A 44,923-nucleotide genomic window follows, 5' to 3' on the forward strand; every position below is an offset into this window, starting at 1 on the left:
CGCCGGCCCGACCCCCGACCAAGTGCCCGCAAGATCTCGTAACCGCGACCCCGCGCTATACCCAACGACCCACACGCCGCCGCTACCCCAACCCCCGAATCCACCAACCGCACCAAAGCATCCCCGTGACACTCAAAATCCTCCGCAAACGACATAGCCGCCGCAACTCCTCAAATCGAGGTGTTGCGACGACCATGTGAACCCGAGGGGTGACCGGGGCCCTTCTGGTGCCGGTGCGGATCAGGCGTCGGCGGTTTCCTCGGTGAGGTTGCGGGTGAGGTTGGGGTCAACCAGGACACCCGGGCCCATCGTGGTCGAGAAGACCGTCTTCTTGATGTAGCGACCCTTCGAGCTGGCCGGCTTGAGCCGGAGGATCTCCTCCAGCGCGGCGCTGTAGTTCTCCACCAGCTGGGCCTCGTCGAACGACGCCTTGCCGATGATGAAGTGCAGGTTCGCGTGCCGGTCGACCCGGAACTCGATCTTGCCGCCCTTGATGTCGGACACGGCCTTCGCCACGTCCGGGGTGACCGTGCCGGTCTTCGGGTTCGGCATCAGACCGCGCGGGCCGAGGACCCGGCCGAGCCGGCCGACCTTGCCCATCAGGTCGGGGGTGGCGACGACGGCGTCGAAGTCGAGCCAGCCGTCGGTCACCTTCTTGATCATGTCGTCGTCGCCGACGAAGTCGGCGCCGGCGGCCTTGGCGGCCTCGGCCTTGTCACCGGTGGCGAAGACGAGGACCCGTGCCGTCTTGCCAGTGCCGTGCGGAAGGTTGACGGTGCCGCGCACCATCTGGTCGGCCTTGCGGGGGTCGACCCCGAGGCGCATCGCGACGTCGATGGTGGAGTTGAACTTCTTGCTGCCGGCCGCTTCCTTGGCGAGCTTGATCGCCTCGAGCGGGGTGTACAGCTTGTCGAAGTCGATCTTCTCCGCGATCGTGCGGTAGGCCTTGCTGCGCTGTGCCATTGCGTTTCCTCTCTGGGGCGTGGTCCACGGGCGGCGCTTCGCCCTGCCACTACTGCGTGAAGTTGTTGCCGGTACGGCGCCGGTCGCTCCGCGGCCTCGTCGTACTGGGGGAACGGACTCAGCCGTCGACGGTGACGCCCATCGAGCGCGCGGTGCCCTCGATGATCTTCATGGCGGCGTCGATGTCACGGGCGTTCAGGTCCGGCATCTTGGTGGTGGCGATCTCGCGGACCTGGTCCTTGGTGATCTTGCCGACCTTGTCCCGCTGCGGGACGGCCGAACCCTTCTGCAGACCGGCGGCCTTCTTGATCATCTCCGGCGCCGGCGGCGTCTTGGTGATGAAGGTGAAGGAACGGTCTTCGTAGATGGTGATCTCGACCGGCACCACGTTGCCGCGCATGGACTCCGTCTGGGCGTTGTACGCCTTGCAGAACTCCATGATGTTGACGCCGTGCGGACCGAGCGCGGTACCGACCGGCGGGGCCGGCGTCGCGGCACCGGCCTGGAGCTGCACCTTGACCAGGGCAGCGATCTTCTTCTTGGGAGGCATTCTGTCGGGTCCTTAGACTTTCTGGATCTGGCTGAAGCTGAGTTCCACCGGGGTCTCCCGGCCGAAGATCTCCACCAGCGCCTTGATCCGCTGGGCGTCGGCATTGATCTCCGTGATCGTGGCGTGCAGGGTCGCGAACGGCCCGTCGACCACCATGACCGAGTCGCCGACACCGAAGTCCGCGACCTCGACCTTCTTCTTGGCCGCGGTCTTGGTCGGTGCGGCACCGGCTTCGGCAGCCGCCGCCTCGGCCGCCGCCACGACGGCCGGAGCGAGCATCTTCTCCACCTCTTCGAGGCTGAGCGGGACGGGCTTCTGGCTGTTCCCGACGAAGCCGGTCACCGACGGCGTGTGCCGCACGGTCGACCAGGACTCGTCCGTCAGGTCCATCCGGACCAGCACGTAGCCAGGGAGCACGGTGCGCTTCACCATCCGGCGCTGCCCGTTCTTGATCTCGGCGACCTCTTCGGTCGGCACGATGATCTCGAAGATGTAGTCCTCCATGTTCAGGGAGTTGATCCGGTTCTCCAGGTTGCCCTTGACCCGGTTCTCCATCCCCGAATAGGTGTGTACGACGTACCAGTCGCCGATCTGTGAGCGCAGCCGGGTGCGGAGTTCCTCGAGCGGGTCGCCCGGCTCCTCCGGCTCGGCCTCGTTTTCGTCGTCCTGCGCGCCGGCGGCCGCGGCGAGCGCGTCGGCGTCGTCGTCCGCCGTACCGGAGTCACCGGCGGAGAAGACCAGTTCGTCGGTGGTCGGGGCCTCGGCGGTGTCGTCGCCCGCCGTCGCGGCGGTCTCGGTGGCCGGCTCGCCGGTGGCTTCCTCGACGTCGGCCGCGGTCACGACCTCGTCGTCCTCCGCGGCGTCGGCGGCGGCGACCACCACGACCGGCTCGTCGTCGGAGTCGTCGGCGTCCGCCGGGCCCTCCTCGGCCTCGTCGTCGGCGGCGTACTCCTTGATCTCGTCCTCGACTGCCACGTCGTCCTCATCCTCATCGACGACCGCGAACGGTTCGTCGTCATCGGCGAACAGGTCGTCATCGTCGTCGGAGTCGTCCAGGTCGAGACCGAGGTCCAGGTCGAGGTCGTCGTCGGAGTCAGCGGATACGTCGAACTCGTCCTCGGGGTCGAGGATCTCGTCGTCGCGCTCGGACACGTTGTACTCCGTCATCTCTGCATCGGGTCTTGTCTGCTTCGGGTCGGGCCGCGGCCCGGGACCCCCGGCTCAGGGTGCTTCGTGGGCGGCTGCGAACCGTCAGCCGAAGATCTTGAACATCGCCCAGCCGAAGGCGAGGTCGAGCGCCGAGACGATCGCGATGACGACCACCACGAAGGTCAGCACGACCACGAAGTAGGTGGAGAGCTGCTTGCGAGTCGGCCAGACGACCTTGCGGAGCTCGGCAACCACCTGGCGGTAGAAGCGCAGCAGGCGGTTGCCCGACTTGCTCTCCGCAGGCTTGCCGGCGCCGGACGGTGCCGGGGTGCGCGTCTCCGTCACGACCTACCTCTTTCGCTAGCGGCGGCCTGACCGGCCCTGCGCCGGTCAGGATTTGCAGGGCACGAGGGACTTGAACCCCCAACCTTCGGTTTTGGAGACCGATGCTCTGCCAGTTGAGCTAGTGCCCTCTGCAATCCTCCGGACGCCGCGGGACCTGATCTCGGGCATGCCGATTCAGGGCCACCAACGCCCGGACTAGAAGAGTGTACGGGGTCTGAGCCACCTGGTCGAACTGAGGCCCCTGCCCGTACGACCCCCACCGGGCGCCGCACCGCGACCAGAACCATACAGCCTCCACCCGGTCCCAACGGACCGCACCCCCCGCGTGTTCCCCAGGTCACGGACGGCGGCCGGTGAGACGGACCGCCAGGCCATCCCGGTCGACCCCTTCGGTGACGCTCGCGCCTGAAGGCGGCCGGATCGCACGATTGTGATGGCCTGGCGGCCCGGCCCCGAGTGGGAGCGGACGCGGGGCAGTGCCAAGATGGCAGCCATGGGTTCCAGGGTTTCGGCGCGGATCGGCGCCATCAGCGAGTCGGCGACGCTCGCGGTCGACAGCAAGGCGAAGGCACTGAAGGCGGCCGGACGGCCGGTGATCGGGTTCGGCGCCGGCGAACCCGACTTCCCGACGCCGGACTACATCGTCGAGGCGGCGGTCGAGGCCGCCCGCGATCCGAAGAACCACCGCTACAGCCCGGCCGGCGGCCTGCCGGAGCTCAAGCAGGCGATCGTCGACAAGACCAGGCGCGACTCGGGCTACGAGATCGAGGCTGCCCAGGTGCTGGTCACCAACGGCGGCAAGCACGCGGTCTACAACACGTTCGCGACGCTGCTCGACCCGGGTGACGAGGTGCTGCTGCCGGCGCCGTACTGGACGACGTACCCGGAGACCATCCGGCTGGCCGGCGGCGTGCCGGTCGAGGTGCTCGCCGACGAGACGCAGGACTACTGCGTCACCGTCGAGCAACTCGAGGCGGCCCGGACCGAGAAGACCAAGGCCCTGCTGTTCTGCTCGCCGTCGAACCCGACCGGCGCGGTGGACAGCCCGGAGGCGATCGAGGCGATCGGCCGGTGGGCGCTCGAACACGACCTCTGGGTGATCACCGACGAGATCTACGAGCACCTGACGTACGGCGACACGACGTCGACGTCGATCCCGGTCGCCGTACCGGCGCTGGCCGACAAGACCGTCGTACTGAACGGGGTCGCGAAGACCTACGCGATGACCGGTTGGCGGGTCGGCTGGATGATCGGCCCGAAGGACGTCATCAAGGCCGCGACGAACCTGCAGTCGCACCAGACCTCGAACGTCTGCAACGTCGCCCAGCGGGCCGCGATCGCCGCGCTGACCGGCGACCTGAGCGCGGTCGACGAGATGAAGAAGGCGTTCGACCGCCGGCGGCGGACGATGGTCCGGCTGCTGAACGAGATCCCCGGGGTCGACTGCCCGGAGCCGACCGGCGCGTTCTACGCGTACCCGTCGGTCAAGGGCGTGCTCGGCAAGGAGATCAACGGCCGGACGCCGGCCTCGTCAGCCGAACTGGCCGAAATCATCCTGGACGAGGCCGAGGTGGCCGTCGTACCGGGTGAGGCGTTCGGCGCGCCCGGGTACCTGCGGCTGTCCTACGCGCTCGGCGACGCGGATCTCGCCGAGGGTGTCGGCCGGATCGCCAAGCTGCTGAGCTGACCCTGACGCCCCCGTCTGGTTGGCTGACCCACCGGCGTGTGGGTTGGCCAACCGGAATCCGGGTAGCTGACCAACAGTCTGGTTGGCTGACCTACGGGCCTGCGGGCGGCCCGATTTCTGTCCGGGCGCTGTGGATCGGTAACCTTCTGTGATGACGCATCGGGACCTGCGGGTGCTGCCGAAGGCGCACCTGCACCTTCACTTCTCGGGTTCGATGCGGCACCTGACGCTGGTCGAGCTGGCGGACAAGCACGGTGTCCGGTTGCCCGACGCCCTGCGGACCGACTGGCCGCCGGAGCTGTCGGCGGCCGACGAACGCGGCTGGTTCCGGTTCCAGCGGCTGTACGACATCGCCCGGTCGGTGCTGCGCACGGAGGACGACGTACGCCGCCTGGTCCGGGAAGCGGCCGAGGACGACCGCGCCGACGGCTCGCGCTGGCTCGAGATCCAGGTCGACCCGTCCGGGTACGCGAACCGCTTCCACGGCATCACCGAGTTCACCGACCTGGTGCTGGACGCGGCCCGGGACGCGTCCGCCGCGACCGGGATCGCGGTCCAGGTGGTGATCGCGGCCAACCGGACCCGTCACCCGCTCGACGCCCGGACGCTGGCTCGGCTGGCTTCGCAGTACGTCGGGCGCGGTGTCGTCGGGTTCGGCCTGTCGAACGACGAGCGCCGCGGGACGACGTCGGAGTTCGCGCCGGCCTTCCGGATCGCCCGGCACGCCGGTCTGCTCGCCGTGCCGCACGGTGGTGAGCTGTGCGGCCCTGCCACCGTCCGCACCTGCCTGGACGAGCTGGGCGCCGGTCGCATCGGTCACGGCGTGCGTTCGGTCGAGGACCCCGACCTGCTGAAGCGCCTGGTCGACGCCCAGGTCGCGCTCGAGGTCTGCCCCGCCTCAAACGTCTCCCTCGGCGTCTACCGCCGCCCCGAGGACGTCCCCCTTCGCCGACTCTACGAAGCCGGCGCCCGCATCGCCCTCGGCGCCGACGACCCCCTCCTCTTCGGCTCTCGTCTCGCAGAACAGTACGAGTCAGCCCGCTCGGTCCACGCCTTCACCGACGAAGAACTCGCCGACCTCGCCCGAGGCTCCATCCTCGCCTCCACCGCCCCACCCGAAACCCGGAAAGCCCTCCTCACCGAGATCGACACCTGGCTCGGCGTCACTGCCCCGGCAGCTGTCCCGGCGTCCTAGAACTGCTGGTCCGGTTCATCAACAGGTCATTGTCGGGGGTATCGAACGGGGATTACGTTGCGTGCATGACGCCGACGAAGATCTTGTTGCCTGAGGACGAGTTGCCGACGCGGTGGTACAACGTGCTGCACGATCTGCCGACGCCACCGCCGCCGGTGCTGCACCCGGGGACGGGGCAGCCGGTGGGGCCGGACGACCTGGCGCCGTTGTTCCCGATGGACCTGATCATGCAGGAGGTCTCCCAGGACCAGTACGTCGACATCCCGGGTGAGGTGCTCGACGTGTACCGGCTGTGGCGGCCGAGTCCGCTCTACCGGGCGCACCGGCTGGAGAAGGCACTCGATACGCCGGCGCGGATCTACTACAAGTACGAGGGCGTGTCCCCGGCCGGATCGCACAAGCCGAACACGGCCGTCCCGCAGGCCTACTACAACGCCAAGTCCGGCGTCCGGAAGCTCACCACCGAGACCGGCGCCGGCCAGTGGGGTACGGCGCTGGCGTTCGCGTGCGCGCAGTACGGGCTGGAGTGCGAGGTGTGGCAGGTCCGGGCGTCGTACGACCAGAAGCCGTACCGCCGGACGATGATGGAGGTCTTCGGCGCCACGGTGCACCCGAGCCCGTCGGAGCTCACCGAGGCCGGACGGAAGATCCTTGCCGGCGACCCGGACTCGACCGGGTCGCTCGGGATCGCGATCAGCGAGGCGGTCGAGGCCGCCGTCCAGGATCCCGAGGTGCACTACGCGCTCGGGTCGGTGCTCAACCACGTGCTGCTGCACCAGACGATCATCGGCGAGGAGGCGCTGATCCAACTCGCCATGGTCGGCGAAACCCCGGATCTGCTCGTCGGCTGCACCGGTGGCGGGTCGAACTTCGGTGGTCTCGCGTTCCCGTTCCTGCGGGAGAAGTGGGCCGGCCGGATGGCGCCGGTCGTCCGCGCGGTCGAGCCGGCCGCCTGCCCGTCGCTGACGCAGGGGACGTACGCGTACGACTTCGGCGACACGATCGGATTGACGCCGCTGATGAAGATGCACACCCTCGGCCACGACTTCGTCCCGGACCCGATCCACGCCGGCGGCCTGCGGTACCACGGGATGAGCCCGCTGATCAGCCACCTCTACGAGACAGGTGAGATCGAGGCGGTCGCGAAACCGCAGTCGGAGTGCTTCGCGGCCGGCCTGCAGTTCGCCCGGACCGAGGGCATCGTGCCGGCACCCGAGCCGACGCACGCGCTGGCCGCCGCGATCGAGGAGGCCCAGCGCTGCAAGGAGTCCGGCGAGGAGAAGGTCATCATCACGGCCCTGTGCGGCCACGGCCACCTCGACCTGGCGGCGTACGACGCCTACCTCACCGGCGCCATGACCGACCGGGCCTGGGACGACGCGGAGATCCAGGCGTCCGTCGCTCAGGCACTCACGCGACTGCCGGCGATCAGCCAGTGACCCCGGGACACTAACCGCCGCCGCGTTTCCACCAGGGTTTGGGCCGCTTGGCGACGGCAGTCACCCAATCGGCCGGGATGGCCCATCCCCTGGTGCTCAGTGCGTCGAAGTACTGCGCTTTGAGACTGTCCGGCAGCCAGTACGTCGCATTGCTGCGGTCAGCGACCTCGAAGTACGTCGTGCGCTGCCCGGGACTCCACACCGTCGCCAGGTTGGCGCAGTACGCCAGCCGCACGTAGTCCCAGCGGGCCTGCTCGTCCGACAGGTCGTAAGCCCGCTCGGTGACCTGCAACAGCCGACGCTTCGGCCGCGGCTCCTGCTCGATCGCGTCGATCAGCTCCTGCACCACCGCACGATCCTTGGTCATCGCGTCCGGCAACCGCAGTCCGATCGGGTCCAGCACCGCCGGGCCCAGCCGCGGCCCGGCCACCGCCAGGAACACCTCGAGCAGCGCGAACGCCTCTTCGGCCCGGTCGAACCGCGCCAGCCCGGCGCTCAACGTCGTCACTGCTTCCTCGGCCACCTGCCACACCCTAGGCCTCGAGCCTGGCCCGATCTGCCCCGCGATGCCCCGGGATGCCCCAACTGCTCACGCTCAGCTAACCCATCCGCGACCTCGATCTGCCCCGATACGGCGGTTGCCACCGGCCGGCGTGGCACCGGAATGCCCTTCCGCAGCGAGGATTCCGGGGCAGCGCGGGGCATTCCGGGGCAGCTTGGGGCAGATCATCCACAGACCCCGTTTTCGTGGTCGCGGACGGTGGTCGGCCACCTACAGTTACCGCCATGCCAGAGCCCAACGAACTGCTGCGAGCCGCCCGGGAACGGACGGCCTCGCGGCGCGCGCCCGGCGAGCAGATGTCCCGGGCCGAACTCGCGGAGGCCGTGTGCGGCTGGCTGTGGGAGACCACCGAGACGAAGTACGAGCTGGACGGCCACTACATCGCCAAGCTCGAACGCGGCGCGGTCCGCTGGCCGGGAGCGGCGTACCGGTCGGGACTGCGGTACGTGCTGAACGTCGCCGACGACAGCGAGCTCGGATTCGTCCCGCCCGGCGGCCCCGGCATCGTCGACCCGGAGCCCGGCACCAGCTCGATGCTCGGCCTCGAGGACGACCTGGTGCAGTCCGGCGACGAGTCGGTCGCGCTGCTCGCGCCGGCCGAGGAGTCGAACGTCGGTGACCTGACCGTCGAGCAGCTGCACACGGACATCCTCCGCATCACGCAGAACTACCTGCGCACCCCGACCAAGCCGTTGTTCGTCCGTAGTCGCGCCGTCCGGGATCGTGCTTTCCGGCTGCTGTCCGGCCGGCAGCCACCGAACCAGACGCGCGACCTGTACGCCACGGCCGGCTGGGCCCTCACGCTGCTCGGCTGGATGGCGGTCGACCTCGGTCGGCCGGACGTTGCCGAGAGCCACACCCGGACGGCCTGGGCCTGTGCGGAAGCGGCCGATCTCGACGACCTGCGGGCCTGGGTGCGGGCCACGCAGCACACGGCCGCGTTCTGGCAGGACGATTTCGCCGGAGCGGCGTCGTACGCGCAGGACGGGCTGCGGTACGCCCGGGGCAGCTCGACGTTGTTCCTCGCGAGTGTGTCGGCGGTGGATCTGGCGCGGTCGGGGCGGCACGCCGAAGCCCGCGAAGCGCTGGCGATCGCGAAGCGCACCACGGTCCGCACCGATGTGCCGGAGCTCGGCGGCCCGTTCCTGTGTACGCCGGAGCGCGCCGCGGGCATCTGGTCCGACGCGCACCTGGCGCTCGGCGAGGCGGACGAGACGCTGAAGCACGCCGACCACGGAGTCGCGCTGTTCGAGGCCGCGCCGCACTCGGCCCGGAACTTCGGCTCCGAACGCATGGTCCGGCTGCAACTCGCGAAGGCGCATCTGCAACTCGGTGAGCTGGACGGCGCGACCGAGGCGGTCGCGGCGGTCCTCAGTACGCCGGTCGAATACCGCGTCCGCCCGTTGATCCACCGCATCAGTGAGGTCGCCGCGCTCACCCGGCTCAGCCGGCACGCGACCGATCCCAAGTCCCTCGCCCTGCACGACTCGATCCGCGTCTTCATCCGTCACCCCGCCAGCCGGGCGACGCCGAGCAAGTAGGAGTCCTGATGTTCGAGGAAGTCCGCGACCACTGGTATTGGCGACCTGGGTGGCGGCCCGATCGCAGTTTCTACACCTGGCACGTGACGTTCGACGGCCGTCCGGAGATCGCGGCGCTGCACGCGTCGTACGCAGATCTGCTCAACGAGCTGCCCGGCTTCACGCCCGTGCCGCTGGAGTGGTTGCACCTCACGGTGCAAGGTGTCGGCTTCACCGACCGCGTGCCCGACGCCGACCTGACCGACATCGTCGAAGCCACCCGACGCCGCTTCACCAAGGTCGAGCCGTTCCCGGTGACCGTCGGCCCGGCCGTGCTCGACCCCGAGTCCATCCAGCTCCCGGTGCGCCCGATCGCGCCGCTGCAGCACCTTCGCGACCTCACCCGCGCCGCGATCACCGACGTCTGGGGCGACGACGCCGTACCCGAGCTCCCCGAGCTCAACCCCCACATCACCCTCGCCTACAGCAACCTCACCTCCCCGGCCGCCCCCATCACCACTCGCCTCCTCGCCCACACACCCCACTCCACAGCCCTCTCCATCACCACCCTCAGCCTCATAGCCCTCACCCGAACCCACCACCTCTACCACTGGAAGCCCACCCAGATCCTGCAGCTCTGATGCAGTCAGTTGCCGTAGGCACGAATGGCTACGACGTGGGCTCGCGGGGAGCCGTTGGTCTTGTGGGCTTTGAGGCGGAGGGCGGTGAGGGTGACGGGGTGGCGGTGGGTTCGGGTGGTGGTTGGCGGTGACTGTGGTGGGGGTTTGCCTAGGCGTTGTGCAAATCTTTTTCAGGACACGTCGGCGACTCCCGGCCGGCCCGCCTCGACCGTCACCCCGGCGCGGGTGAGCACCGGACCGCCGGCCACCCTCACCTCCGGCACGACGCGGTAGTCGGTCCGCCAGGCGTCCTGGGTCAGCACGCAGCGCTGGTAACCGCGCTGGCTGTTGTGGAACTTCATGTGCGGGTTCTCGGCCAGCCAGGTCACCCCGAGGCTGTCCATGTCGGCCCCGTTGCCGCCCGAGCTGATCGACGTACCGAGGAACTCCGTGCCGACGGTGCGCGACGCGGGGTCGGAGAAGTTCAGCTTGAGGTCCGCGGCCACGCTGCGGTGGGCGTCGCCGGTGATCATCACGAAGTTGTCCACGTCGCGCGCGACCACGCCGTCGAACAGCCGCTGCCGGGCCGCGGCGTACCCGTCCCAGGTGTCCATCCCGTAGCGCTCCGAGGCGCCCGCGTCGTGGTCGGCCTCGAACGCGAAGATCTGGTTGCCGAGCACGTTCCAGCGTGCGCGCGAGCGGCCGAGCCCGTCGAGCAGCCACTTCTCCTGCCGGTCCCCGAGCATCGTCCGGGCCGGGTCCCAGCGGCCGTCGCAGTTCTGGGCGCACTGCTCGAGCTGGTCGGTGCGGAAGCGGCGGGTGTCGAGCACGTTCAGCTGGAGCACGTTGCCGAACGTCAGCCGCCGGTACACCTGCATCTCGGGTCCGCGGGGCATCGACGTACGGCGCAGCGGCAGGTTCTCGTAGTACGCCCGGTACGCCGCGGCCCGGCGCTCGCGGAACACGGCCGGGTCCTGGTCCGGCTCGGTGTCGATCTGGGAGATGTCGCCGGCCCAGTTGTTCTCCACCTCGTGGTCGTCCGGAGCGACCACCCAGGGCGCGGCGGCGTGCGCGGCCCGCAGGTCGGGGTCGGACTTGTACTGGCCGTAGCGAACTCGGTAGTCGGCCAGGCTGAACACCTCCGCGGCCGGCAGATGCGCCCGGCCGATCGTGCCCCTGTTCCCGCCCTCGTAGATGTAGTCGCCGAGGTGGACGACGAGGTCGAGGTCCTCGTCGGCCATGTGCCGGAACGCGGTGAAGTAGCCGTCGGCGTACGCCTGACAGCTCGCGAACGCGAAGGTCAGGCCTTTGAGGCTGCTGTACCAGGCCGGTGCGGTCCGGGTCCGGCCGACCGGGCTGATCTGGTCGCCGACGACGAAGCGGTACCAGTACTCGCGGTCCGGCCGCAGCCCGTGCACCTCGGCGTGGACCGAGTGCGCCCATTCGGGAACGGCGTGCTCGACGCCGCGACGGACGATCCGGCGGAACCGCGGATCCTCCGCGATCTCCCACGTCACCTGGTAACGCTTGGCCGGCATCCCGCCGTGCCCGTCCGGTGCGGTCGGCTCCGGAGCGAGGCGGGTCCACAGCACGACGCCGTCGGGCTGCGGGTCGCCGGACGCCACGCCGAGCGTGAACAGCTCGCCGAGCCGGGACGTGGCTCGTGCCTCCGGAACGACAGCGGTGGCTACCGCTGCTGCACCGGCCAGAGTGAGGAAGTGTCGACGGCCGAACTGGTCTCGCATGAATCCTCCTGCTTCGGGGTCGGAAGCCGTAAGTCATTCACAGCTACCGGACTCCGAGCCGAAGAACAAGAGAACAGTCAAAGACCGGCGTTCACCAGGACGGGTTCGTTGACCAAGGTGATGCCGAAGGCCTGCTGGACCTGGGCGCGGATGTGGGCGGCCAGCGCGAGGATTTCCTTGGCGGTGGCGCCGCCACGGTTCGTCAGCGCCAGCGTGTGCTTGGTCGACACCGAGGCGGCGCCGATCGCGAACCCCTTGTCGATCCCGGCGTGCTCGATCAGCCAGGCCGCGCTCGTCTTCACCCGGCCGTCCGGCTGCGGCCACTGCGGCGCACCCGCCGGTACGTCGGCCGCCGTGTCCAGGATCGGGTTCGTGAAGAACGAGCCGGCACTCCAGGTGTCGTGGTCGGCCTCGTCCAGGACCATGCCCTTGCCGCGGCGGAGTCCCAGAACGGCCTCGCGGACCTCGGTCATCGGCGCGCGCGAGCCCGGATCGACATCGAGGACGCGGGCCAGCTCGGCGTACCCGACCGGCGCGGACAGGTCGCCGAGCCGCAACTGGAACGTGACCTCGAGAACGACGTACCGGGACGGGTCCGCCTTGAAGCGCGAGTTCCGGTAGCTGAAGCCGCAGTCGGCCGCGTAGATCGTCCGCACCTGGTTGTCCACCCGGTCCCAGACGCGGACGGACGCGATCGTCTCGGCCACCTCGTGACCGTAGGCACCGACGTTCTGCACCGGGGTCGAGCCGGTCAGTCCGGGGATGCCGGACATCGACTCCAGCCCGCTCCACTCCTCGGCGATCGCGCGCTGGACGACCGCGTCCCAGTCCTCACCGGCCTGGATGCTGACCATCGCGCCGGAGCACAGGTCCGCGTCGACGGTGATCCCGCGGGTGGCGACCTTGATCACCGTGCCGCGGAAGCCGTCGTCGCCGATCACCACGTTGCTCCCGCCGGACAGCAGCAGCACCGGTTCCCCGGCGGCGTCGGCGTCCCGGACGGCGGTGATCAGGTCGCCCTCGGTACTCACCTCGACGAGCCGGTCGGCCGGCCCTCCGATCCGCAGGGTGGTGAAGTCGGCGAGACGTACCTGGGTCTTCACTGGACGCGCACGACCGCCCTGGCCCGGCCGAGAACCTTCTCCTCGCCGGCGATCGCGGTGATGTCGATCTCGGCCAGCCCGTCCGCGACCTTGTCAACCGTGGCCGAGAACGTCACGCTCGCGCCCTTGTCCCCATCCGGCACGACGACCGGCTTGGTGAACCGTACGCCGTACTCGACCAGGTCGGCAGGGTCGTCCAGCCAGTCGGTGACCACGCGGACCGCGGAGGCCATGGTGAGCATGCCGTGCGCGATCACGCCGGGCAGACCGAGCGCGGCCGCCATCCGGTCGCTCCAGTGGATCGGGTTGAAGTCGCCGCTGGCCCCGGCGTAACGGACCAGGTCCTCCCGCCGGAAGGTGACGGTCAGCGGCGGCAGCTCGGTGCCTGCCTCCGCCGTCTTCACGCGTCCGCCCGGTTGTGCGAGATGGTGGAGGTCGAGGTGGCGACCGGCTCGCCGTCGACGGTGCTGAGGGCGGTCTCGTACATGATCACCTCGACGTCACCGGCCTTGCGCACGGTGGTGATGGTCGCGGTCGCGGCGATCTCGTCGCCGGCCTTGATCGGGCGGGTGTAGGTGAACTTCTGCGCGCCGTGGACGATCCGGTCCAGCCGCAGCCCGAGCTCCTCGTCGCTCAGCAACTGCGCCAGCGCCCGGCTGCCGAGCATGAAGGCGAACGTGGGCGGCGCGATCGCGCCGGCACCCCGGTACGCCGGGTTGGGGTCGCCGATCGCGTCGGCGAACTCGCGGATCTTCTCCCGGCCGACCTGGTAGGACTCGGCGGCCGTATAGCTCCGGCCGACCATCGTGGCGTCGATCGTCATATCCCGTAACCCTACTGGCAGACTTGGGAGGCGTACCTGCAGGTCCCGCGCAGTAGGTGTGGGACCTGCAGGTTCGCCTCAACGAGTGCCGCCACCCACTCTCGGTAGGACCGACTGGGGAAGGTAGAACGTGACGGCAGTGACGGCGCTGGCCAGGTACGCGCCTCGGTACAAGGTGGAGGTCGGCGAGCCTGAAGGCCCTGAGTGGCTCCGGGTAGACCGGATCCTCGAGCCGGACGGACCCGAGCTGACCGAGCTCCTCAAGCGCGATTACGACGCCAGCGGGCACATGTCGGCGCACGCGAACGCGCTGAGCCTGCTGTCGTTCTACGCCGGCCGGGCACCGGCCGCCGCTTTGCTGCTGTGGGCGCTGGAAGGCCGGGTCCTCGACATCCGGCCGGACAACCTGTGGGTCCGGCCGCACGACGGGCACGGCCTCGCCGCCGTCGCCATCCGCTCGGCCCGATTCCTGCCCGGCGGTCTGGAGACCCTGTACGACGTGGTGCTCCGACAGCACCTGCTGCCGCTCTCCGCCGAGCTGCATCGCCGGACGAGCGCCGGGGTGCGTCAGCTCCACGGAGGCGTTGCGGCCGGCTGTGCGATGGGATTCTGCGCTGCGACCCGGGAACGGGAGACGGTGTCCCCGACCTATCTGCTGGACCGCTGGCGTACCTTCGTGGCGAAGGCTCCGGGCGGGCTGGCGCGGTTGGGCGACATCGAGATCGCGGCCGGCAAGCTCGTCTACCTCCGCAACACCTGCTGTCTGTACTTCACGAGCGAGGCCGGCACCGGGACGCTCTGCGGCTCCTGCTGCCTGACCCCACGTGACGAGCGTCTCGCCGCGTACGAAGCCGGCCGCCCGATCATCACGGTCTAGCAGCACCAGGCACAGCGAAAGGGCCGCTTCGGTCTCCGAAGCGGCCCTCGCGAAGCAGCTGAGGTCAGCGGGTCTCGCGGTGATCGGTGTGGTCGTTGCAGCGAGCGCAGAACTTCTTCAGCTCAAGACGATCCGGGTCGTTCCGCCGGTTCTTCTTGGTGATGTAGTTGCGCTCCTTGCAGACGGTGCACGCCAGCGTGATCTTCGGGCGGATGTCGGTTGCCTTGGCCACTGCTGCCTCTTCTTGTCAGGACCGCGCAGGTTCGCGCGCTCTCGTAGTACTGGTCGGTGGGTAGCGGGGGCGGGAGTCGAACCCGCGACACCACGATTATGAGCCGTGTGCTCTAACCACCTGAGCTACCCCGCCGGGCGAGTCCGTCACCCCACCCGGCGAACCGGGTGAGATGCCGCGCTCAGAGCCCCTTTACGGAATCGAACCGTAGACCTTCTCCTTACCATGGAGACGCTCTGCCGACTGAGCTAAAGGGGCGGGCCGAGGAGAGAGATTACACGGTCCGCAGCCTCGATGTGAAATCGAGCCAGGCGCACCCTGCGGCCCCCTCTGTCCGACCCGGAAAGCATACCGGTTCCGACGAGTACTTCTGACCACTTTCCGTTCCCACCCCACCGGCCCGGGTCCGGCCAGATGTCAGTCCAGTACGCCGTCGTCCGCGGAGAAGTCGCCGGAAGCATCCGGAGGTGGGTTGTCCAGGTGCCAGCGCACCGATCTCCGCAGGCTGCCGGCCGGGTCGGCAGGTGACCAGCCGAGCTCGGTCCGCGCCTTCCACGCATCAATCAGCAGGTGCTGACCGAGCACGCCGGTCAGCGACAGGTCCTCGGGCAGCAGGTCGTCCCGGACCGTCACCAGTTCCACCTCCGCGGCACCCGCCGCGGCCAGGATCTGCTCGGCGAACAACCGGTACGGCGCCGTCACCGGCTCCACGATGTTGAACACCTCGCCCCGGTGGTCGCCGGCCAGCGCCAACGACACCGCGGCCGCCACGTCCCCGACGTACACCCGGCTGAACAGGAACTGCCCCGACCCGACCGGGATCCGCTTCCGCCCGGCGCGGACCCGCCGGAGGACGAACTCGAACCGCCGCTGGTAGTCGTGCTCGCCGTACACCGCCCCCAAGCGCAGCACGGTCGCCCCGCGGGGCAGGTAGCGCTCCTCCATCTCCAGGTTCTCGTACTGCGGCCCGTCGACGAACCGCCGCTCCCGCAGCGGCGACTCCTCCGTCAGCGGCACCCCGTCAGTCGTCCGGTCGGAGTGCAGACCGTCGTAGGCCCGGTAGACATCGCAACTGGAGATCGCCACCAACTTCACCGATGGCCCGACCGCACCGAGCGCGGCGTCGGCGGCGGCCGCGTTCATCCCGGAGACGTCGACCAGGGCCTCGACCCCGAAGGACTCCAGCGCCGAGGCCAGGGCCGGCCCGTCATTGCGGTCCAGATGCGCGTGCGCGACGACCGGAAGGTCGTCGGGCTCGTGCTCGCCCCGATGCACGACGAGCAGGTCGTGCCCCTCTGCCGACAGCCGCTCCACGGCTGCCCGCCCGATGAACCGAGTACCGCCGAGGATCGCTGTCCGCACGCCTCAGTCGTACCCGCCGGCGGCGGCGAGCGCAGCGAGATCTGCGGTCAGCAGACAGCCTTATACGGTACAGAGCGCCTGCTCGACGCCATTTGGCGGGTGATCCGCGTCACGCACAGATTCAACTACTGGCGGGTCGGGTTCACGCCTGAGCGCCTACGACCCGACAGGAATCCCTCACGGTCCGTGTTCGATTTTGTTCATCTGAGCGCCATCCGCGTTTGAGACCGCCGTGACCTCCTCGTTATGGTCGACGAGGTCGTTGTACCCCTCGCAACGATTGCCCCTCCCTGGAAGGCCCTCCCCTGTGTCTCCTCAGCGCGACCTCCCGGCTGCCCCGCGCCGGGCGGCAAAACATCGCTCTGCCCGCCGAAGTACCGGCCGCCGCGCCCAGCTGATCGGCATCACCGCCGCTCTCGCTGCCGCGGCCGGCACGACCGCGGTGGGACTCACCTCCTCGGCGACCGGATCCTCCGCGTCGGGCCCCGGCCTGAGCCCCTCACAGGCCGACGCTCTGAACGCGGCCCGGATCGAACGCCGCGACCTCGCGTCCCGTAACGCCTCCCGGATCGACCTGTCGCTCGAAGCGACCCGCAAGGCCCAGGCCGAGAAGGCCGCTCAGGCCCGCGCGGCGCGGCTGGCCGCCAACGCGACGCTGACCCAGCGCCGGGCGCTCGCGCTCGCCGCTGCCAAGGCGGCCGCGGCGAAGAAGGCCGCTGCCCAGGCCCGCGCGCTGGCCGCGGCCAAGGCTGCCGCGATCGCCAAGGCGAAGGCCGAGGCCGCGGAGAAGGCCCGGGCGCCGAGGGTGGTCCTGCCGACCACCGGCTACCGCCTGACTGCTCACTTCGGCCAGGCCGGCGGCCGCTGGGCCCGCAACCACACCGGCCTCGACTTCGCCGCCCCGATCGGTACGGCGGTTCGCTCGGTGCTCGCCGGTGAGGTCGTCCAGGCGTCGTACGCCGGTGCGTACGGCCGCCAGGTCAAGGTGCGGCACGCGGACGGCACGGTCACGTCGTACAGCCACATGTCCGAGTTCGCCGTCTCGGTCGGCGACACCGTGCCCGCCGGCAGCAGGATCGGCGCGATCGGCGTCACCGGCAACACCACCGGACCGCACCTGCACTTCGAGGTCCTCCTCGGCGGCGACAACCAGGTCGACCCCGAGCCGTGGCTCCGCAACCGCGGCGTCAACCCGTAGGACCCAGGAACTCCGCCACGGTCGTCACGAAGGCGTCGGCGTCGTCCAGCCACGAATGGTGGGCGACGCCCGGCAGAGCCCCGGCCATGGCCGGGCAGGCCAGCGCATCAGACAGCCCACAGCGTCTTCGCCATGTCGACCGAGTCGACGTACTTGCCGTCGATCACGTATTCGTTCGGGTGGATGCCTTCCACGACGTAGCCGTTGCGTTCGTACAGGCGGCGGGCGGCGGTATTGGTGCCGTGGACGTGCAGGCTGATCTTGCGGGCTCCGAGCAGCCGGCCTTCGGCGTCGGCGGCGTCCAGGAGTGCGGTCGCGACACCCCGGCCCCGAGCCTTCTCCGCGACCGCGAGTCCGTTGATCGTCAGCACGCCGGCGCCCTCCGGGAACGTGTACTTGTCCTGCAACCGCAGGTACCCGACCACCTCGCCGTCGTACTCGGCGACCAGATGCGCCTCCGGCCCACTCCGCGCGAAGAAGCTCTCCCGGATGTGCTCCTGGTACGACGGGAAGCCGGTGCTCACGTCCCACGAGGTCTGGTCGATCCGGAGAAGGGCGACGTCGTCGGTGACGAGGGCGCGGCGGACGGTCAGGCGGTTGGCGGTCACCGCACCATCCTCACCCGCCGACGAGGTCAGCCTCCGGCAGGGTGACCGTGGCGGGCGACCTACCGGTCTTCACGAACGATCGAACCAGGCCGGACGTATCGAAAACGTATGCCGAAGCGCAGACGCTCCCGCAACATCCGCTCTACTGGACTGTTGCCATGCTCACCGATCAACTCGTTGCCACGCGCAAACGTGAACGCCGGATGACCACGCTGTCCGGCCTGGCCGCGGTCGCCGCGGTCACCAGCCTCGCCGTCGTCGCCTGTACGTCGGTCGCGGCGGACGGTGACGATCCGGCGCCGACGGATTCCGACCGGTCGTCCTCCGGGCGCGCGAGCGGGATCCCCGGCGCCGCCGACGGCGTACTCCCGGAGAAGACGTCGGCGTTCGACACCGACCTGCCCGGGGTCGCGAAGCTCGACCCCGACCTGCTGAAGGCCGTCCAGCAGGCCGAGACGGCGATGGCGAAGGACGGCATCACCATGCAGCTGACGACCGGCTGGCGGAGCAAGAAGTACCAGCAGGCGCTGCTGGACAAGGCGATCCGCAAGTACGGCAGCAAGCAGAAGGCCCTCAAGTACGTCGCCACGCCGGAGGAGTCGCATCACGTGACCGGCGACGCGGTCGACATCGGCCCGACCGACGCGGACGACTGGATCATCCGCAAGGGTGCCCGCTTCGGTCTGTGCCAGACCCTGTCGCACGAGAGGTGGCACTTCGAGCTCGCGACCACGCCCGGCGGCGAGTGCCCGCCGATGAGCTAGCTAGCTCGTCTCCTCGGGCGGGTCCGGGAGTACGGCGAGCGGCCGCTGCCGCCAGTGGACGTCGTGCCAGGCGCCGAGTTTCCAGCCGATCCGCCGGTAGGTGCCGATCTCGTCGAACCCCAGCGCGGTGTGCAACCCGACGCTGGCGTCGTTCGGCAGGGTCATCCCGGCGACCGCCGTACGGAAGCCACGCTCGGTCAGCCGATCGAACAACGCCTCGTACAGCGCCCGCCCGCCACCGGTCCGGCGCCGGCCCGGCTCGAGGTAGACACTCACCTCGCACGACCAGCGGTACGCCGCCCGAGGCTTCATCGGACCCGCGTACGCGTAGCCGACGACGCGGCCGTCGTCCTCGAGCACCATCCAGGCGTGCTTCGCCTGCGCGTCGGCGATCCGCTGCGCCATCTCGACCGCGGACGGCGGCTCCACCTCGAAGGTGATCGCGGTGTCGGTGACGTACGGCGCATAGATCGCGGCGCAGGCCGCACCGTCCAGCGGTGAGGCGTCTCTGATCTTCACCATGTCACGATAGTAGCCACTACTGACGCTATAGTGGCAAGCATGGTGGATGAGTTGTCGGCCTCGCTCGCTGCGACGGTCCAGGCCGCCCGGGTGGCCCAGGACCTGTCGGCGAACGCGCTGGCCGAGCGTTCCGGGGTGTCCCGGGCGATGATCGGCAAGATCGAACGCGGCGAGGCCCAGCCGACCGCCGTACTGCTCGGCCGGCTCTCCGGCGCGCTCGGGATGACGCTGTCCGAGCTGGTCGCCCGGGCCGAGCACACCGGCGACCTTTTACGCCGCCGAACCGACCAGCCGGTGTGGACTGACCCGGTCACCGGGTACGTCCGCCGCGCGGTCTCCCCCGTCACCGACGGCCCGCTGGAGCTGGTCGAGGTCGAGCTCCCGCCGGGCGCCTCGGTCTCGTACCCGGCCGGCGCCTACATCTTCAGGTACCAGCAGCTGTGGATCCTCGACGGCCACCTCCGCTTCCACGAGGGCTCGGTCGTCCACGACCTGCGGACCGGCGACTGCCTCCAGCTCGGCCCGCCGTCGGCCACGACGTTCCACAACCCCGGCGACGTCGCCTGCCGCTACCTGGTGGCCCTGGTCAAAGGTCGTTCGTAGTCGTTCGGGACAGCGGCGGGTCCGGCGTGATTGGCTGACCCCACTGCCTCGCGCCGTACGGAGGAAACGATGACGGTGTCACCGCTGGTGTGGGTCCTGACGCTGGCCGGGATCCTCGCGCTGCTCGCGTTCGACTACTACTTCCACGTCCGCTCCGCGCACGTGCCGACGCTGCGGGAGGCCGCGGTCTGGTCCTGCGTGTACGTCGGGATCGCGCTGCTGTTCGGCCTCGGCTGCTTCGTCTTCGGCGGTACGGCGACGGGCTCGGAGTACTTCGCCGGGTACATCACCGAGAAGGCACTGTCGGTCGACAACCTGTTCGTGTTCCTGATCATCATGACCAGCTTCCGGGTGCCGCGGGAGAACCAGCAGAAGGTGCTGCTGTTCGGCATCGTGTTCTCGCTGATCGCCCGGGCCGGGTTCATCTTCCTCGGGTCGGCGCTGCTGAACGCCTTCTCCTGGGTGTTCTACCTGTTCGGCGTAACCCTGCTGCTGACCGCGGGCAACATGCTGAAACCGCAGACCGAGGAGTCGCACTCGGCGCAGAACCTGGTCGTCCGGATCAGCCGGCGGCTGTTCCGCACCACCGACGACTTCGACGGCGACCGGCTGTTCACCCGGATCGACGGCCGGCGGATGATGACGCCGATGGTGCTCGTGATGGCGGCGATCGCCGGCACCGACCTGATGTTCGCGCTGGACTCGATCCCGGCGATCTTCGGGCTCACCCAGAACGTGTTCATCGTCTTCACCGCGACCGCCTTCAGCCTGCTCGGGCTCCGCCAGCTGTACTTCCTGCTCGACGGGCTGCTCGACCGGCTGATCTACCTGTCCTTCGGCCTGGCCGCGATCCTCGCCTTCATCGGCGCCAAGCTCATCCTGCACGCGTTGCACGAGAACAACCTGCCGTTCGTCAACGGCGGCGAACACGTCGACGTCGCCGAGATCAGTACCGGCCTGTCACTGCTCGTCATCCTGGTCGTCCTGGTCGTCACCATCATGGGCTCGCTCTTCAGCACCCGCGGCCGCACCCAGACCGCGATGGCCCACATCCGGCGCGACGCCGCCGCCTACCTGGACTCGGAGTACACCGCCGACGCCGGCGAACGCGAACGCATCTTCCTCCGCCTGCTCGCCGCCCGCGACCACATCAACGCCCTCGGCCCCGAGGCCCGGAAGCAGGTCAAGAACGAAGCCGACCTGATGGAACTCTGCCGCCGAGTAGCCGACAGCCACGCCGCAGCCCACGCCGAGCACGAAATCCGCCCCAGCCTGTAGAACCCGTACCCCGGCGTCACCTGAACGACGGGTTTCGATATGTCGGCGATAGGACGTGGCTCGTAGCATCGGGAGCGTATGCGTGTACTGATCGTCGAGGACGAGCCCACTCTGGCGGAGGCCATCCGGGATGGCCTGCGCCTGGAGGCGATCGCGGGGGACATCGCGGGTGACGGCGACACCGCACTGGAGCTGCTGGGCGTCAACGCCTACGACATCGCGGTTCTCGACCGCGACATCCCCGGACCGTCCGGCGACGAGGTCGCGCGGCACATCGTTGCCTCCGGCAGCGGCATGCCGATTCTCATGCTCACCGCGGCCGACCGGCTCGACGACAAGGCCTCCGGATTCGAACTCGGCGCCGACGACTACCTCACCAAGCCCTTCGCCCTCCAGGAGCTGGTACTCCGTCTGCGCGCCCTCGACCGCCGGCGCGCCCACAACAGACCGCCCGTACGGGAGATCGCCGGCCTGCGTCTGGACCCGTTCCGCCGCGAGGTCTACCGCGACGGCAGCTACGTCGCGCTCACCCGCAAACAGTTCGCCGTACTCGAGGTCCTGGTCACGGCCGAAGGTGGTGTCGTCAGCGCCGAAGAACTCCTGGAACGGGCATGGGACGAGAACGCCGACCCGTTCACGAACGCCGTACGCATCACCGTGTCCGCGCTGCGCAAGCGGCTCGGCGAGCCCGGCATCATCGCCACCGTGGCCGGCGCCGGGTACCGCATCGACGCAGGACCTGACACCGGGCACGAGGGAGCAGATCGTGGGTAGAGAACCGGGCTTGAGCGTTCGGCTCAAACTGACCCTGAGCTACGCCGGGTTCCTCATGCTCGCGGGCGCTCTGCTGCTCGCCGCTGTGTGGGTGTTCCTGCTGCGGTACGTCCCCGACCGCGCGATGCTCGTCGTCCCGGACGACACCACTCCAGGGGTCTTTCCCGTCCGGTCCAGCCTCCTGCAGGTCTTCACTCCGCGAGCGGCCATGGTGTACGGGTTCCTGCTGGTGTTCGGTCTGGTGGGAGGGTGGATCCTCTCCGGCCGGATGCTCGCCCCGCTGACGCGCATCACCGAGGCCGCCCGCAGGGCCGCGACCGGGTCACTGTCCCACCGGATCGAGCTGGAAGGCCGCAACGACGAGTTCCGCGAGCTCGCCGACGCGTTCGACGGCATGCTCACGCGACTCGAGGCACGCGTCGCCGAGCAGCGGAGATTCGCCGCCAACGCCTCCCACGAACTGCGTACGCCGCTGGCGATCACGCAGACGCTGCTGGACGTGGCCCGCAACAACCGGAACGGCGACCCCGGCGAGCTCGTCGACCGGCTGCACGCCGTCAACGCGCGGGCGATCGACCTCACCGAAGCACTCCTCCTGCTCAGCCGCGCCGACCAACGCTCCTTCACCCGGGAACCCGTCGACCTGTCCCTCATCGCGGAAGAGGCGACCGAGACGCTCCTCCCGTTCGCGGAGGAACGCGGCCTCACCATCGAGACGACCGGCGACGTGACTCCCACCGTCGGCTCGCACGCGCTCCTGCTGCAGTTGACCACGAACCTCGTCCACAACGCGATCGTCCACAACCAGCCCGGCCAAGGCACGGTCTGGGTCACGACCGGCCTCCGTTCCCGGACCGTGGTCCTCACCGTCGAGAACACCGGCGAGAAGCTCGCTCCCCACTTCGTTTCCACGCTGGTCGAACCGTTCCAGCGCGGCGCCGAACGCAGACGCAGCCATGACGGTGATGTCGGCCTGGGCCTGGGCCTGGCAATCGTCAGAAGCATCGCCCAGGCCCACGACGGAACCCTGACGTTGCTCCCCCGCACAGAAGGCGGCCTCCGCGTGACAGTCGAACTCCCCGCCACTCCGCCGAGGCACACAGGTCAACGTGTCAGCGCGGCACAGGGGGAGCCGGCGTAGCGGTCGCGTGGGCAGACCACACGGTCAGCCCTTGACCGCCCCCGTAGCAAGGCCCGTCACGTAGAACCGCTGGAGGCCGACGTACAGGATCACGCACGGGATCATCGCGATCACCGACCCGGCGACCAGCGAGCCGAAGTTGACCTCGCCGTACGCGCCGGCCTGGACGTTCACCAGCGCGACCGGCAGCGTGTACAGCTCGTCCTTGGTGAGGAAGGTCAACGCACCCAGGAACTCCGTCCAGGCCGCGAGGAACGCGTACAGCGCGACCGTCGCCGCCCCCGGAGTGACCAAGGGCCGCAGCACCGACCCGATCATCCGCAGCGTGCCGCAGCCGTCCACGTGCGCGGAGTCCTCCAGCTCGACCGGGACCGACGAGAACGAGTTCCGCATCACGAACACCCCGAAGGGCAGGTTGACCGTGGTGTAGAACAGCACCAGCCCGAGCAGGCTGTCGGTGAGCCGGAGGACGTTCATCTCCAGGTAGAGCGGCGTGAGGATCGCCTGGAACGGGATCATCATCGACACGACCACCAGCGCGAACAGCAGAGGCCCGCTGCGGAAGCGGAAGCGCGCGAAGCCGTACCCCGCGAGCGTCGCCAGCACAGCAGTCAGCACCGCAGTGCTCAAGGCGACGACCACGCTGTTGCCTACGGCCCGCATCAGATTGCCGGGCCCCTCGATCAGCGTCCGGAAGTTGTTCCAGGTCAGCTGGAAGAAGGTGGACGGGTCCGGCGCGGCGACGATCACCTCGTTCGGCTGTACCGACCGGAACAGGGCCCACAGCAGCGGCACGGTGAAGACCAGGAAGGCTCCGCCACCGCCGACGACGTACAAAACGTTCTTCAGCCTCATAGCGTCAGTCCCTCTCCCGGAGCAGCCAGAACTGGGCGGCGGTGACCAGCCCGACCACGACGACCAGCACGATCGACAACGCGGTCGCGGCGCCGAGCTGCAGCTGGACGAAGGCGCGGTTGTAGATGTACTGGACGACGGTGGTGGTGTCCGTCCCGGGGCCGCCGCGGGTCAGGATGTAGAACTGCGTGAAGGCGAGCAGCGAGCCGACCACCGAGATGATCACCGACATGGCGATCGTCGGCCGCAGTACCGGGATGGTGATCTCCCACTCCTGCCGCCACCAGCCGGCGCCGTCGAGCTCGGACGACTCGTAGAACTCCCGCGGAATCGCCTGCATCCCGGCCATCAGCAGCATCATGGTCAGTCCGGAGACGCCCCAGATCACCAGCACGCAGATCAGCCCGGTCGCGAGCGGCCCGTCCACCAGCCAGGCCGTCGTGCCGTCGGTGATGCCGAGGCTGCGGAGGACGATGTTGATCGCGCCGCTGTCCGGCTGGGCCTCGAGCACGGTCACGAAGCTCAACGTGGACAGGCCGACGACGAACGGAAGGAAGAAGACCGTCCGCAGCAGCGTCGCGCCGCGTCGCCTGCGTCGTACCAGGACCGCGAGGGCGTAGCCGAGCACCAGGATCGGCCCGGTCACGACGGCCGTGTAGAGCAGGGTGTAGAGCACGGACTTGGCGAACGCCGCGTCGTCGACGATCGCGGTGTAGTTCTCCAGCCCGCTGAACTTCACCGTGCCGATCAGCGGCCAGTTGGTCAGCGAGATCACCAGGGCGAACGCGAGCGGCACCAGCACGAAGACCGCGACGAACAGTACGGCGGGTGCCACCAGCAGCAGCCCGGTCCGTGCCGGATGGGTGAGCGAGCCACGGCGGCCGATCGCCCGGGGACGCGCGGACGGTTCCACCCGCGGCCTGACGTCCGTCTGGGTACTCATGCCTGCCCCTGGGCGAGGATGCGGTCGAAGTTCTGCTGAGCTTCCGTCATGGCGGCCTCCAGCTCGCCGTCGAACACAGCCCGGCGGAACATCTGCAGCCACGGTCCGTCCGGCTGGTTGTAGAGCAGGTTGTAGGACAAGGTGGTCGGCGCGTAGCCCTCCGAGATGCGTTCCAGCGGGAGGGTCGCGAGCGGGAACTTCTCCGCGAACTCCGGCGTCGCCGCGTCCGAGCGGACCGGCGTGTACCCACCGGCCGGCAGCTCGATCTGCTGCGGCAGGTCGAGCGCGAACCGGACGAACTCCCACGCGCCGGACGCGTTCCGGGCACCGCGCGGGATGCACATGTTGTCGCCGCCGTCGAAGAACGCCGCACCGCCGTTCGGGCCGGACAGCAGCCTCGGCGTCACCTTCTGGTGGAAGGCCTCGTCCGACCCCGACACGACCACCGCGTAGTTGGACGGGAAGATGCCGATCTGGCCGGCCCGGAAGTCGCTCCCCCACCGGGACGCGTCGTCGGAGAAGTTGGCCCGCGGCACCAGCCCGTCGACCCACAGCTGCCGGTGCAGCTCGAGCATCTGCCGGACCACGTCGTTCCCGGCGATGTCGCCGGACTGCTCGCCGACCGGGCCCTTGATCAGGTCGGTGTCGGCGGCCCAGATCATCGGCTGGACGACGAAGCCGAGCGCGCCGGGACTGTTCGCCGGGAAGCTCCACGCGTAGATGTCGTCACCGAGCTTGCGCAGCTTCCGGGCCGCGGCCAGCAGGCTGTCGAACGACGTGATCGCCTCGGACGGGTCGACCTCCGCCCGGTCGCACAGCTCGGTGTTGAACCAGAACATCGAGTTGTCGGCCAGGTACGGCACGCCGAACACCCGGTCGTCCTTGGTCGCCAGTCGCAGGTGACCAGGGCTGAGCTTGTCCGCGTAGTCGAGCGCCCGCAGCGGCTCGGTCAGGTCGGTGAAGGCGTCGCGGTAGATGAACAGCATCGAGTTGATGTCGTCGATGTCGACCAGGTCCGGCACCGACCGGCCGCGGATCGCGGTCGCCAGCTTGGTCACGTACTGCGCGTCCAGGACCGGCGTCAGCTCGACGGTGAGCCGGTCCTGGGACGCGTTGAACTTCTTGACCAGATCGGTCAGACCGGTCTGGGTCGCTGCCCGGCACCACACCTGCACGGTGCCGGTGGCGTCCTGCCCGAACCCGGCCGCCTGGACGTCGGGTTCGGGCAGGACGGAGCTGCAGCCCGGCACCGTGCCGGTCGCGGTCGCCGCGGCCGCCAGTCCGAGGAACTTCCGCCGGGTGAGCATCATCAGGCCCTGGGCAGCCAGACGCGCATGGCGCCCATCTCACGATTGGCCCAGGCGTAGTACGGCACCGCGACCACGTCGACCTCGTCGCCGGTCGCGTCCGCGGACGACGGGGTGAACGGCCAGCCCTCCCGGTGACCGGTCCCCGGCCGTCCACGCGTCGTCAGCACGGTCACACCGTCCAGGAGCCCGTCGTCGTGGCTCGCGGCAACAGCTGCCTCCGGCAGCAGATGCAGGTCGTCGACGTTCGCCTGCTGGTCGGCCTGCTCGACGGCGTAGACCAACGGACCACGCTCCAGCGCGACACACCCCCGTACGGCGTCGACGCGGGGATCGGCCGCGACCACCCGCGTCGCCATCGGCAACTGCAGGTCGATCTCCGCGGCCTCGACGCGCGCGTAGGTCCCGGCTTCGACCGGCTTCCCGTTCACCGTCGCACCCTCTGCCCAGGCCGGGATCCGGAGGTCGACCGCGGCAGGCTCATCGGCGGTGATGCGGACCGCGCCGTCCCACGGGTAGTTCGTCTGGATCTGGAGCTCCACGCCACCGGCCCGCACGACGCCTGCGACGTACTGGTGGAGCTGGATCGCGCCGTCGCCACTGCTCGCGAGGTAGCCGTCGAGGCTGGCCAGCGTACGCATGATGTTCGGCGGGCAGCACGCGCAGTCGAACCAACCGCGCCGGCCGTGCGCCGGGCTGCGGCCGTTGTCGGGATGCGCGCCGCCGCGCAACTGCAGCGGGTTGACGTAGAAGTACTCGGTCCCGTTGAGCGAGACACCGGCGAGGAATCCGTTGTAGAGCATTCGTTCGAGCGCATCGGCGTACGACGCCTCGCCTGTCGCCAGCAGCATCCGCCAGGCCCACTGGATGCCGCCGATCGCGGCGCAGGTCTCGGCGTACGCGCGGTCCGGCGGCAGCTCGTACTCGTCCCCGAACGCCTCACCCTCCCACCGGGCACCGAGGCCGCCGGTGATGTAGGTCTTGGTCGACCACATGTGGTCGAACTGCCGCTTCAGGGCGTCGAGCAACTCCGTGTCGCCGGTCTCGATCGCGACGTCCGCGGCACCGGCCGCGAGGTACACCGCCCGGACCGAGTGGCCTTCCACAGTGGTCGCCTCCCGGACCGGGAGGCGGTCCGAGAAGTACGTCGGCTCGTGGCCGTGCTCCTTGATGATGCCGTGGCCGCGGGCCTCGACGAACCACTTGGCCAGGCCGAGGTACGACGGCGTACCGGTTTCCCGGTACAGCTCGACCAGCGCCATCTCGATGACCGGGTGGCCGTCGACGTCGACGGTCTTGTCGTCGCCGAAGGTCGCGACCAGGTGGTCGGCGAGCTTGATGGCGACGTCCAGGAGCTCGCGGTCGCCGGTGCACCGGACCTGGGCGACGGCCGCCTGGATCAGGTGGCCCGCGCAGTAGTGCTCGTGGCTCCAGACGAGCTGCTGGTAGCGGCCCTCGTCGCCGTACCGGAGCTGGACGACGGAGTCGAGGTAGCCGTCCTCACGCTGGGCGGCGGCGACGACCGCGGTGAGCTCGCGCTGGCGCTTGAGCAGGTCCTCGTTCGGGTTGCGGCCGTACTCCCAGGCGGCGGCCTCGAGCCACTTGTAGACGTCGGAGTCGGCGAACACCGGGCCGATCGCCTCGCCGTCGCCGATGCCGGCCGCGAGCCGGAGGTTCTGCAGGTTGCCGGCGGTCTCCAACTGGTCCTGGCCACTCGGGATCGCGCTCTCGCCGTTGCGGACCTGGCGCGGCGCCCAGAAGCCGCCGGTGATCCGCGCCTGGCCGAGGCCGACGGGTTGCCAGCGGCCCTTCGAGGCGGCGGCTGGACTGCGGGAGGAGGTGACGGCGTCCGGAGAAGTGCTCATACGGGGAAGCTCCTGGGAGGTCGCGGAAAATCCAGAACACGTTTTCCTTGACGAAGCTAGAGATGCCGGGCGGCCAGGTCAACCCCTCGGACCTGGCGATATCCGGACACCGCGAGATGTGTGCGGTACTGTTTCCGGAAAGTTCGGAAAGGAGTTGCCGGATGGCGTCACGTGGCCCTTCCCTGCCCCGGATCACCGATGTGGCCGCGCTGGCGGGCGTCTCCACGAGTACGGCGTCCAAAGCTCTCAACGACACCGGCCAGCTCCGCGAGGAGACCAGACAGCGGGTACGCCGGGCGGCCGAGCAACTCGGTTTCACGCCGGACAGCCGCGGCCGGGCGTTGTCGTCCGGGCGCAGCTTCACCGTCGGACTGATCACCACCGACAGCTCCGGGCGGTTCAGCATCCCGATCATGCTCGGGGCCGAGGACGCGCTGAGCGCGGGCGAGATGGGCCTCCTGCTGTGCGACACGCGGGACGACCCGCTGCGCGAGCAGCACTACCTGCGGTCGTTGGTCTCGCGCCGGGTCGACGGGATCATCGTGACCGGGCGGCGGACCGAGCCGCGCACGCCGATCGACGTACCGATCCCGGTGGTCTACGCGTTCAGCCCGTCGACGGACCCGTCCGACACGTCCGTGATCGCGGACGACCACGGCGGCGCGGCATCGACCGTGCGGCACCTGCTCAGCCTCGGTCGCCGGCAGATCGCGCACGTCACCGGGCCGGAGTCGCACCACAGCGCCCAGATCCGGGCGGCGGCGACCGTCGAGACCGCCGGTGACGCGCTGGCCGGCGAGCCGATGCACGGCGAGTGGAGCGAACGCTGGGGCCGGCACGCGGTCGACGTCCTGCTGCGGACGTCGCCCGACCTCGACGGGATCTCCTGCGGCAGCGACCAGATCGCCCGCGGCGTCTGCGACCGGCTCCGCGAGCTCGGCCGGTCCGTGCCCGACGACATCGCGGTCACCGGCTACGACAACTGGTCCGTGATGGCGCTCGCGAGCCGGCCGCCGCTCACCACGGTCGACGTCGAGCTGGAGGAGCTCGGCCGCCGGACGGCGAACCTCCTGCTGGACGCGATCGCCGGGTCCGTCCACCGCGGCTCGATGGCGCTCCCGACCCGCCTGGTCCCCCGGGAGTCGACGCTGGGGACCTGAGGGCCGTCAGGTCACCGAATGGTCGCCCGGCGGACCGCCACTGTCCGCCTGGCGTCGGTAGATTGCGACGGGTGCTGCGCAAGCTCCTGATCGGCGTCGCGGTGATCGCCACGCTGGTGGCAGGGGTGGGCACCGCCCGCCTGGTGCTGCCGACCGATCCCACCCGAGGTGTGGTCAAGCAGTTGGCGTTCCTGCGGGCGGAGATCGACGGCGGTGCCGACCACGCCGCGCAACAGCAGTTCCCGGAGGGCTACTTCTTCCTCAACGCCCTCTACGGACTGACGTGGGTGCAGGTCGGGCTCGCCGATCCGGCCCGCTCGGTCGACGCGGCGCGCGAGGCACGGTGGGCTCTCGACCGGTTACAGTCCCGGGACGGAACGGCCGTCTTCGACGCCTCGTTGCGCCCGAAGTACGGCGTCTTCCACGCGGGCTGGACGAACTGGCTGCGCGCCGGGCTGATCGCCCTGAAACACTCCGACGCGGCGGAGATCGACGAGTTCACCAGCGCCTCGGTGGAGCTCGCGACCGCGTTCCGCACCGCCAGGACGCCGTACCTCCAGGCGTACCCGGGCCAGGCCTGGCCGGTCGACTCGACCGTCGCGATCGCTTCGCTGAGCGCGTACGACGAACTCGTCGCACCCCGGTTCGGCGCGACCACCGCCCGGTGGACGGCCGCCGTGAAGACCCGGCTGGATCCCGGGACCGGGCTGATGCCCCACCAGGTCGAGCCGGCGACGACCGGAGCGCGGGCGTCGTCCCAGGGCGTGATCCAGCGATTCCTGGTCGAGATCGATCCGGCGTTCGGGCGGGCGCAGTACGAGATCTTCCGGGACCGGTTCGTCGCGGGGCTCGGTGTCCGGGAGTATCCGACGGGTGCCGGTGGACCGGGTGATGTGGACTCGGGCCCGCTGATCCTCGGGATCAGCCTGTCCGCCACCGTGGTCACGCTCGGCGCGGCCAGGGTCGCGCATGATCCGCTCGGCGACCGGCTCGCCCGCGAAGGTGAATTGCTCGGCCTGCCGGTCAGCGGCCCGAAGACGAAGCGGTACGCCCTCGGGCTGGTGCCGATCGGCGACGCGTTCCTCGCCTGGTCCAGATCCGCGCGGCCGCTCGTGGCCGACGAGCAGCCGGAACTCGACAGCGGTCCGGGCTGGTGGCGGGTGCCGTGGCTGCTGCTGCTCTGGCTGCCCGCCCTGATCGTGTGGTCACTCGTCCGGGTGAGGGGTTCCCGGCGGCGGCACTAGGGTGAGGACGTGCAGCGGATCTCGACTCGGAACGCGCGGTTCCAGGTGTGGCAGTCCTATCTGACCAACCGGACCAAGCGGCACCGGGCCGGCGAGTTCCTGGTCCAGGGCGTGCGGCCGATCTCGCTTGCCGTGGACAACGGCTGGCCGGTGCGGGCAGTGATCCACGACGCGTCCCGGCCGCTGTCGCGCTGGGCGCAGGAGCTGTACCAGCGGCTGCCCGGGGTCGAGCGGGTGGCGATGGAGCCGGAGTTGCTGGCCGAGCTCGGCGAGAAGGACGCCGAGGTCCTCGCGGTGGTGGAGATGCCACCGGACGACCTCGACCGGATCCCGGTCGGCCCGGACTTTCTCGGCGTGGTGTTCGACCGGCCGACCGGCCCGGGCAACATCGGCTCGATCATCCGGTCCGCGGACGCGTTCGGTGCGGACGGCGTGATCGTCACCGGGCATGCCGCCGACGTCTACGACCCCAAGGCGGTGCGGGCGACGACCGGGTCGCTGTTCGGCATCCCCGCCGTACGCGCACCGTCGCATCGCGAGGTGATCGAGTGGGTACGGCGGACGACCGGCGTACCGATCGTGGTCGTGGGGACGGACGAGCACGGGTCGGTCGACGTCTTCGAGTACGACCTGACGCAGCCGACGTTACTGCTGATCGGCAACGAGACCAGCGGACTCAGCGCCGCGTGGAAGGAAGCCGCCGACGCCCTGGTACGGATCCCGATCACCGGATCGGCGAGTTCGCTGAACGCGGCCAACGCGGCAACCGCCGTTCTGTACGAGGTCTCGCGGCAGCGCTCCCATTCGTCCAAGACTCGCTAGGTGTACGCGGCCTAGCGTCATCGCATGAGGCCACAACCACTGATCGCGGTCAGCGATGTCGAGAAGAGCAGTGCCTGGTACTGCGCTGTGCTGGGAGCCGTCAGCGCGCACGGCGGGCCGGAGTACGAGCGGCTGGTGGTCGACGACGTACTCGTGCTGCAACTTCACAACCTGGACGTCGACCACCACCACGGGTCGTTCGGCGATCCTGCCCACCCGTTGGGGAACGGGGTCGCGATCTGGTTCGAGACCGACGACCTGGACGCGGCCGCCGAGCGCGCTCGCACGCTCGGCTCCACCGTCCAGACGGAGATCCACCACAACCCCAACGCCGATCACCACGAGCTCTGGCTCAGGGATCCGGACGGGTATCTCGTCGTCCTCGCGTCGGTCTGATCAGGCGGTGCAAAGGAGTTCGCCATGCAGGATGGCGATCCAGCCGTCGGGCCGTTCAGACCACGTTCGCCAGGCGGCGGAGATCCGTTCGAGCGTCTCCTCGGGTACGCCGGTACGCCGGGCCTGGTCCGCCATCGCCGACTTCAGGATGCGGTCGGCCCACATGCCACCCCAGAACGCGCGCGAGTCCTCGTCGGCGAACGTCCACGTGCTCGCGGTCGCATCCACCCGCTCGAACCCGGCGTCCAGTGCCCACGACAACAACCGGCGGCCCGCGTTCGGCTCGCCCTGGTTGGCGCGGGCCATCCGCTGGTAGAGCGCCATCCACTCGTCCAGCTCCGGCAGCGACGGATACCAGGTGAACCCGCCGTAATCGGAGTCGCGGACGGCCACGATGCCGCCGGGCGTACAGACCCGGCGCATCTCCCGCAGCGCCCGCACCGGATCCGCCACGTGCTGCAGGACCTGGTGTGCGTGGACGACGTCGTACGTGTCGTCGGGCAGATCGAGTGCGTGAACGTCGCCGACGACGAAGTTCACCGGGAGGTCGAGCGTCGCGAAGGTCGCCTTCGTGATGTCGAGGGCCGCTTCGCTCGCCTCGAGCGCGGTCACCTGTCCGGGCTCGACCAGCCGGCCCAGGTCGGCGGTGATGGTGCCGGGACCAGCGCCCACGTCGAGCAGCGACATGCCTGGACGCAGGTGCGGAAGGAGGTAGCCGGCCGAGTTCTCCGCGGTCCGCCAGGTGTGCGAACGCAGCACCGATTCGTGGTGGCCGTGCGTGTAGACGTTGCTCATCACTGGCTCCTTTGCCGTGCCTTCGACGTGCCCCCAGGCTACTCGCACGTCTTGCTTCGTGAGACATATCGTCTTGATTATTGGACGACATCGTGGCGCCCGGATTCGGGTGGCGACCGGCCCCGCGGGGTGGCTAAGGTTCGGCGGTGCAGTCGAAGCCGATGGTGGTTGTGGTGAGCGGCCCGCCGGGGACCGGGAAGACGACGCTGGCGCACCGGATCGCGGCGGCGATCGGCTGCCCGGCGATCTGCCGGGACGAGATCAAGGAGGGGATGGTGCACGCCAGCCCCGGTTTCGTGCCCGGGCCCGGTGACCCGCTCACGATGCGGACGCTGTCGACGTTCTTCGACGTGATCGGACTGCTGGTCGGCCGCGGAACGACGGTCGTCGCCGAAGCCGCGTTCCAGGACCGCCTCTGGAGTCCCGGGCTGACCCCGCTGCTCAGCCGGGCCGACGTACGGATCGTCCACTGCGTCACGCCGGCCGACCTCGCCTTGGCCCGGATCCACGCCCGGACGGCGTCGGACCCGAACCGCGGCGCGCACGAGGACGCCCAGATCGGCGACGACGCCCGGCTCCGCACGCACAACGCGTTCCAGGCCGTCGACCTCCCCGTGCCGACTCTGACCGTGAACACGTCGACCTCGGCGTACGACCCACCACTGCCAGAAATCCTCAACTTTCTGTCGCGCTGATCCACTGGGCGCGCCGCCTGCATAGGGTCGCGCCATGGATCGATTCGAAGGCCTTACCACCGCGCACGTCGCGGACGCCTGTATCCGGGCCCGGGTGCCGGTCCGGACCGTCTCACTGACGTCGGTGACGGGTGAACGGGTCGCCGGACGGGTGCTGCCGGCTCAGCACGTGGGCAGTGTCGACGTCTTCCTGGAGGCGTTCGAGTCCGCCCAGGCGGGCGACGTACTCGTCGTCGGCAACGGCGGGCGGCGGGACGAGGCGTGTGTCGGAGACCTAGTCGCGCTCGAGGCTCAGGCCGCCGGTCTCGCGGGGCTCGTCGTCTGGGGACTGCACCGCGACACGGTGGACATCACCGCGATCGGACTGCCGGTCTTCAGTCTCGGCGCGCTGCCGACCGGACCGTTGCGGCTCGACCCGCAGCCGGCCGATGCGTTGTCCAGGGCAACCATCGGCGAGTGGACGGTCACCCGCGACGACGTCGTACTGGGTGACGAGGACGGCGTCGTGTTCGTGCCGGCCGACCGGCTCGACGAGATCTTCGACCTGGCCGAGTCCATCCGCGCCACCGAGCACGCGCAGGCGGACTCGATCCGGAGCGGACGGTCGCTGCGGGAGCAGGTCCGGTTCGCCGAGTACCTGACCGCGCGGGCGGCGCGCCCGGACCTCACCTTCCGGCAGCACCTGCGCGCGATCCGGGGCGCGATCGAAGAGTGACTCAGACACCATCCCGGCCGGCCTGCGCGGCCGGGCGCAGGACGCGGTCCACGTCGCGGACCATGCCGGGCGAGCCGTAGCCGAATCGCACGTCCATTTCGTCTCCCCTGATTTGCTTCGTTGACCTAACTAGTGGTCTTTCGAACTATCGGGAGGACGAACTGTCCGGACTACAGTGGTGCCATGGCGATCTCGACAGCGCGGGAGACGGACCTGCCGGGCGCGCTCGTCCAGGCGATGCACGTCCTGCAGGACCTGTACGCCGAGACCAGCCGCCCGCTCGGCCTGACACCGCAGCAGGCCCACCTGCTTCGTGTACTCCTCGCCGGCCCGCTCGGCATGACCGAACTGAGCCGCATCCTCAGCATCGAGCGCTCGAGCCTGACCAGCATGGTCGACCGCCTCGAACGCCGCGACCTGGTCACCCGCATCCCTCACCCCACCGACCGCCGCGCCTGCCACATCAACCTCACCCCCGTCGGCCGCACCCTCGCCAACGAGGCCCACACCGCCTTCACCACCCGGATCGAGTCCCTCACCACCTACCTCAGCCCCACAGCCCGACGCAGCCTCACCACCACTCTGCTGTCGGTCTTCTCCTAGGCTCGCTCGTGACTCCGCATGGCCAAAGCCAGGCCGGCACCGGAGATGAGGGCTGCAGTCAGGAAGGCTGTGGGGCGGGTCGTGGTCGCGGCGGCCAGACCTAAGGTGATGGGGCCCAGGGCTTGGGCTGTGTCGATGCTCATGGTGACGGTGGCCATGGTGGCGCCTCGTTCAGTGGCGGGGGCTCGGTTGAGGGCGAGGGTCATGATCGCGGGGGTGCCGAGCGCTACGCCGAGTCCCAGGAGGGCGGTGCCCAGGATGAGGCCGGGCACGGTTCGCCAGGTGCCGATGGTGATCAGGGCGATGGTGGTGCAGAGCAACGCGAGGCGGACGCTGCGGTGGGCACCCAAGTGGTCGGGGATGCGGGCGCCCGCGCTGCGGATGACGACGACGATCGCGGCGAAGCCGAAGAGCAGGAAGCCGGCTCCGGAGAGGCCGAGGTCGAGGGCGTAGAGGGGGACGAAGGCCAGGAAACCGGCCATTCCCCAGATCAGCGCGAGCAGCAGCAGCGCAGGTACGACGGCCGCCCGCGGAATCAGCCCGGACCGCCCCGCGGTGGGCGTGGCCACCACAGGTTCCCGGGTGTCGCCGACGCGGAGAGACAGCAGTACGGCGAGCAGCGCGGAGCCGGCCGAGACCAGCCAGACCGTGGTGAAGCCGGCCGTGTTGACGATCGCCTCCCCGGCCAGCGGGCCGACCGCGAGACCGACGTACAGCGACAGGGAGAACAGGCTGATCGCCTCGCCGCGGCGCTCGACCGGGGCGAGGTCGCTCATCGCGGTGACCGCGCCGACGAAGAAGAACGCGTCGCCCACGCCGGTGAGCAGTCGGAGCGCGGACAGTACGCCGACGGAGTCGGCCAGCCCGTAGCCGGCGACCGAAGCGGCGAAGACGATGCCGCCGCCGACCATCGCGATCGATCGCCCGTGCCGGTCCGCGAACCGTCCGGTCCACGGGCGCAGCGCCAGCGCGGACAGGCTGAACACGGCGACCGCCACGCCGACGGCGATGTTACCGCCGGTAAGTTCGCTCGCGACGTACCGCGGGACGGCCGGCACCAGCATGCCGTCGGCGAGGAAGTAGGCCAGCGAGGCCGAGCCCAGCAGGACGAACTGCGGGGTGACGAGACGCGGTTTGGTCGTTGCCGATGTGCTCATGAGGCTCACAATGGCCGTACGGGAGATGCCCGGGCATCGGTAGATCTGCCCATCCCCAGGAGGGCGCGATGGGACCGCAGGATCCGCGACTCGCCGAGCTTCTCTGCGCGCTCTCGGTCGCGCTGGACCTGGCCATGGCCCAGCCACCGGAGAAGTCGATCCGCAGTTGCCTGGTCGCCGCACGCCTGGCCGACCGCCTCGACGTCGCCGACAAACGCACGGTCTACTACGCGACCCTGCTCCGCCACCTCGGCTGCACCGCCACAACACACGAAGAGGTCCACCTGATGGGCCCGCGCGCCGCCGAGCTCCGCCCACTCGCGGAGCGCACCGACACCAACAGCCCGAGGGAATCGCTCCGCTACCTCACCCAGGTCGGTAAGGGAACCGGCATCAAACGCCTGCAGTACGTCGCTCGCACCCTGACCACCGGCGAGGACGACGTTCTCCGCGCCATCTGCGAGGTCGGCAGCATGCTCGCCGAACGCCTCGGACTCGGCCCGGGCACCGCACAGGCGCTCTACCAGAACCTGGAACGTTGGGACGGCAAAGGCAAACCGAAAGGCCTGGCCGGCACCGAGATCCACATCGCCACCCGGATCGCCGAGGTCGCCACCCAGGCGGTGATCGTCGGCGGGGACACCATGCGCCAACGGAAAGCCGGCTGGCTCGACCCGGAGATCGTCGCCGCGTACGACGACCGCCTGACCGCCGACCTGGACAAGATCGACGTGTGGCAAGCGACTCTGGACGCCGAGCCGCAGCCTTGGCGCCACACCCAGGACCTCGACGAACTGGCCCGCACCTTCGCGGACTTCGTCGACCTCAAGTCCCCGTACCTCTTCGGCCACTCCACTGGCGTCGCGACCCTGGCCGACGAGGCCGCGCGACTCCTGCACCTCGACGACAGCGAGCGAGCCACCCTCAGACGTGCCGCCCTGCTCCACGACCTAGGCAGAGTTGCCGTGCCGACAGCAGTGTGGGAGCGCAGCGGCCCGCTACGGCGAGCGGACTGGGAGCAGGTGCGGCTGCACCCGTACCAGTCCGAGCGGATCCTCGCGCGATCGCCGGCACTCGAGCCCATCGCCGTACTGGCGGCGATGCACCACGAAAGGCTCGACGGCAGCGGCTATCCGCGGCAGGCGAAGGGTGGCGAGCTCTCGACGTCCGCACGGATCCTCGCCGCGGCGGACTGCTACCAGGCTCTCACCCAGGACCGGCCACACCGGTCCGCCCATTCGCCTGAGGGCGCAGCCGAGCTCATGCTGGCTCAGGTAGCGGCCGGCAAGCTCGACGGCCGCTGTGTGAAGGCAGTGCTCGCGGCGGCCGGGCAGCAGGTGCCCGGCCGCCGGCTGAGCCGTCCCGCCGGTCTCACCGAGCGGGAGATCGACGTACTGCGGTTGCTCGCGCGCGGCTCGTCCAACGCCGACATAGCCCGCGAGCTGGTGGTGTCACGCCGTACTGCGGAGCATCACGTCCAGCACATCTACGGAAAGATCGGGGTCTCGACCAGGGCCGCCGCCGCGCTGTTCGCCATGCAGCACGGCTTGTTCACACAGTGACGAGCTTCTCGAAGAAGAACTCGTGCTTGAGGAACGAGACGTCGTACTCGTGCCCCGGGAACGGCGGCAGCAGCTGGGCAGCCTGGAACAGCCGCCACCCGTCCTTCAGCGCGTCCAGCCCGGTTGCGTACGGCGGGACGTCGCTGTCCCCCGTGGTCGGGTGCGTCTGGCCGGTCCCGTCGTACGTCGACCAGCCGACGACGCGAGCGTCGAGCGCGGACGAGGCCAGGTAGAGGACCAGGACCTGCTGCCGGACGGTGGTCTGCTGCGAGGTCTCGGTGGCGGGGGCGGTCATGCCATCTCCTTTGTCGCGTGCCGAGCGGCGTGCGGGTTGAGGCTGCGCTGGGCGACGACGCGCTGCGGGCGGTTCGAGACCCGGGTGACCCAGAACTCCGGGTCGAAGGTGTCGTCGCCGGTGAGCGCCTGCCAGAGCTTGATCCGGTTGTACTTCTCCAGCCGGCCGGTGGCGTTCTCGTACCACGGGAACGACTGGTCGAGCTCGCGCGCGACCTCCTCGTCGTACAGGTCCTCGAGGTTCCACAGCCGGACCTGACGCACGGTCGGGTTGAACCGGATCTTGAACATGTAGCGGTCGATGTCGCTGTCGTTCTTCCGGCCGCCGTGCCAGATGCCGTGGTGCAGGAACTGCACGGTGCCGGCCGGGCAGACCAGCCGGGTCTGGCCGAGCAGGTTCTGGTAGCGGCCGGTGTCGGACTCGTTGGTCCGGCGCAGGTGGCTGCCGGGCACGCTCAGGGTGCCGCCCATCTCGAGCGTCACGTCCTGCGGGTAGTACATGAGCTGGACGTCGAACGCGTCCGGGCGGACGTCGATGATCGCGTCGCCGTGCAGGTTCTGCGCCTCACCCTCGTTCGCCTTCCGGATGTGCACGGCGTGGTGGTCGACGGTCGGCTCCGGCCCGACCAGGCTGTGGATGGCGCCGGCGACCTCCGGCAGCTGCACCAGGCGCTGAACGAACTCGCTGTCCACGAACGCCTCCGACAGCGGGGTGCCGTACGGGACACCGGGGATGCCGGCCTTCAGGACCTCGATGGCCTGCTGGTTCATCTCGTCCGGTACGACGGCGTCCATCCGGAGCGACCCGGTGGCCACGAAGTGCGCCATCTGAACCGAGGTGAGCAGGTTCTTCTGATGCGGGTGGGGCATGAGTCTCCCTCTCGGGGGGTAGTGGTAACTACTCCACCAGGCTAAGTTCGGACAACGCTTGCGCGCGTGGGCTGTGTTCACCACTAATGGTAATTTCTCACCATGATCGCGTTGCACCTGGCCGAGCCGCCGGACGTCGTCAACGTCGGTGCGGGGATCCACGGCGTCCGCAGCCTGCGAGACGTGTTCCGGTTGCCGGACCTGTGGCAGCTGCATCTGTACAGCTACTCCGCCGAGTTGACGCTCGATGGGACGACGTACGCCGTTGCGCCCGGATATGTCAGCCTGACCCCGGCCGGAACGCAGGTGCAGTTCGACTACCGCGGCCGCTCGGAGCACCTGTACGTGCACTTCCGGCCGGCGGCTGTCGGCGAGCCGTCGTACGTGCCGGTCGTCCAGGACGCCGGGGCGGCAGCGCCGGTGCTGGCCGACCTGCTGCGCTCGGCCCTGGAGTCCTCGCCGTCGGGGTCCGCGCGGGTGACGGCCGAGGTCTGGACGGCGTTGTGGCGGATCGTGGAGCTCGGCTCGTCCGCAAGCGCCGAGACGCCGATCCACCCGGCGGTCTCGGCGGTGATCGCTTACATCGAGGCCAACCTCGCGCAGCCGCTGACGATCCCGGCGCTCGCGCGGATGGCCGGCGTCTCGCACAACCACCTGACCCGCCTCTTCCACGCCGAGACCGGCCAGACCGTGGTCGCCTACATCCGCCGGCGCCGGATGACTCGCGCACGCCACCTGCTCGTCTCGTCCACGCTCTCGATCCCCGCCGTCGCGGCCTCGGTCGGCATCCCCGATCTCCAGGCCTTCAACAAGACCTGCCGCCGCGAGCTCGGCGCTTCACCCCGCGCGGTCCGAAACGCGGTGGCCGGTACAGGGCCAGCGAGTTAGCGTGCCCGGCAGGTACGAGTTGATCCCGGTGACCGCGGCGCCCGAGTTCGACGAAGAAGCCGGGCGGCGGTTCGTCGAGGACTGGCCGGAGTTCATCTTTCACGACCTCGGGGTGAGGAAGTACAGCGATCGGCGCGCGGAGTACTTCTGGGAGTGGGAGTTCTACCTGGTCTCCGGCGACCGAAGGCTGATCGCGGGGTGCTGGGGTGTGCCGATCGCGTGGGACGGGACGGTCGGGGATCTTCCGGGTGGGTTCACGGATTCGCTGGCGCGGGCGGCGACGTCGTACGCCGAAGGCGTCGCACCGAACACGTTTGTGCTGATGGCGGCCGCCGTACGGAACGACGAGCAGGGGCAGGGGCATGCCGGCCGGGTGATCACCGCGGTGCGGCAGCGCGCGATCGACGGCGGGCTGCCGCAGGTGATCGCGCCGGTCCGGCCGACGCTGCTGGAGATCGACCGCGCGGCCGACCGCGGCGTCTACCGCGAGCCGAACATCTGGATGCGGCATCACTGACGTGCGCGCCCGTACCCGTCACTGGATGTGATCGCGTGTGATCTTGAACCTGCTGCGATCTCCTGTCAGAGTTCTCAAATTCGCGAGCAGTCGGCTCGCGTGGGGGATGGGGGAAACACCATGAACAAGCTGCTTCGCCGTGCACTGATGACGGGGGCAGGTGCGGTCGCGATCGTCGGACTCGCCACGGGGCCGGCCAACGCACACTTCTGTTTCAAGACCAGCCTGAACGCCAAGGCTGCGCAGGGGATGGCAGGCTCGGCCAACTGGGTGTCGTTCGGCAGCATCGCGGCCGAGTTCCTGCCCGGCCTGTGCGCGGAAGGGATCGAGCACATCGCCACCGCCGCTGGGGTGACCACGTCCACATTGATCAACACACACGGCACGATGGCCGGTGGAACACTGAAGAAGGGCGCGGACTCCGGGACACCTGCGATCTCGCACCTCGACTTCGAGGCGATCGACGCCGCGGTGCCCGGCGCGTTCGCACTCTGCGCCGGGTAGAGGTTTCCGCTGGCCCCGGCTCGTCATCCGGCGAGCCGGGGCCGCGTGTCAGGCGATCTCGGCCAGCGGGAAGGCGGTCGCGACCGCGGCCGTCCGGCTCGTCACGCCGAGGCGTTCGTAAATGTTCTCCAGGTGCTTCCGAACGGTGCCTTCGGCAACGAACAGCCGGCGGGCGATCTGGGTGTTGCTGTGGCCCTCGGCAACGAGACGCAGCAGCTCCAGCTGCCGGCTGGTCAGGTCCGGAATGCCGGCGCGGCGGCGTTCGAGGTCGCGGTACACCTCGACCAGATGCGGTCGGAGCATCCGCAGCAGCAGCCGCTCGCGTTCGGTGAAGTCCCGGCCGGGACCACGGAACAGCAGCAGCCGCCGGTCCTCGCTACCGGACGGCGGAAAGGGTACAGCGATCTCGCTGCGCACCCCGACCACCCGGAACCACTCACCGATGGCCGATCGCGCGACCTGCCGCGCGGACAGGTAGTCCGAGACCTTCCAGACGCTCACGTAGTCGCCGGTGCGTTGCGGCCGGCTGCAGACGCCGTCGTTCCAGTACGACCGCCAGAACAGGTCCTCCCAGCCCTCGCCGAGATCGACGTGCTGCTCGGTCACCTCCTCGGACGCGACGAACTCGCGATCCAGCGGCCGGCTGACCTGGAACGTGACGTCGTCGGCCGGGATCAGCTCGGCGAGCGCCCGCATCAGCCCCCGCGGGTACACCTCGTCGGGCCCGGCGTGCTGCCCCAGATCGATCACGTCGAAGATCCTGCGCAGGTCACTTTCGGTGACGGTCAGCTGTTCCATGAATTACCCCTCCCTTGTGTTCAGGCTAAGCCCCTTCCAGCGGCGTGCGAATACGTCGAACTGCGTATGGTTGCGACCGGGTCACCACCCTCACGGTTGGTCGTGAAAGTTCCACGACTCGGAGGGAAGAACCATGAACCTGCTGTCTCGTCTGGCCGCGCTGACCACAGCACTGCTGGTGACCGTCGTCGCACTGTGCGGTACGGCCTACGCCAAGCTGCCACCGAACGAACCTGATACCGCGACTCCGCCGGCGTACGACCCGCCGCAGCCGACTGTGGTCGTCGAGAGCGGGCTGTCTCTGCTGCAGGTGGTGGGGCTGATGGTGCTCGCCGCCGTCGCCGCCACCGTCGTCACGGCGATCGCGGGTCGCCGGCTGCCACGGATCCCGGCCGGCCGCGCGGCGCAGGCCGGTGCCCGGTGATGGCCCGACGGATGCGGAGGTGGCCGGCGGCGCTGGCCGCCTCCGCCCTGGCGCTTGCCGCGGCTCTGGCTCCCGCGTCCGGGTCCACGGCCTCCGCCTCGGGTTCCAGGGCTTCGGCTGAGCCGGTGCTCACGTGGAGCCGGGTCGCGGCGCAGTCGATCGTCGCGTCCGGCCGGCCGCCGGCGGGAACTGAGGTACTGATGGGCATCGTGCACATCGCGATCGCCGACACCGTGGCTGGGCTGGGACACGGTCGGCAGTACGTGGCCGACGTACGTCCGGATCGGTCCGCGTCGGCTGCGTCCGCGGTCGCCACCGCGGCGTACGACGTACTGAAGGCTCGGGCTCCAGGTGCGGCGTTGGAGACCGCGTACACCGACTACCTGGCCGGTGTGCCGGACGGGCGCGCCAAGACCCGGGGGATCGCGCTCGGGCGAGCGGTCGCGGCCGACGTGCTCGCGTGGCGGGCCGGAGACGGTTTCGAGAAGCCGGTGACGTACGTGCAGCGGCCGCCAGGTCCGGGGGCGTGGGAGCCGACTGCGGCGACTCCACCGGTGGATCTGGTGCTCACACAGGTCAGGCCGCTGGTACTGCGGTCTCGTGCGCAGTTCCGGCCGGACGGGCCCGACCCGTTGACCAGCAAGCGGTACGCGCGTGACGTGGCCGAAGTGGCTTCGCTGGGTCGCAAGGACGGTACTGCGCGGAGCGCTCGGCAGACCGAGACCGCGATGTTCTGGGCCGAGCACACTGCCCAGCAGTGGAGCCGTGCGCTCGTGCGTCTGGCTGAGGAGCGGCACTTGGGGTTGTCCGAGGCGGCTCGGATGCTGGCCCTGGTGCACGTGACCATTGGCGACGCTCTGATCGCCTGCTGGGAGGCGAAGTACCACTACCGCTTCTGGCGACCGGTGCACGCCATTCAGCGCGCCGACAGCGACGGCAACCCGCGGACGACGGCCGACCCGACGTGGCAGCCGCTCCTCGGCGCCAACCACCCGGACTACCCGTCCGGCCACGCCTGCTTCACCGCAGGTGCCACCCGGGCGCTACAAGCCTACTTCCACACCAGCCGGGTCCCGCTGACCATCGACAGCCTCGTCACCGGCACCGCCCGCTCGTACGACCGTCTGCCCGCCATCCGGGCCGAGGTCCAGGAAGCCCGGATCCTCTCCGGCCTGCACTTCCGCCACGCCATGCAGGAGGGCGATTTACTCGGCACACAGGTCGCCAACTGGGTCACCCACCGCTTCCGCTAGGACAGTGCCAGTCGGGCGAGACCGCCGGGTCCGAGCCCACCGCGGAGAATGTCGATGCATTCTCCGCGGTCGGGCCCGGTGAGGGCTTGTTCGGCCCAGAGTGCGGCGTCTTCCAGGGCTCTGACGTGGCGGTAGTAGGTGAGGGCCTCCTGGTCGAGGTGGACGTCGCCGTACCCGGTGAAGAAGGCGGTCAGTTGCCCGGAGGTGGTGGGGCCGAGGGAGCCCATGCCGCCGAGGAGGAACATCAGATCCTGCTCGCGGGGCGCGTGGACCACGTCGTCCCAGTCGACCAGGTGGACCCCGTTGTCGACGAGGACGTTGCCGAGGTGCGGATCGGCGTGGCAGACGACCCGGGGGCCGGTCGGCTCCGGCGGGCGCGCCGCCAGCAGACCGGTGATCGTGTCCTTGTGCTCCTTCCAGACCGCCGCGAGCTCGGCCTCGAGGTCGTCCTCGGGCGGCTGCGTGGTCAGCCTGGTGTGGAGTTCCTCGGCGAGGCCCGGGATGCGGTCGCGGACCGGGCTGTGGTGCGGCAGCGCGTTGCGGAGCCGTTCAGGCGGCTCGGCTTCATGGATCCGCCGGACGAGTACGCCGTACTCCGTCCACTGCCCGGAGGTCAGTCCGGTGTCGGCCGCCCGTACGCCGTCGATCCACGGAGTGACCGTCAGGCGCTTCTTCTTCCCGTGGAACGTCCAGAGGCCGCCCTCGACGGTTCGGACCGGCTCCGGGATTCCGGGGATCGTGTCGGCCAGGAACGCGGCCACCTGGTGACCGGTGTTGGTGCCGGCTCCGCTCCACTTCACGGCGTACGTGTTGGTGACCGTGGCCGCCTTCCACACGTCCGCGGCCACGTCGGCCCCATGCCCCACCGGCGTGAGTTCCCGCACATCCAGGCCGAAGTCCTCGCGCACCCACCGCCGTACTTTCTCCACGGCGCACAGCATGCCCGCCCACACCGACACAGGCGACAGATTTCCCCACTAGGCAGGCGGCCGGGACCGGACGCCGCCGTACTCACGGCGACGTCCTCCGGCCCGCGGTCAGCGGTAGTTGACGAACTGGACAGCGAAGTCGAGATCCTCGCCCTTGATGAGCGCCTGGACGGCCTGCAGGTCGTCGCGGCTCTTGCTGGAGACGCGGAGCTCGTCGCCCTGGATCTGCGCCTTGACGCCCTTCGGGCCCTCGTCACGGATCAGCTTGGACAGCTTCTTCGCGTTCTCCTGGGTGATGCCGGCGCTGATCGTGGCGTTGATCTTGTAGACCTTCCCGGACAGCTTCGGCTCGTCCGCCTCGAGACCCTTCAGCGAGATCTGCCGCTTGACCAGCTTGTCCTTGAACACGTCGAGCACGGCGTTCACCCGCTCCTCGGTGTTCGCCTGCATGTCGATCGCCTCGCCGGACCACCTGATGCCCGCGTCCACGTTCTTGAAGTCGAACCGCTGGCTGATCTCCTTCGCCGCCTGGTTGACGGCGTTGTCCACCTCCTGACGGTCGACCTTGTTCACGATGTCGAAGGAGGACTCCGATGCCATGGGCAGTTCCTTTCCGATTTGCTGTCAGGGGCACTGTCTGTTGTATCGTCTCCCACGCCGGTTCACGAACCGGCAGCACCCTGGCGGGTTGCCCGAGCGGCCAAAGGGAGCAGACTGTAAATCTGTCGGCGTATGCCTACGCAGGTTCGAACCCTGCACCCGCCACCAGCGCGAAGCAGCCCCTGACCTGCGGAGACGTAGGGCGGGGGCTGTTGTTATCCGGTGCCGCCCCAGATCAGGCAGAACTCGTTGCCTTCGGGGTCTCTGAGGGTTTGCCAGAGGGTGCCGTCGTAGATGTCGGGGGCGGGGGTGGCGCCCAGGTGGAGGGCGTGGGCGATCGCCTGGTCCTTGGATTCCGGGGGGACGTGAAGGTCCAGGTGTAGGCGGTTCTTGGTCTGCTTCGTCTCGGGGACCCGGGCGAAGTCGAGGCGGATGCGGCCACCGGTGAGCTCGGTGACACCGTCGGGCTGCGTGTGGAGCTCGCCGCCGAGGAGCGCCTGCCAGAACTGGGCGAGGCGGGCCGGGTCCGCGCAGTCGATCACCACCGCGTCGATGACCGGCCGGTACGGCACCACTTCTCCGGACATGTCTTCGTCTGCCACCGGGTCAGCCTAGTGACTGTCACAGGAACCGCGTGGGCGGCGTCTCGTGGGGAGTTGCCGAAGAT

50 protein-coding genes and 4 tRNA genes are annotated in these 44,923 nt (G+C 69.5%); 26 read left to right on the forward strand and 28 right to left on the reverse strand.

Annotated elements, in window-relative coordinates:
- Window positions 1–240 precede the first annotated feature (240 nt).
- The 5 genes from rplA to E1218_RS12510 form a co-directional block, all read right to left on the reverse strand.
- Window positions 241–963: a 50S ribosomal protein L1 gene (gene rplA / locus E1218_RS12490; protein WP_132319509.1), complete on the reverse strand. Its 723-nt coding sequence runs from the start codon at window positions 961–963 to the stop codon at window positions 241–243.
- 118 nt (window positions 964–1,081) lie between these two features.
- Window positions 1,082–1,513, reverse strand: a complete 432-nt coding sequence (gene rplK, locus E1218_RS12495) for a 50S ribosomal protein L11 (RefSeq protein WP_132319511.1) — start codon at window positions 1,511–1,513, stop codon at window positions 1,082–1,084.
- A 12-nt stretch (window positions 1,514–1,525) separates the two neighbouring features.
- Window positions 1,526–2,470 carry a transcription termination/antitermination protein NusG gene (gene nusG / locus E1218_RS37210; RefSeq protein WP_407657606.1) on the reverse strand — a complete coding sequence of 315 codons (945 nt, stop codon included), beginning with the start codon at window positions 2,468–2,470 and terminating at the stop codon, window positions 1,526–1,528.
- Window positions 2,471–2,764: 294 nt separating this feature from the next.
- Window positions 2,765–3,007: a preprotein translocase subunit SecE gene (secE, locus tag E1218_RS12505; RefSeq protein WP_132319515.1), complete on the reverse strand. Its 243-nt coding sequence runs from the start codon at window positions 3,005–3,007 to the stop codon at window positions 2,765–2,767.
- Between the two features lie 55 nt (window positions 3,008–3,062).
- Window positions 3,063–3,135, reverse strand: a tRNA-Trp gene (locus tag E1218_RS12510).
- Between the two features lie 365 nt (window positions 3,136–3,500).
- Between E1218_RS12510 and E1218_RS12515 the strand changes: the two genes are divergently transcribed.
- The 3 genes from E1218_RS12515 to E1218_RS12525 all read left to right on the forward strand — a co-directional run bounded on the left by E1218_RS12515 (window position 3,501) and on the right by E1218_RS12525 (window position 7,328).
- Entirely contained in the window at window positions 3,501–4,694 is a 1,194-nt protein-coding gene (locus E1218_RS12515; protein WP_132319517.1) for a pyridoxal phosphate-dependent aminotransferase, read from the forward strand.
- Window positions 4,695–4,845: 151 nt separating this feature from the next.
- On the forward strand, window positions 4,846–5,889 hold the full coding sequence (locus tag E1218_RS12520) for an adenosine deaminase (protein WP_132319519.1): 1,044 nt from the start codon (window positions 4,846–4,848) through the stop codon (window positions 5,887–5,889).
- Window positions 5,890–5,954: 65 nt separating this feature from the next.
- Window positions 5,955–7,328 carry a TrpB-like pyridoxal phosphate-dependent enzyme gene (locus E1218_RS12525; RefSeq protein WP_132319521.1) on the forward strand — a complete coding sequence of 458 codons (1,374 nt, stop codon included), beginning with the start codon at window positions 5,955–5,957 and terminating at the stop codon, window positions 7,326–7,328.
- A 10-nt stretch (window positions 7,329–7,338) separates the two neighbouring features.
- Here E1218_RS12525 and E1218_RS12530 read toward each other — a convergent pair whose 3' ends face one another.
- The gene (locus E1218_RS12530) at window positions 7,339–7,851 is read right to left on the reverse strand and encodes a hypothetical protein (protein WP_132319523.1); all 513 of its coding nucleotides are present in this window, start codon (window positions 7,849–7,851) and stop codon (window positions 7,339–7,341) included.
- Between the two features lie 263 nt (window positions 7,852–8,114).
- Between E1218_RS12530 and E1218_RS12535 the strand changes: the two genes are divergently transcribed.
- Window positions 8,115–9,431, forward strand: a complete 1,317-nt coding sequence (locus E1218_RS12535; protein WP_233712190.1) for a hypothetical protein — start codon at window positions 8,115–8,117, stop codon at window positions 9,429–9,431.
- An 8-nt stretch (window positions 9,432–9,439) separates the two neighbouring features.
- Window positions 9,440–10,051, forward strand: coding sequence for a 2'-5' RNA ligase family protein (locus E1218_RS12540; RefSeq protein WP_132319525.1), 612 nt, complete (start codon window positions 9,440–9,442; stop codon window positions 10,049–10,051).
- A 170-nt stretch (window positions 10,052–10,221) separates the two neighbouring features.
- Here E1218_RS12540 and E1218_RS12545 read toward each other — a convergent pair whose 3' ends face one another.
- The 4 genes from E1218_RS12545 to E1218_RS12560 all read right to left on the reverse strand — a co-directional run bounded on the left by E1218_RS12545 (window position 10,222) and on the right by E1218_RS12560 (window position 13,701).
- Window positions 10,222–11,775: an alkaline phosphatase D family protein gene (locus E1218_RS12545; RefSeq protein ID WP_132319527.1), complete on the reverse strand. Its 1,554-nt coding sequence runs from the start codon at window positions 11,773–11,775 to the stop codon at window positions 10,222–10,224.
- 77 nt (window positions 11,776–11,852) lie between these two features.
- On the reverse strand, window positions 11,853–12,878 hold the full coding sequence (locus tag E1218_RS12550) for a UDP-N-acetylmuramate dehydrogenase (RefSeq protein ID WP_132319529.1): 1,026 nt from the start codon (window positions 12,876–12,878) through the stop codon (window positions 11,853–11,855).
- Window positions 12,875–13,282, reverse strand: coding sequence for a MaoC/PaaZ C-terminal domain-containing protein (locus E1218_RS12555; protein ID WP_132319531.1), 408 nt, complete (start codon window positions 13,280–13,282; stop codon window positions 12,875–12,877). Before E1218_RS12555 ends, E1218_RS12550 begins: the two co-directional genes overlap by 4 nt.
- Entirely contained in the window at window positions 13,279–13,701 is a 423-nt protein-coding gene (locus tag E1218_RS12560) for an FAS1-like dehydratase domain-containing protein (protein WP_132319533.1), read from the reverse strand. Before E1218_RS12560 ends, E1218_RS12555 begins: the two co-directional genes overlap by 4 nt.
- Before the next feature lie 130 nt (window positions 13,702–13,831).
- Here E1218_RS12560 and E1218_RS12565 point away from each other — a divergent pair, with 130 nt between their 5' ends.
- Window positions 13,832–14,578 (forward strand): hypothetical protein, encoded by a 747-nt coding sequence (locus E1218_RS12565; RefSeq protein ID WP_233712191.1) that lies wholly within the window; start codon window positions 13,832–13,834, stop codon window positions 14,576–14,578.
- 64 nt (window positions 14,579–14,642) lie between these two features.
- On the opposite strand, the gene rpmG is transcribed toward E1218_RS12565, so the two are convergent.
- From rpmG to E1218_RS12585, 4 genes are all read right to left on the reverse strand, one after another.
- Window positions 14,643–14,810: a 50S ribosomal protein L33 gene (gene rpmG / locus E1218_RS12570; protein ID WP_132319535.1), complete on the reverse strand. Its 168-nt coding sequence runs from the start codon at window positions 14,808–14,810 to the stop codon at window positions 14,643–14,645.
- Window positions 14,811–14,871: 61 nt separating this feature from the next.
- Window positions 14,872–14,945: transfer RNA gene (locus E1218_RS12575), tRNA-Met, on the reverse strand.
- A 50-nt stretch (window positions 14,946–14,995) separates the two neighbouring features.
- Window positions 14,996–15,068: transfer RNA gene (locus E1218_RS12580), tRNA-Thr, on the reverse strand.
- A 159-nt stretch (window positions 15,069–15,227) separates the two neighbouring features.
- Entirely contained in the window at window positions 15,228–16,172 is a 945-nt protein-coding gene (locus tag E1218_RS12585) for an NAD-dependent epimerase/dehydratase family protein (protein ID WP_132319537.1), read from the reverse strand.
- A 307-nt stretch (window positions 16,173–16,479) separates the two neighbouring features.
- Between E1218_RS12585 and E1218_RS12590 the strand changes: the two genes are divergently transcribed.
- Complete coding sequence (locus tag E1218_RS12590) at window positions 16,480–17,370, forward strand: M23 family metallopeptidase (RefSeq protein ID WP_132319539.1); 891 nt, start codon at window positions 16,480–16,482, stop codon at window positions 17,368–17,370.
- Between the two features lie 107 nt (window positions 17,371–17,477).
- Here E1218_RS12590 and E1218_RS12595 read toward each other — a convergent pair whose 3' ends face one another.
- Window positions 17,478–17,978, reverse strand: a complete 501-nt coding sequence (locus E1218_RS12595; protein WP_132319541.1) for a GNAT family N-acetyltransferase — start codon at window positions 17,976–17,978, stop codon at window positions 17,478–17,480.
- 158 nt (window positions 17,979–18,136) lie between these two features.
- Between E1218_RS12595 and E1218_RS12600 the strand changes: the two genes are divergently transcribed.
- Complete coding sequence (locus E1218_RS12600) at window positions 18,137–18,742, forward strand: M15 family metallopeptidase (RefSeq protein WP_202865961.1); 606 nt, start codon at window positions 18,137–18,139, stop codon at window positions 18,740–18,742.
- Here E1218_RS12600 and E1218_RS12605 read toward each other — a convergent pair whose 3' ends face one another.
- Window positions 18,743–19,264: a GNAT family N-acetyltransferase gene (locus E1218_RS12605; protein WP_132319542.1), complete on the reverse strand. Its 522-nt coding sequence runs from the start codon at window positions 19,262–19,264 to the stop codon at window positions 18,743–18,745.
- A gap of 39 nt (window positions 19,265–19,303) precedes the next feature.
- Between E1218_RS12605 and E1218_RS12610 the strand changes: the two genes are divergently transcribed.
- The 4 genes from E1218_RS12610 (at window position 19,304) to E1218_RS12625 (ending at window position 23,060) form a co-directional block, all read left to right on the forward strand.
- The gene (locus E1218_RS12610) at window positions 19,304–19,867 is read left to right on the forward strand and encodes a helix-turn-helix domain-containing protein (protein ID WP_132319544.1); all 564 of its coding nucleotides are present in this window, start codon (window positions 19,304–19,306) and stop codon (window positions 19,865–19,867) included.
- 69 nt (window positions 19,868–19,936) lie between these two features.
- Window positions 19,937–21,145: a TerC family protein gene (locus tag E1218_RS12615; protein WP_132319546.1), complete on the forward strand. Its 1,209-nt coding sequence runs from the start codon at window positions 19,937–19,939 to the stop codon at window positions 21,143–21,145.
- Window positions 21,146–21,223: 78 nt separating this feature from the next.
- A complete protein-coding gene (locus E1218_RS12620) occupies window positions 21,224–21,919 on the forward strand; it encodes a response regulator transcription factor (RefSeq protein ID WP_132319548.1) in 696 nt (231 codons plus the stop codon).
- Entirely contained in the window at window positions 21,912–23,060 is a 1,149-nt protein-coding gene (locus E1218_RS12625) for a sensor histidine kinase (RefSeq protein WP_132319550.1), read from the forward strand. Before E1218_RS12620 ends, E1218_RS12625 begins: the two co-directional genes overlap by 8 nt.
- A 24-nt stretch (window positions 23,061–23,084) precedes the next feature.
- On the opposite strand, the gene E1218_RS12630 is transcribed toward E1218_RS12625, so the two are convergent.
- Genes E1218_RS12630 through E1218_RS12645 form a run of 4 tightly spaced genes read right to left on the reverse strand, consistent with a single transcriptional unit; the run spans window position 23,085 to window position 28,030 of the window.
- A complete protein-coding gene (locus E1218_RS12630; protein WP_132319552.1) occupies window positions 23,085–23,915 on the reverse strand; it encodes a carbohydrate ABC transporter permease in 831 nt (276 codons plus the stop codon).
- 4 nt (window positions 23,916–23,919) lie between these two features.
- Window positions 23,920–24,858: a carbohydrate ABC transporter permease gene (locus E1218_RS12635; protein ID WP_132319554.1), complete on the reverse strand. Its 939-nt coding sequence runs from the start codon at window positions 24,856–24,858 to the stop codon at window positions 23,920–23,922.
- Window positions 24,855–26,168: an extracellular solute-binding protein gene (locus E1218_RS12640; protein ID WP_132319556.1), complete on the reverse strand. Its 1,314-nt coding sequence runs from the start codon at window positions 26,166–26,168 to the stop codon at window positions 24,855–24,857. The genes E1218_RS12635 and E1218_RS12640 overlap by 4 nt, the downstream gene beginning before the upstream one ends.
- The gene (locus E1218_RS12645; protein WP_132319558.1) at window positions 26,168–28,030 is read right to left on the reverse strand and encodes a glycoside hydrolase family 127 protein; all 1,863 of its coding nucleotides are present in this window, start codon (window positions 28,028–28,030) and stop codon (window positions 26,168–26,170) included. Before E1218_RS12645 ends, E1218_RS12640 begins: the two co-directional genes overlap by 1 nt.
- A 161-nt stretch (window positions 28,031–28,191) precedes the next feature.
- Here E1218_RS12645 and E1218_RS12650 point away from each other — a divergent pair, with 161 nt between their 5' ends.
- The 4 genes from E1218_RS12650 (at window position 28,192) to E1218_RS12665 (ending at window position 31,652) form a co-directional block, all read left to right on the forward strand.
- Entirely contained in the window at window positions 28,192–29,190 is a 999-nt protein-coding gene (locus E1218_RS12650) for a LacI family DNA-binding transcriptional regulator (protein WP_132319560.1), read from the forward strand.
- Window positions 29,191–29,261: 71 nt separating this feature from the next.
- Window positions 29,262–30,434 (forward strand): hypothetical protein, encoded by a 1,173-nt coding sequence (locus E1218_RS12655; protein WP_132319562.1) that lies wholly within the window; start codon window positions 29,262–29,264, stop codon window positions 30,432–30,434.
- A 9-nt stretch (window positions 30,435–30,443) separates the two neighbouring features.
- Window positions 30,444–31,256 carry an RNA methyltransferase gene (locus E1218_RS12660; protein WP_132319564.1) on the forward strand — a complete coding sequence of 271 codons (813 nt, stop codon included), beginning with the start codon at window positions 30,444–30,446 and terminating at the stop codon, window positions 31,254–31,256.
- A gap of 24 nt (window positions 31,257–31,280) precedes the next feature.
- Window positions 31,281–31,652 carry a VOC family protein gene (locus E1218_RS12665; RefSeq protein WP_132319566.1) on the forward strand — a complete coding sequence of 124 codons (372 nt, stop codon included), beginning with the start codon at window positions 31,281–31,283 and terminating at the stop codon, window positions 31,650–31,652.
- On the opposite strand, the gene E1218_RS12670 is transcribed toward E1218_RS12665, so the two are convergent.
- Entirely contained in the window at window positions 31,653–32,447 is a 795-nt protein-coding gene (locus E1218_RS12670; protein ID WP_132319568.1) for a class I SAM-dependent methyltransferase, read from the reverse strand. It abuts the gene before it with no gap.
- A gap of 146 nt (window positions 32,448–32,593) precedes the next feature.
- Between E1218_RS12670 and E1218_RS12675 the strand changes: the two genes are divergently transcribed.
- From E1218_RS12675 to E1218_RS12685, 3 genes are all read left to right on the forward strand, one after another.
- Window positions 32,594–33,142, forward strand: coding sequence for an AAA family ATPase (locus tag E1218_RS12675; RefSeq protein WP_233712192.1), 549 nt, complete (start codon window positions 32,594–32,596; stop codon window positions 33,140–33,142).
- 34 nt (window positions 33,143–33,176) lie between these two features.
- On the forward strand, window positions 33,177–33,857 hold the full coding sequence (locus E1218_RS12680; protein WP_132319570.1) for an RraA family protein: 681 nt from the start codon (window positions 33,177–33,179) through the stop codon (window positions 33,855–33,857).
- Window positions 33,858–34,040: 183 nt separating this feature from the next.
- Complete coding sequence (locus E1218_RS12685; protein ID WP_132319572.1) at window positions 34,041–34,460, forward strand: MarR family winged helix-turn-helix transcriptional regulator; 420 nt, start codon at window positions 34,041–34,043, stop codon at window positions 34,458–34,460.
- Here E1218_RS12685 and E1218_RS12690 read toward each other — a convergent pair.
- Window positions 34,457–35,617 carry an MFS transporter gene (locus E1218_RS12690; RefSeq protein WP_132319574.1) on the reverse strand — a complete coding sequence of 387 codons (1,161 nt, stop codon included), beginning with the start codon at window positions 35,615–35,617 and terminating at the stop codon, window positions 34,457–34,459. The genes E1218_RS12685 and E1218_RS12690 overlap by 4 nt on opposite strands.
- A gap of 68 nt (window positions 35,618–35,685) precedes the next feature.
- Between E1218_RS12690 and E1218_RS12695 the strand changes: the two genes are divergently transcribed.
- On the forward strand, window positions 35,686–37,179 hold the full coding sequence (locus E1218_RS12695; protein ID WP_132319576.1) for an HD domain-containing phosphohydrolase: 1,494 nt from the start codon (window positions 35,686–35,688) through the stop codon (window positions 37,177–37,179).
- Here the strand turns inward: E1218_RS12695 and E1218_RS12700 are convergent.
- Both E1218_RS12700 and E1218_RS12705 read right to left on the reverse strand, forming a co-directional pair.
- On the reverse strand, window positions 37,169–37,474 hold the full coding sequence (locus E1218_RS12700; protein WP_132319578.1) for a hypothetical protein: 306 nt from the start codon (window positions 37,472–37,474) through the stop codon (window positions 37,169–37,171). The genes E1218_RS12695 and E1218_RS12700 overlap by 11 nt on opposite strands.
- Window positions 37,471–38,343, reverse strand: a complete 873-nt coding sequence (locus E1218_RS12705; protein ID WP_132319580.1) for a phytanoyl-CoA dioxygenase family protein — start codon at window positions 38,341–38,343, stop codon at window positions 37,471–37,473. Before E1218_RS12705 ends, E1218_RS12700 begins: the two co-directional genes overlap by 4 nt.
- A 102-nt stretch (window positions 38,344–38,445) precedes the next feature.
- On the opposite strand from E1218_RS12705, the gene E1218_RS12710 reads away from it, so the two are divergent.
- The 3 genes from E1218_RS12710 to E1218_RS12720 all read left to right on the forward strand — a co-directional run bounded on the left by E1218_RS12710 (window position 38,446) and on the right by E1218_RS12720 (window position 40,252).
- Complete coding sequence (locus tag E1218_RS12710; protein WP_132319582.1) at window positions 38,446–39,231, forward strand: AraC family transcriptional regulator; 786 nt, start codon at window positions 38,446–38,448, stop codon at window positions 39,229–39,231.
- Window position 39,232: 1 nt separating this feature from the next.
- Window positions 39,233–39,748 carry a hypothetical protein gene (locus tag E1218_RS12715; protein ID WP_132319584.1) on the forward strand — a complete coding sequence of 172 codons (516 nt, stop codon included), beginning with the start codon at window positions 39,233–39,235 and terminating at the stop codon, window positions 39,746–39,748.
- Between the two features lie 120 nt (window positions 39,749–39,868).
- Window positions 39,869–40,252 carry a hypothetical protein gene (locus E1218_RS12720; RefSeq protein WP_132319586.1) on the forward strand — a complete coding sequence of 128 codons (384 nt, stop codon included), beginning with the start codon at window positions 39,869–39,871 and terminating at the stop codon, window positions 40,250–40,252.
- Window positions 40,253–40,300: 48 nt separating this feature from the next.
- Here E1218_RS12720 and E1218_RS36625 read toward each other — a convergent pair whose 3' ends face one another.
- Complete coding sequence (locus E1218_RS36625; protein ID WP_202865962.1) at window positions 40,301–41,050, reverse strand: helix-turn-helix transcriptional regulator; 750 nt, start codon at window positions 41,048–41,050, stop codon at window positions 40,301–40,303.
- A gap of 133 nt (window positions 41,051–41,183) precedes the next feature.
- On the opposite strand from E1218_RS36625, the gene E1218_RS12730 reads away from it, so the two are divergent.
- Both E1218_RS12730 and E1218_RS12735 read left to right on the forward strand, forming a co-directional pair.
- Window positions 41,184–41,474, forward strand: a complete 291-nt coding sequence (locus tag E1218_RS12730; protein WP_132319588.1) for a hypothetical protein — start codon at window positions 41,184–41,186, stop codon at window positions 41,472–41,474.
- A 125-nt stretch (window positions 41,475–41,599) separates the two neighbouring features.
- Complete coding sequence (locus E1218_RS12735) at window positions 41,600–42,727, forward strand: vanadium-dependent haloperoxidase (RefSeq protein WP_132319590.1); 1,128 nt, start codon at window positions 41,600–41,602, stop codon at window positions 42,725–42,727.
- On the opposite strand, the gene E1218_RS12740 is transcribed toward E1218_RS12735, so the two are convergent.
- Together E1218_RS12740 and E1218_RS12745 are read right to left on the reverse strand one after the other, a co-directional pair.
- Complete coding sequence (locus E1218_RS12740) at window positions 42,724–43,656, reverse strand: phosphotransferase (RefSeq protein WP_165949245.1); 933 nt, start codon at window positions 43,654–43,656, stop codon at window positions 42,724–42,726. The two genes, E1218_RS12735 and E1218_RS12740, sit on opposite strands and share 4 nt — an antisense overlap.
- A gap of 108 nt (window positions 43,657–43,764) precedes the next feature.
- Complete coding sequence (locus E1218_RS12745) at window positions 43,765–44,256, reverse strand: YajQ family cyclic di-GMP-binding protein (RefSeq protein WP_132319594.1); 492 nt, start codon at window positions 44,254–44,256, stop codon at window positions 43,765–43,767.
- A gap of 82 nt (window positions 44,257–44,338) precedes the next feature.
- Here E1218_RS12745 and E1218_RS12750 point away from each other — a divergent pair.
- A tRNA-Tyr gene (locus E1218_RS12750) sits at window positions 44,339–44,424 on the forward strand.
- A gap of 47 nt (window positions 44,425–44,471) precedes the next feature.
- Here the strand turns inward: E1218_RS12750 and E1218_RS12755 are convergent.
- A complete protein-coding gene (locus tag E1218_RS12755; RefSeq protein ID WP_202865963.1) occupies window positions 44,472–44,858 on the reverse strand; it encodes a VOC family protein in 387 nt (128 codons plus the stop codon).
- Window positions 44,859–44,923 lie beyond the last annotated feature (65 nt).

It is taken from the genome of Kribbella turkmenica, assembly GCF_004348725.1.
Taxonomy (GTDB): Bacteria; Actinomycetota; Actinomycetes; order Propionibacteriales; family Kribbellaceae; genus Kribbella; species Kribbella turkmenica.

Coding starts and splice junctions, on each gene's coding strand:
- E1218_RS12520 (WP_132319519.1), top strand. CDS start 4,846: ATGACGCATCGGGACCTGCGGGTGCTGCCGAAGGCGCACCTGCACCTT.
- E1218_RS12615 (WP_132319546.1), top strand. CDS start 19,937: ATGACGGTGTCACCGCTGGTGTGGGTCCTGACGCTGGCCGGGATCCTC.
- E1218_RS12635 (WP_132319554.1), bottom strand. CDS start 24,858: ATGAGTACCCAGACGGACGTCAGGCCGCGGGTGGAACCGTCCGCGCGT.
- rplA (WP_132319509.1), bottom strand. CDS start 963: ATGGCACAGCGCAGCAAGGCCTACCGCACGATCGCGGAGAAGATCGAC.
- E1218_RS12650 (WP_132319560.1), top strand. CDS start 28,192: ATGGCGTCACGTGGCCCTTCCCTGCCCCGGATCACCGATGTGGCCGCG.
- E1218_RS12720 (WP_132319586.1), top strand. CDS start 39,869: ATGAACAAGCTGCTTCGCCGTGCACTGATGACGGGGGCAGGTGCGGTC.
- E1218_RS12695 (WP_132319576.1), top strand. CDS start 35,686: ATGGGACCGCAGGATCCGCGACTCGCCGAGCTTCTCTGCGCGCTCTCG.
- E1218_RS12620 (WP_132319548.1), top strand. CDS start 21,224: ATGCGTGTACTGATCGTCGAGGACGAGCCCACTCTGGCGGAGGCCATC.
- E1218_RS12690 (WP_132319574.1), bottom strand. CDS start 35,617: ATGAGCACATCGGCAACGACCAAACCGCGTCTCGTCACCCCGCAGTTC.
- E1218_RS12545 (WP_132319527.1), bottom strand. CDS start 11,775: ATGCGAGACCAGTTCGGCCGTCGACACTTCCTCACTCTGGCCGGTGCA.
- rplK (WP_132319511.1), bottom strand. CDS start 1,513: ATGCCTCCCAAGAAGAAGATCGCTGCCCTGGTCAAGGTGCAGCTCCAG.
- E1218_RS12730 (WP_132319588.1), top strand. CDS start 41,184: ATGAACCTGCTGTCTCGTCTGGCCGCGCTGACCACAGCACTGCTGGTG.
- E1218_RS12685 (WP_132319572.1), top strand. CDS start 34,041: ATGGCGATCTCGACAGCGCGGGAGACGGACCTGCCGGGCGCGCTCGTC.
- E1218_RS12705 (WP_132319580.1), bottom strand. CDS start 38,343: ATGCCCCACCCGCATCAGAAGAACCTGCTCACCTCGGTTCAGATGGCG.
- E1218_RS36625 (WP_202865962.1), bottom strand. CDS start 41,050: ATGGAACAGCTGACCGTCACCGAAAGTGACCTGCGCAGGATCTTCGAC.
- E1218_RS12645 (WP_132319558.1), bottom strand. CDS start 28,030: ATGAGCACTTCTCCGGACGCCGTCACCTCCTCCCGCAGTCCAGCCGCC.
- E1218_RS12515 (WP_132319517.1), top strand. CDS start 3,501: ATGGGTTCCAGGGTTTCGGCGCGGATCGGCGCCATCAGCGAGTCGGCG.
- E1218_RS12665 (WP_132319566.1), top strand. CDS start 31,281: ATGAGGCCACAACCACTGATCGCGGTCAGCGATGTCGAGAAGAGCAGT.
- E1218_RS12600 (WP_202865961.1), top strand. CDS start 18,137: ATGCTCACCGATCAACTCGTTGCCACGCGCAAACGTGAACGCCGGATG.
- E1218_RS12605 (WP_132319542.1), bottom strand. CDS start 19,264: ATGGTGAAGATCAGAGACGCCTCACCGCTGGACGGTGCGGCCTGCGCC.
- E1218_RS12700 (WP_132319578.1), bottom strand. CDS start 37,474: ATGACCGCCCCCGCCACCGAGACCTCGCAGCAGACCACCGTCCGGCAG.
- E1218_RS12610 (WP_132319544.1), top strand. CDS start 19,304: ATGGTGGATGAGTTGTCGGCCTCGCTCGCTGCGACGGTCCAGGCCGCC.
- E1218_RS12525 (WP_132319521.1), top strand. CDS start 5,955: ATGACGCCGACGAAGATCTTGTTGCCTGAGGACGAGTTGCCGACGCGG.
- E1218_RS12540 (WP_132319525.1), top strand. CDS start 9,440: ATGTTCGAGGAAGTCCGCGACCACTGGTATTGGCGACCTGGGTGGCGG.
- E1218_RS12710 (WP_132319582.1), top strand. CDS start 38,446: ATGATCGCGTTGCACCTGGCCGAGCCGCCGGACGTCGTCAACGTCGGT.
- E1218_RS12745 (WP_132319594.1), bottom strand. CDS start 44,256: ATGGCATCGGAGTCCTCCTTCGACATCGTGAACAAGGTCGACCGTCAG.
- E1218_RS12680 (WP_132319570.1), top strand. CDS start 33,177: ATGGATCGATTCGAAGGCCTTACCACCGCGCACGTCGCGGACGCCTGT.
- E1218_RS12560 (WP_132319533.1), bottom strand. CDS start 13,701: ATGACGATCGACGCCACGATGGTCGGCCGGAGCTATACGGCCGCCGAG.
- E1218_RS12535 (WP_233712190.1), top strand. CDS start 8,115: ATGCCAGAGCCCAACGAACTGCTGCGAGCCGCCCGGGAACGGACGGCC.
- E1218_RS12630 (WP_132319552.1), bottom strand. CDS start 23,915: ATGAGGCTGAAGAACGTTTTGTACGTCGTCGGCGGTGGCGGAGCCTTC.
- E1218_RS12670 (WP_132319568.1), bottom strand. CDS start 32,447: ATGAGCAACGTCTACACGCACGGCCACCACGAATCGGTGCTGCGTTCG.
- E1218_RS12640 (WP_132319556.1), bottom strand. CDS start 26,168: ATGATGCTCACCCGGCGGAAGTTCCTCGGACTGGCGGCCGCGGCGACC.